Origin of the sequence: Rhizobium aouanii, from assembly GCF_037002925.1 — a bacterium.
In the GTDB taxonomy this organism is placed as follows: domain Bacteria; phylum Pseudomonadota; class Alphaproteobacteria; order Rhizobiales; family Rhizobiaceae; genus Rhizobium; species Rhizobium aouanii.
In genome coordinates this window covers 1-57,671 of sequence record NZ_JBAMYD010000026.1, presented here as the reverse complement: position 1 = coordinate 57,671, position 57,671 = coordinate 1, and the positions used below count along the sequence as shown (strand labels likewise).

Below are 57,671 nucleotides of genomic sequence, written 5' to 3'. Positions count from 1 at the left end.
GCCGCCGGTTCGGCGGCCGCATCCGCGAGTTCTTCGAACTCGTCGGCAAGCCTCGCAAGCGCTTCAAGACCGATGAACCCCCGGCCGAGACTGCGGCACTGGAACCGTCCTTGCGCGTCGCCAGCCTCGATATCGGCGGCGGCACCACCGATCTGATGATCACCACCTATTTCCAGGACGAGGATCGTGCCATCGTCCCGGTTCAGACCTTCCGCGAAGGCGTGCGGATTGCCGGCGACGACATTACCCGCGCAGTCATTGAGCGCTGTATCATACCGGCGCTTGAGCGGGCTCTTCTCGAACACGGCCTTTCCAACGCGCGTGTCATGCTGCGCGATCTCTTCAACGGCGATCGCGCCAACATGGCGGAGCAGCAGAAACACAATCGCCGGCAGTTCGTCCTGCGCGTCCTTGTTCCTGCCGCCCTCGGCCTGATGTCGCGCTACGAGGAGACCAGCCTTGACCGCTACGAAAGCGTGGGTGCGGCAAGCCTTGGTCAGTTGATCCGGCATGCCGAGGCCGTATCGGAAACGGTTTTGCGTTACGTTCAGTCCGCCGTCGAAGCCAGCGGCCTTGGTCCGCTCGACCTGATGGCGATCCCGGTACCGCTCGATTTCCGGCTGCTCGCAAATGCGATCGCCGAGACGATGGATGTCGTGCTCGATCCGATGAGCGAAGCACTCGCGCACTTCGATTGCGACTATGTCCTGCTCTCCGGCCGGCCGACGAAACTTGCAGCCATCAGCGAAGGCCTGACAGACCGGCTCTTCGTCGGGCCGGATCGTCTGCTGCCGATGGCGCGCTATCAGGCCGGCAACTGGTATCCCTTCCGCAGCAAGGACAATACGACGATCGGAGATCCGAAGTCCTGCGCAGTGGTCGGCGGCGTTCTCTGCACGCTCGCCGAACGCTCCATCGTCAACTTTCTGGTCTACACGCACCTCCTGCAGGCCCATTCGACGACCCGCTATCTCGGAGAGCTGGAGAGAGACGGCAAGCTCCTCGACAACAAGGTGCTGTTCAGCCTGGACAAGGTCGGCGTCGGCGGCGCGGCCACGAGCGACGAAGTCCTTTCGGTCTATACGGAATCGCTGATCGGCTATCGCCAGCTGCCCTATGAACGCTGGATCACCTCGCCGCTCTATCATCTGAAGCTCGACGACAGCAGGCCGCCGCCGCCGATCCGCATCACCCTGTCGCGCGACCAGATCAGCGAACTCGAAGACGACGAGTCTCCCGACGAGCGTGCGCGCCGGCTTCTCGTCCACGAGGGCAGCAAGGAGGATATCCGCATCGCAGAGGCCATCGACGACAACGGTGCCGATGTCCAGCGATCGGTGACCATCTCGTTTCGGACATTTCCCTTGTCGGCCGGCGAATACTGGCTCGATTCCGGCATCCTGATGATTTGACGGAGCGATGATGAGAAACGCGACAAAACTCCTCCAGTCCAATGCCCAGGCGCTCGTCGCAGTCACGCGCAACGGCATCGATTGGCTCAACAATCCCGTCAATGAAAGCCGACTCGGAGAAGCCAAGGGGGCTCTCGGCAAGGAACTGAGACGTGCGGCCGTCGAAGCGGCCCATCTCGTCGAGGCGTCCACACGCCCGATGGCGGTTGCCGTCTTCGGCGCAAGCCAGGTTGGAAAGTCGCATCTGATTTCGGTGCTCGCCCGCACCAATGACCAGCTTTACGCGGTCTTCGACGGTGTCAGCGAACCGGTCAGCTACATCAACAAGATCAATATCGACAAGGGAACGGAATCGACTGGCGTCGTCACGCGCTTCACGCTTCGCACCGCTCCGGCGCCGGCGGGCTTTCCCGTATGCCTGCGGCTGCTGTCGCATACTGATATCGTCAAGATTCTCGCCAACGCCTATTTCTTCGACGGCAAGCCCAATACCTTCCCCGAGCGCGAAGAGATCGAGCGGCACCTTGACCGCTTCCGCGGGCGGACGGGCGGGCGGGCCGACAACGGCCTGCGCATCGAGGACGTCTGGGATCTCCAGGATTATTTCAAGCAATATCTTTCCGACTCCGCGCTGACCGGCAAGCTCGGCTCGTTCTGGCTGGTTGCCGAGCAGGTCTTCGAGGCGCTGGGCGTCGAGGAACTCGGCGACTTCTTTTCGCTCTTGTGGGGCGAACACAAGGCGATCACCAAACTCTATGTCGACCTTGCGGGCGGCCTGCAGAAGCTCGGCTTTGCCAGCGATGCCTTCGTGCCGCTCGGTGCGATCGATGCGACCGACCCGGCAATCATCAGCCTGGTCGTCGTCGATGGGCTGAACGACATCGCCGCCGGGTCGCAGCAGCGCCTCGATATCCGCACTTTGGCGGGCGCTGTCGCATCGCTGCCGCGATCGACGGTCGCGGCGCTGACGGCCGAGCTGTGGATCACCGTTCGCGACAAGCCCTGGGATTTCTTCGACCACACAGACCTTCTGGATTTTCCCGGCTATCGAAGCCGCGGCCTCAAGGCCGCCGATATTCAGGCGGGAGAGGGCGATGAGGGGCAGAGCGGACTGGCCCGCTATCTGGCGCTCAATCCCGACATGACGCTGAAGACCCTGCTTCTGCGCGGAAAGGTCGAATATCTGTTCCAGCGCTATGTCGCCGAGCAGGAAATCACCTCCATGCTGCTGTGCTCCAAACCGAGCAACATGGATGTCGATCAGCTTCCGCAGGTTGTCGCCAAATGGATCAGCGTCACACATGGGGCGAGGCCGCAGGACCGCCCCGGTAAAGAAGTGCTGCTGTTCTTCGTGCTCACCATGTTCGACATGCATTTCGAACAGAAGCAGAGCGACGAAAGCTTCGGCCTGGCCCCGCGTTTCGAGGGGCGGATGAAGGCCTCGCTCCTCGACCCGTTCGGCAATACGCCGGATACCTGGGTGAAGAGCTGGACGCCCGGCGAACCGTTCCGCAACACCTTTCTGATGCGCAATCCCAACATCAAGAACCTTCAGGTGTTCCAGTTCGAAGGTGGCCGGGAAGCGGCAGTCAGGCCGGACCAGGAAGCTTTCATCGATGCGCTCAAGACTGCGTTCTGCACAGTGCCGGCGGTTGGCGAGCATTTCACGGATGCTGCACGAGCGTTCGATGAAATGATGAAGCTCAACGATGGCGGTGCCCAATACATCGCCCAGAATCTCGCGCCCGTCTGCGATCCGATGATCAAGGAACGTCAGATCGCCTTTCGCCTGCAGCGTCTGAAGGCCAGACTTCATGAACGGCTGGCCCGCTACTACGTCGCTTCCGACGTGTCGGTGCGGCTTACCGAACGCCGGCAGGCAGCCGAATGGATCATGGACGAACTCTATCTCTGCGACGAAGCGCAGCGTTTCGCCTCGTTCCTGCGCGGCCTGATGCTCGACAGCGGCCGCATTTCCGACCAGCTCCATGCCGCGACGCTGAACCGGGCCGTGCCCGTTGCGCAGCCGGCGGCCGGCGCAAGCCCGGCAGAACCGGCGGCACGACAGCGGCCGGGCATCGGTCGCGCCAGGCCGGGTGCGGTTTCGGCGGATACGACAGTGCTGCCGGCCACAGGCAGCGCGTCCGCGGCTGCCGCCCAGGCTTCGCGCGAGAGGCTGCTCGCGGAAGCGGCCTTTGCAGCACTTGTCGACAATTTCTACGAACGGGCGGACGATCCGCATTTTTCCCGTTTTGCCGGCATGTCCGCCGACGGGATCCGGGAGGTCGCCAACGAACTTGTCTCGGCGGCGCGCAGGGTCGATCTCGTGTCGGTTCTCGAGCGGCAGATCCTGCGGATCGCCTTCGTCGATCGGCGCGACCAGATGATCGACAAGGCAAGCGTCGCTGCCGAACAGGTTCTCAACCGCTTCGTCTCGGATTTCGGAACGACTGTTCTGCTGGAGAAGGAACGTCCTGTCGTCGAAGTGGACGGACGCGCCCGCAGCGTCTTTGCCGCGCGGCCGACCGCCTATGACACGCTCGGCATCAAGCTGCAGCCGGATCGTTTCCGGGAACGCTATGTCGACGACTGGATCAACGCTTTCTACCAGGCGGTCGAAAGCAACGCCCTGAGCGACAACGGCGGCGGTGTTGATCCGCTCGCCAATGCCCAGCTCGGCGACATCCTTCAGACGCTTTCGGAGAATGTATGACGACCGTTTCAGCCAAGGAGCAGAGCCAATGAGGATCGTGTCGGCACTGGCCGAGCATGGAAGCGGGCATGCCTGGCTCGACATCGGCATGCCGGCGGCGGCGGGCATGCGCGTGACGGTCGAACGCGATGCCGAAAAAAACTGCTTCCTCGGCCCGCACGGCTGGCAGAACCTTCGAGCCGAGATCGCCGCGATCGAGCCGCCGGACGGTCGGCGGGCAAACAGTCTGCTTCTCGGACCGAATATCGTCGACCATCTGAAGGATGGCGACTTCGTGACCATATCGGTCGGCGGCACCGGTTTTGCGGAAAGCGACTTCTGGCCGCCGATCCCCATATCGGGGCGCAAGGCACGCGGCGATGGTATGGTCGGCGTTACACCCGGCCCGATCGGGAAAAAGGATACCGGCGGCCCGAAGCCTCCCGGCCCCGGTGGAGGCAAGACGATCGTCGATCCGCCGATCGGCGATCCCGGACCTGGGCCCGGTCCTGGCATCGAACCACCGGCGAGGCGCCATTTTGGATGGATCGCCGCGCTCGTCATCCTTGCCATCGCTCTGGTCGGCGGGGGAATTTTCGCTGTCAGGTTTCTGCCTGAGGGAACGCTTGACAACCTTCAGGCACGCATAACCAGCACCGTCGATAATCTTCGCGACATGGTTTTTCCGCCTCCGCCGGAGCCTCCGACCGACTGGTCGGCCGTTCTGCGCGATCCCAGCTCGACGCCGGAGAAGCTTTATCAGTCGGCGATAGACACCCGCTCGGGTCCGCAGACGCTGGACCTGTCGCACGAGCTTCTCTATCAGGCCGCGCTGCGCGGCAATGTGCAGGCGCAGAAGGACTATTCCAGGCTCTACGACCCGACCGTCACCGAGACGACGGGCTGGACCGGCCGCAAGAACGCGCGCACTGCGCTCGAATACTATCGGAAACTGCAGGACGGCGGTGATCAGGCGGCAGGCCAGGATATCCGTCGCATCTGCGATTTCCTGAAGCCCGATATCTTCGTCAACGCCGAAAGCCGCACGGCCTTCGACGACTATTGCTCCTGATACTCAGAGGAAAGCCTCGATGATTACGCGCATCCTACTGGCTTTTTGCCTTCTGTCTCCGGGACTTCTTCTGTCCCTCCCGCTTGCTTTCGACCCGGTGCCCGCCCTTGCCGATCAGCCGAGCAGGGCAGCACTGCCGATGCCCGGCAAAACCACACTCTACCAGCGCGTTATCACTAAGCCCGCCGGCGTCATGCGCAAGGAGCCGCGAGCCGACGGCGATGTTGTCGAGGCGAAGGTTCCGACCTTTTCGGTTTTCTACATCTATGCCGAGCGGGACGGCTTCGTGGAGCTTGGCAGCAACAGCCACGGCGAAACAAAGGGCTGGATGGCCCGGGATTCCGTCGTCGACTGGAAGCAGTCGATTGTCGTCGCGTTCAACAATCGGGCCGATGCAGGTCGCGACCGGCAGTCGTTTTATGCTGACAAGGCCCAGCTGGAGCACGCATTGTCGAGCGGCGGACGCTCGGCCGAGGGCGTGATCGCGCGCGAGCCGGAAAACGCGATCGACATCGCGCAGAACTTCTATCTCCTGCCCATTCTGGGCCATGAATCGACCTATCTGCCCGGCGACAGCGAGGGGAACCTTCTCGAAGTCGCGTCGGTGACGGAAGACACCGAAAACCGTGACGACCGTGACTTCAAGGCCGCCGTCGTCTTCGTCATCGACACCACCGTCTCGATGGACCCCTATATCGAGCAGACCAAGCAGGCGGTTCAGCAAATCAGCCAGACGCTGGAAAACTCCGACCTTGCCGGCAAGTTCTCTTTCGGGCTGGTCGGCTTCCGGCAATCCGAGCGCACCAATCCCGGTATCGGCTATCACGTCCGCAACTTTCTGCCGCTCTCCTCTCATAGCGGTGCAGCCGAATTCATTACGAAGATCGACCAGATGAAGGTTGCGTCACGCCCGACAGAAGGCTTTGACGAGGATTCGATCGGCGGCATCGATCTAGCGATCAAGGACAATGACTGGCGCGATTTCAAGGCCCGCTATCTCATCCTGATCACCGATGCCGGCCCCCGTTCCCCCGAACTCGGCGACAATTACGCACAGATGCTGAGCGTCGGAGAGCTTGCCGGCAATCTGCGCGCCAACAAGATCAGGGCCCAGATTCTTCATCTGAAGACGCCGGCAGGCGCCAGCGACCATGCCTCGGCCGAGGCAAAATATCGCGAAGTCTCGGCGATGGATGGGTCCGCCTATGCGCGCTACACGTCCGTCAGGAACGGCGACCTGCACGCCTTCCGCTCGGAGATCGACGTCGTCGCCTCCGAAATCCTGGGCACGAGTCGCGACATCGCCGCCAACCGTGAAATCACCGAGCCCGAGGCGCAGGATGTTTCGACATCGGCCAATATCCGCCGCGCTGCGCGCGCCTTCCAGCTCGAATATGTGGGCAGCCGCGAAGGCGAAAGCGCGCCGCCCTTTTACCGTGCCTGGACGGTCGATCGCGCCTTCAACGATTTTCGCCGGCAGGCGCTCGATGTACGCATCCTTCTGACCAAGAACCAGCTGTCGACCATGACGGAGAACCTGCGGGAAATCGTCGAGCGGGCAAATCGGCCGGGCGAGCTGCTCGATGCCAACAGGTTCTTTCAGGACATCCAGGATCTTGCCCTGAGGACATCCAACGATCCGACGCAGCTCAACGAGAATCGGACGCTTGGAAATGCGATCGCCGAATATCTCGACGACCTGCCCTACAAGAGCCAGACTACGGCATTGACGATGCAGGACTGGGTCAGCGCCGGGGCCACCGAGCAGCGCGACATCATGCACGCCCTGAACTCCAAGCTCGAATTCTACGAACGTGTGCACAACAATCCCGACCTCTGGTTCGCGCTGCACGAGGATGCCGCGCCGGGCGAATACGTCACCACCATGTCGCTCGACCGCATGCCGTGAACCGGCCGAACCCTCAAAGGACGATCCGAGTTACAGCATGATCGCGATCCGTATTGAAGCGCTAAACAAGACACTGGCCGACAAGGAGCGGGAGTTCCGCCTCGCCGTGCCGTTCTTTTCGATTGCGGGCGGGGAAAGGAAAGCGATCGTCGGATCGACCGGCTCCGGCAAGACCACGGTCATGGACATCCTGGCCATGGTGACCGAGCCGGACGATTGCCGGCGCTTCGAACTCGACGACGGCGAAGAGCTGATCGATCTCGCCACGATCGCCGAAAGGCATTCCGCCCTTGCGCGGCTGCGGGCTGCCTGTTTCGGCTATATCACGCAGCAGAGCCCGCTCTTTCCGTTCCTGACCGTTGCGGAGAATGTGGCCGTGCAGCAGAAGGTCTCGCATCGACCCGATCGCGCCTATGCCGAGCAGCTTGCTGGCATGCTCGGGATCGACATGCTGCTCAACGCCAGGCCGGCAGAACTCTCCGTCGGACAGAGGCAGCGGGCAGCAATCGCACGGGCGCTGTCGCACAGGCCTTGTGTCGTGCTTTGCGACGAGCCGACCGGAGCCCTCGACCCGGTGACGGCGCGTCAAGCGATCACCACGATCCTGTGGGCGGCCGGTCAGACAGGTGCTGCGGTCGTCATGATCACCCATGACTGGGAACTCGCCAGCGAATTCAAGTTCGAATTTCACGTCATCGAGACGAAGCGGCGCGAGGGATCGGCAACGATCAACGTGTTGCGACCGCTCGATGCATCCGCAAGGGAGGTCGGCCTTTGATCGGCGTGCAGCTGGCGATCATGTCGATTATCCGCGAGCCGCGGCGCCATACCGTCGCGATCCTCGGCATGGTTTCGGTGCTGGTGCCGCTGATGCTGCTCTGGAGCATGAAGGTCGGGTTCATTGCCGGCCTGATGCGCGAGCTGCGTTCGGCGCCGTCAAATCTCGAATTGCGGCTGCGGGGCGATTATTTGATCGACCAGAACAAGGTTGCGGACGTCCGTTCCCTGCCGGGCATAGGCTTCGTCATCCCAACGGCGCGCCTGCTGGCGACACGCGCTTTCGCAAGCCTTTCGGATGGCGCCCGCCGGACGCCGGTATCGCTGATGCCGACGGCGGTGGGCGATCCCCTGACGGTCGGTGCGCCTGACATCACCGACATGAAGGGCGCTCTCGTTTCGAAGGCGCTGGCTGAAAAGCTCGGCGTGCCGGTCGGCGGAACGATCGCCATGTCGAACCAGAGGCGGGATGAGAACGAAACGCTGCGGGTCGATCTCAAGGTGGCCGGCATCGTCGCGGGAGAGGGTGTCGGCGGCCAGTGGATCTTCGTGTCGCCGGAACTGGTGCAGGATGTCGAGGCCTTTATCGACGGTTATGCCGTGCCCTCGCTCGGCCAGGACGGCAAGCCGGTCGCCGGCCGGCCACGGATCTATTCAGGCCTTCGGATCTACGCCGACAGCATCGAGGCGGTTGCCGGTGCCGCCGCGGCGTTGCAGCAAATGGGCTTCGTGGTCGAAAGCAATGCGGCGCGTATCGAAAACGTGCTGAGGCTCGACCACGTTCTCAATACGATCGTCATCGCCATGGGCGGCATTCTGCTTGCGGGCCTGTGCCTGTCCTCCTGGGCCGGGCTGTCGGCCGTGCTGGCACAGCTGAAACGCCATGTTGCCCTGCTCGCGCTGATGGGTGCTGCACGCTCCAGCATCGGGCTCTACTTCATCGTCATCGGCTCGTTCGTGGCTTTCGGCGGCACCGCACTTGCCGTCCTCTCGGCCTACGGCCTGGCGGGCATCGGCAATCGTCTTCTGATCGGCGTGACAGGCGGCGACCGGCCGATCTTTTCGCTGCCGTCTGCCGATGTCGCCGGCATTTCGGCCGTTGTGCTGCTCCTCCAGCTTCTCATCGCGTTGTCGATCGCGGTCAGGGCTTCGGCCATTCACCCACGGGAGATGATACGAGATGACTGACAGGTCACGCAGCTTTTTCGGCGCCAGGCTCGCCGGCATTGCCCTCGCTGTCGTCCCACTGGCGGCGAGCGCCGAGGACGCCTGGCCGCCGGAAATCTACAATCCGACACAGGTCGACGGCATGCTGCTCCTGCCGCTGCCATGCGGCGGACAGATCGCCTTCCGGCGCGTCGTCACGGATTCCGTCGACCCAAACTCTCCGACGGGGCCGCTCAGCGACCGTCAGATCAGCATGGGCCGCGCCGTCGACCGCTCGCGCGGCTTCATCGAGTTTCGCCGGCCGGAATATCTGACCGGCAGTCTTAGCGATCCGGCGACCGGCGAACGCTTTTATCTGATCGGCGCCTACGAAGTGACGATCGCCCAATACAAGGCGGTGATGGACGGCCCGGAAAATTGCCCGCCGGCGCCTCAGCGAAAGGATGTGCTGCCGGCAACCGATGTCAGCTGGTACGACGCCGTCACATTCACGCGAAGGCTCAATCAATGGATCTATGCCGGCACGAGCAACCATCTTGCCTCGCTCAGCCAGCTCGGCGTGGACAACGGCTTCGTTCGCCTGCCGACGGAGGCCGAATGGGAATTTGCCGCCCGCGGCGGACTTTCTGTATCGGATGCGCAGCGTAACGAGCCCTTGTTTTTCGGCGAAGGCGATCTCAACGACTACGCCTGGTTCAACAGCGCCGCATCCTCGGGCGGAAAGATCAAGCCGGTCGGCGGCAAGAAGCCGAACCCGCTCGGCCTCTACGATGTCTACGGCAATGCCGAGGAAATCGTCCTCGAGCCGTTCCGCATGACGCGCACCGGTCGCCTGCATGGCGGCATCGGCGGCTTTGTAACCCGCGGGGGGTCCTTCCTTGATCAGGCCAAAACGTTGACATCGGCCCGGCGCGACGAGCGCCCGTTCTTCGACGTCCAGATGAACGGCGAATTCAAGCGCCGCTCGCAGGGCTTCAGAGTGGCGGTCAGCACCTCGTCGGTGCCGGCCGATCTGTCGCAAATGTCGCGCCTTGAGGCTGCTGTCCAGGAAATCGAGCGGCAGGTTCCGGGACCGGCCGAAGACCAGCCGACGCAAGAGCTGGCGCGGGCGGCCGAGCGGATACAGAACCAATCGCTGCGCACCGAGATCGAAACGTTGAATGCGCGGCTTGCGGCAGAGTTTGCGCGGCGCAACGAGCTCGAGGCGTTGAACTTGCGCGCAGTTCTCGTCAATGCCGTGATCATAACGCGCGAACTCGATCTCAGTCTGCGATCGCAGAAGAAGTTGAGTTTTGTCATCTCAACGGAAACAGACGGCGCGACAAAGGCGGGCTTCGAGACAAGACTGAAACAATTTGTCTCTGAGATGGACACGTTCTCGGGCGCCTATGCCATCTCGCTGGAGCGCATTGCTGCCTACCCCGAGGAGATCGTTGCAGCGCAATCGCGCAGCATGCAGGCGGAGCTCAATCAGCAGGGCCAGGGCAATCTCCTGCAGTTTGCTGCAGTCCTTCAGCACAACATTCAGTCGTTTCGCCGCGACGGGCGCATGCGACCGATCATCGATTACCTGAAAAAGCTGGTCGACCAGTCGATGCAATAGACCGGGCGACCAGACGTAATGATCCAATACTATCAACCGGCTCAAGGGGGCTCCATGACAACGCATAAGCACTTCCTGACACGTAAATTCATCGCACCTGTACTTATTGGCACTCTGCTTGTGACATCGTGCACGACGGTCTCGGGCGATCCGTCGACAATGTCCTCGGCCGAAATCGCCCTGCGGCAGCGGCAGAACGAAGACGTCCGCATCGCCCAGGGCGTTGCAACCGGCGCGGTGCTGGGCGCGGCCGGCGGCGCACTGCTTGCCGCTCTGACCGGCGGCGATGGCCGCTCGATTGCACGCGGCGCTATTACCGGCGGCGTTATCGGCGGTGTGGCCGGCGGCATCGATGCCAATAACGTCAATCGGGGCGCACGCGCCGAGGCTGGCCAGCAGGATCGCTATCGGACGATCATTGCCAATGCGGATCACAATATCGCGCATTACCGCCGGATGAACGGTGTCACCTCGCAGCTCATTGCCGAAGAAAACGGCCGCATTGGCCGTCTCAACGGCGAATACCGGGCCGGCAAGGTCGACAAGGGCGAATATCGCCGCAGGCTGTCGGGTGCAAGGGGCAACCTGTCGATCATCGACGGTCAGATCAGCAAGGTCGAGCGCGACATCAGCGACCTGCGCAGCGAAGGCCAGAACGGGGCCCCGGTTTCCTCCAGGGTTGCCCAACTGCAAGGGGAAAAAAGCCGGCTCCAGTCACAGCGCAATGCGCTTGTGACAGTCTACAGCCGCGTGCCCGACGATATCAATCTCGGCGTCTGACCCGCTGAAAGAGCCAAACCGCGTGTCCGACCGAGGGTCGGGCACGCATGGACAGGAAGGGACCATCATGAGAACGCGCACCATTACCAGCTTTTCAATCATTCTTTTGAGCATCGCGGCCGGCGGCCTGTCGGGATGCCAGAGCTCGTGCACCGGCGATCCACGCTTCGACAACTATTGGTGCGCGCGCGGCAATCTGTCTGACGGAACCTATGCCCGGCAGACGGCCGACCTGCGCCACACGGCGGCAGATCGCCAGATCGAGGCGGCATCGCTTCGCGCAAGACTGGAAACGCGACAGGCCGAGCTTGCCGCCGCCCGCTCGCAGAATTCTTCCGCAGCACAGATCCGCCGCCTCGAAGGAGAGATCGCGACGCTGCGCCAGCAGATTTCCTATCTCAGCCGCTGACGCCCATGACACGCTCCCTGCTCTCCGTTGCCGTCGTTCTGCTCTGGCTGCTCCTTGCGGCGATCCTCGCGCTGATGGGCCAGCACATGCTGCGCGCCTGCGGTATCGGCCTGTTCGGATACCGGCTTTCCTGGTGCGAGGCATCCATCGCTTCGCCCGGCGCGCTTCAACGGCAGCAGGGATTGAGCGTGGAACTGGCGGCGCTGGAGCGGCAGTATCGGGCGCTGCCCCTCTGCCGCGCAGACGTGCCACAAGGGGGTTCAGGATCCGCCCCCATGAGCCCCGCGCCGATTGGCAAGCCGCCGGCAGCTCCCGGCGGCGCAACGGCCGAACCGGCGAGCCGGCCGGGCGCGGGCGGTGACGGTTCAGTTGCGCGGACACCGGCGCCTCCGATTTCGCCTGGGTCTGCATTGGTGCCGGGCGCCGGGACGGGATCGGCTGCTGGAGTGGGGCCAGCCGCACCGAGCAATCCGCCGGGCGATGGGCCTGGCGGAGGCCAGGGTAACGGTCAAGGCAGCCCGGATGGCGCCTCGCAAGCGCCCGCGGTCACCGATCCTGCCGCCCAGAGCGCTGGTAATGACGCCTGCCAGCCCAACGCGCAAAACCAACCCGGTCCGGTGCTCCTGGCCATCGACCATTCAAGGAGCATGGCCCTTCCCGTCGATATGGATGACAGCGTCGCGGTAGATCTCGAAGCGTTGATGGACCAGAAGACGCCGGCCGGCTGGGCGGCAGAGAAAATCTACGACAGCTATATCGATCAGCCAGGCAAGAAGCGTCTCGACGTGCTCAAGGAGGTCATCACGCGTTCGATCGGCGCCCTGCCATCCGGCAATACCGTTGGCCTCGTTACGTTCGGCGGATGCCAGGGTGTGGTCGATGCAGGGCTCTTCGGCGATGAAAAGCGCGGTGACCTGGTCTCGCAGATACAATCGCTGAAGCCTGTGCCTGCGACGCCCGTCGCGCAGGCTCTCAAGGCGGCACTGGCCCGTGCCAAAGGAAATGGCAATGGCCGGGTTGTTCTGGTCACCGACGGTCGCGACACCTGCGGCGGCGATCCCTGCGCGACGGCGCGCCAAAATGGCGGCGTTCGTGTCGATGTGCTTGCGATCGGCGGCGGGCGGGAGCTTGCCTGTATCGCTGAGGCGACGGGCGGGCAGCTGATTGATGCTGCAGGCGCCACCAATATCGACGAACAGATCAGTCAGCTCATCACGGGAGGCGAGCCATCATGCCACTGATACATCACCTTCTCAAAATCGCGATCATCCTGGGTGGGATTTCCATAGTCGGCCCGACGCCGCCCGTGGCCGCCGAGGATGGCCTCGGCGATCAACTGCAGCCGCTGGTCCTGCGCTACTGCAAGCTGGTCCCCGGAAACTGGCGGCGGACCGTCGCCGTTCTCTCGTTGATGCCGCCCGAGAGGCTACAACGCGTGCCGTTGCCCTTCGAGGATGTCGGCATGACGCAGCAATGCGCCGAGACCGTCAGGGACATGATGTGTTCCGCGGAGTACGTCAACGAGCTCGAAGGCTTGCTGAAGGAAGTCTATAAGATACCAGACCTCGACAAGAAAATGCTCACCTGCGGTGCCGTTGGCGGCGTCATTGGCCTCGCACTTGACGGATCAGTCGACGGCGCGATGAAAAGAGGGGGCCAGGCCATGGGCCTGTGCGGCATCTACTACACCATCAAGTCCATCGGGGGGTGCGAGAAACGGAAGGCAGATCTTTCGAGATTGGTCGGCCAGATCCAGTGGCCTGAGCGGATCGAAAGCCCGGCTCGCTTCGAACTTCAGGCTCTGCAGAAAATCGACCAGAGCGGACTGGAGATGGAGCAGAAGGCGTTGATCTATGCCGAGATCGAAACGCGCTATAAAACCCTGCGCAATCTGCCGAATACGATGGGCGACAGATAGGGTCGCCGCTGCAGGGTGTGGCGGCGATACGCGCGATCCGAATGGCCGTGTTACGGTCCATTCTTCATCGAGAGTGTGAATCAGCATTGACCGCTGACCCCTGAGCTGACGACCATTAAGTACATGAGGTTGCTGGAAATTTTTAGCATGGATGGGGCCGCTATCGGCGCCGATTGTGACCCCACCCAGTATCTATTTTCTATCTGTAGATCAGAGGCTTACACTCATGTCGCGAGGGTCAGCCCTCGGCGCCGATTCACACGAATGGCGCCCTGCCCGCCGGCTGGTATCAGGCCCTCGAGCAGGTGTCGGCGCGCCGCCAGATCGGTTCGAGTGAGGTCGTGCCCGTCGAAATAAAGAAGGTCGAACGCCATGAGGACTGCCTCTCGTGAGATTTTCTTGCGACCGCGGCCACCAAGAGATTGCTGGAGCATGCCGAAGTGCGTGCGGCCGTGATCGTCGAGGACGACCGCCTCGCTATCTAGGATAGCGGTCGAGACAGGAAGTGTTTTCGCTGCGGTCTCTATCAACGGGAAACGATGCGTCCAGTCATGAGCGCCGCGCGTCAGGATCCGGACGCCGGATGGCCCGATGTGGATCGCTAGGCGGTACCTATCCCATTTCACTTCGAAAGCCCATTGCTGTCCTTTCGGCGGCCGCTTCTTGATGAGCGCCAGGCAGGGCTCCACGCGCGCCGGCATTGGATCGAGCGGGAGCTGCGGCTGGGTGGGATCGCGCCGCCGGCGTGGCAGACTGAGGAGTGGTTCTTCGGTTCGGCGGAGTAGTGTCTTGGAAGGCTTACGTGGCTTTGTCATGCGAGGATTTCATCGGCCACGCCTAAAAGATCAATTGACCCACATTGATTATCGACTCATCTGACGACGTGAACATAATAAGAACATCGGCGAGGCGGCCGCCGATCTGAAAACAGATCGAATTAAGCTCTGCAAGGAGAATGAGAACGTGCGCCTGCCACTAGCCCAAGCCCCGAAGACCGATTTCGAGTGGGAGGTAGAAGCCGTCTTGGCTTAGCACGATGAAGATCCTCGCGCAGGGATGCGCAGATGAGATCGGTGCCATCAACCGCTACTGCACTGAGACGACGAAATGGCAATCACGCAGCACGCACCCCCTCGATCGAGCCGCCCGAGCTGACTATGCCCGAAATGAATATCTCGAAGAAGCTGTCGCGATGGTCCCTGGAAGAGGCGCGGCAGGTGGGGCGTATACTGATTGTCCGATGTGGGCTTTGCAATATTACGCGCCGCTTCCTGCCGGACGACATTCTTAAGCTCCGCAGGAATACCACCTTGAGCCGCCTGAGATTTGTCTGCCAAGAATGCAACGAGAGTGCGTACATCGACGTGAACGTCTATTACCCGTCATCTTGGGACGTCGGAAGGCTTCCGATCCGACGCCTCGCTGGTTATGCGAGACGTTAGGAATCCTATTTGGCGAGACGAAACCCTTTAGCAGCCAGCCGGGACACGTGGACACCAAGGGAGGGAAATGTGTGTAATCTACATCGGATGCTGAGCAACCAAGAGGCCATCCGCTCGATCACAAGGGCGATGATTGACAGCACCGGCAATATGGAACCCATCACCGAAATCTGGCCCGACTATATGGCGCCAATCGTCCGCAACACGCCGGCCGGCCGTGAGCTTACCAACGTGCGATGGGGTCTGCCGAGTTCGTCTCAGGCGATATACCAGGCCGCGGCGAAGCGGGCCGACGGACTCCGGAAGAAGAGCAAGGAGGTGGACATCCAGCAGCTCCTGAAAATGGAGCCGGATGGTGGCACCACGAACGTCCGCAATGTCGAGAGTAAACATTGGAAGCGCTGGCAGAGCGTCGAGTTTCGCTGTGTCGTGCCAGTCACGTCGTTTGCAGAGCCGGACCCCGCGAATAAGCCCGAAGGCGGCCGGACGCCCAACGCCTGGTTCGCTGCGGATCCAAGCTGTCCGCTGATGTTTTTTGCCGGCATTTGGGTGCCGCAGTGGGAGAGCGTCAGGAAGGTCAAGGAGGGGCTGACGGTGAATGGCCTCTACGGGTTCCTGACCACGGAACCAAACGGGATCGTTCAGCCAGTCCACCAGAAGGCCATGCCGGTTATCCTTACCACCTCTGATGAGGTCAAGACATGGCTGACAGCGCCGTGGGAAGAGGCTCGCAAGCCGCAACGGCCATTGCGCGATGATCAGTTGATCCTTCTGCAGCCTGAGCCGGTGGCCGCATGAGCATCACGAGCCATTCAACTCGCCCGGCGCCAACCTGCTCTTTGAGCACTACTGCGAAGAGCCTGGGTGCAAGAAATGGGGAGGCTTCGGCAACAGCCCGTCACCTTCGGTCCCGGCTCGTTGGTGGTGCTGGGAGCACTTTCCGCAAAAGACTTATGAGCAGGAACAGACGCTGAGACGGAAGCTCGGGGCCGCGGAGAGCGAGGAGACGACGCAATGATTGCCGGAGTGAACGCCCGCGGAATGCGACTGCTGGAAAAGGCGCTTCGATCGTATCTCGTCAGGCGCGGCGACTGTTAACTTTGATGTTGAAAAAGAGTTCCCGCGGTTGCAGGGCAATCGACTTCTCGTCGTGCGCGTGGTTTACTAGAAGCTGTAAATACATCCGGGGAATCAACTTATGAAGTTCGTTAAAATCGCTCTAGCAGCGACTGTATTCGCTTTGTCAGCAACAAGCGCTTTTGCGCACGGTGGCGGGCTCGATGGAAACGGTTGCCATACCAACCACAAGACCGGCGGCTATCACTGCCATTGATCTGCTGACCACTGGAGGAAATCTATCGCATTTGTCTCAGAAAGAAAGGCTGCCCGCGCAGGCGGCCTTTCCTATTTCTGAATCGATGAAAGTTTCGATCAGCAGCGGCGTTGATGATCGTGGGGACACCGATCAATGATTGCCAGCCCAATCATCTGCGCGTCCCGTCGTCGACGGGGACACTGTAAAATGCATGCGGCTACTTGGCGAAGGGATTCCGTTCATCTCTGGCATAGACGCGCCGGAGATCGGGAGCCGCGCGAAGTGCCTCAAGGAACGGAAGCTGGCGCTGATCGCCAAGGGGAGGCGGAAAGAGCTTTTGGCTGAAAAGGGATTGCGGGTGGTGTTAAGCTCGGTGGACAACACACCAACGCACCGGCCGCTCATAAACATCTACCGCACGAACGGTGAAGAAATCGGCAAAAAGCTGCTCCGGGATGGATTCGCGGGAACATGGAGCCCGAACCGGCGCAACGATTGGTGTGAATTGCGATAAAGATAGAGCAGCCGCCCAACGCACAGGAGATCAAATGCTTGGGGTTAGGCAAATGTTCGCTGAACGGCCAAGCTAATGATACAAAATATCACCTGCTGTTGTAATTCAATTATTAATGCAAAAATAACCAAATGTTACCGCATCTTGGAGTCTCAAGTGCCGTAGCAAAGGTGTGGAAGACAATCAAAATTAATATTTTATTGCAGAAATTAGATAGTCAGCGGAAAATTATCTCAGCAGACCGATAAGGCCTCTTGCTCACTAAGCACCCCTTTACTGCCCCCGCTTTTCGTAGTTTTTCTACTAACAGGTTAAACTCGCACCGCGGAACTTTTCTTGATTTTCTACGTTAAGGCTGCGTGGATGTGCTTGTCTTGGGCAGTCCGCGTTTGTCAGACTTTAGCCCCGCGAGATCGCGGGCTTTTTTGCGAAAGTAGGACGGCTCCCAGGTACTACGGATCGTACGCTCTGATTTCCCAGTGCGATCGACCGCTGTCTTAAGTGCGACAATGTCCGGCCGCCGCATGAGGATTGGAGCGGCGCGGCTGCTATCTTCGTTGGCTTGAAGGTCGCGAGCTTCATCGACGTTCATCATGCCGCCTTCCTCAAAGGATGTTCGATGCCATGCCGTCGCCCCGATTTGAGTGCGACAACGAATGTTCGTCGCGGTTCTTTCATTCGTATGCAATCTTAAATCGTAGCCAAGCCTACAAAACGTCGAATCGCGCGAGCATCTTTTTCAACTGAACGTTTTGCAGATAAAGCTTTGTCGTCAGCATGCTTCTCAGCTGTTTGATTTCCTCGTCAAGGCTTGCCACTTCATCGAAGAAAGCATCCCCGGAAGAGGACGATTTGATGCTTTGACCTTCATTTGTGGCGATTGCCCCTTGCGCGACCACGCCGGCATTAACTCTCTTTGCCCGTTCGCGACGATTGGTCCGCGGTTTTCTTTGAGACTTCGTATTTGGCCCGCTATACGCTACCAACGCGCCCGCCTCGGCATCCGAACGACGGGCTGCACTCTCTGCGGGCGTTTGAGCCTCTTCAGCATCAACCGGGGGACCTGGCGCCCGCACGAAGTCGGGATCGCCTTCCGGTTTTTTCGATGCCACTGACACCTGAGCAGCGGAGACGCTCTCGTCACGATCAGGTATGCCGGAAGCTGCCGTTGAATCAGACGCAGGTATTGAAGTTTGATCCGCTTTGCTTTCGATCGCCTCGGGATCAATGGCATGCCCAATCGAACTTTCTTGCACCTTTGCCGGTCGTGGCCGCGACGCCAATTGAACAAGGAATTTCCACGGTGTCTTCATAGTGTTCTCACCTTGAGCAACCTGGACTGCGACCCTGCCGCAGCGATTATATCCTCACACGCCAATTCAACCGTGCCCACGAGCCGGGCTCGGCAATCTCTCCCCTACTGAAAAAACAGCGGCTGAGGGCGTTCCACGACCCCGTTTGGGTCGCTCGTTAATCATCCAGCCCGAGACGCTTGCGAAGCTCGGTATTTTCCTGACGCAACTTGTCGGCCAGAAGCTTGCGAAGTCTTTTATTCTCTTCCTCCAACTGGATCAGATCTTCGATCTCATCGAGAACAGGAGCAGATGCTCTTGCCAGTTGCTCAACCGGCTTCGCCGTCTTGGTTCTGCCGGCGCTGTTGAGTGTGCTCCTACCGTCTGGGACCTTTGTTTCGATGGACTTTGGCTTCCTTCCCCGACCGCGTCTGCCAGGTTTTGCGGGATTTGCAGGTGGCAGTACCGCCGCCTCTGATACGGCCGGAGCCGGTTCGCCAACTGCCTTTGACCGCCGTGGCGCACGCTGCTTCTTGGGCTCCGGTGTTTTTGCCGGGACAACCGCCTGCACGGCCTCAGCATGAGGGCCTGTATTCTCTTGAGCCATCGGTCATCTCCTCTGTAGCCAAATCTGTTTTCGACTGAGCGCAAGACGGAGTCAACAGCGGCGCTGCGGGTCATTGAAAGTGTTGCACCCAATGTGAGCGCAGAATTTGAAGGCCGCTGGAAAAGCTGAGAAAGCTCTATGGCAAAGGTGACTTGAACCACAAACCGTTGGATTCGGTCTGTTCGGCAGCATAACACCGATTCATGGAACTCTTTGTTTTCGAAAATACGTCAGGGAAGCAGATAAATTCGCCTTGCGGCCAATCCCGCCCAGGCCTTCCACGAGCACCTTGATCGCCTTGCGCTTCAATTCGGATTCGACCTGAACGTCAACGGTCCCTGCCCGTTTGTGACTGACACCTGAACCCTCGGGAAGGTGAGCCCGAGATCCGATCTCAGCCTGGTGCGCACCGCCATTCTGATCGCCTGATCCTCTCGGGGCAATGCGGTCGTCGGTGCCTCGGCAATGACGCGCAGAATATCCCTTCGGCTCATGATGCCGACGAGACGTCCCTGTTCGACGATCGGCAGCCGTTTGATACGATGCGCCTGCAGGCTTTCGGCGATATCGGAGACTTCGCTGTCCGGCCGCGCGACGATCACCTCTTGCGACATTACATCTGCGACGCACCATCCGTTGCTGCAGATGTAGCGTTCGAGATCGATCTCGGAGATAAGCTCCGGTGCGCGTGTGGAGTGGGGTGTAAGCCGGACCTCCCGACGCATAAGCAGGTCGCCCTCGGTGACCATGCCGCAAACGCAGCCCTGATCATCGATCACGGGAAGCCCGCTGATCTGGTTCCGCAATATCATCGCGACCGCATGGCGCACGCTGACCGCCAGACTGACCGAAACCACTTTCGTGGTCACTATGTCCATTGCCTGCATCGCCGGCGCCTCACTGCTTACCGTTATCGTTGGGATAATGCTAGAGAAAAGCCGATAGCGCCGCTTTGATCTTCGTCAATCTTGCTGATCGGTGGTTGGCTTTCATGCCCGTCGACCGAAGAATGGCCTCCAAACTGGCGCCTTCTTTCCGGTGAGGACCGCAGTGGTCCCCTGCCCGCGATGATCATGGGGTCGCCTTCGCCTCCTGCCCTTACCTTCCTGCCACAGACCCTGCTGTTTCAGCCTGTCGGCCACATCCTTCGGCATATAGGTCTCGTCATGCTTGGCAAGCACGGTATCGGCGACAAAGACATTCGTTCCCGGCGTAAACACCCTGGCCCTCGCGAAAAAGATCGGGAAGGATGCCGGTATATTTGACCCTCACGGCATAGGCGCTGCCGTCGGTGACTGCAAATTCCACCGTCGAGCCGGTGCCGCGCACGACGCTACCCTCGCCGACCAGGCCGCTAAACCGGATGCGGGTTTCCGGCGCCACAGGCGTCTGTGCCAGATCGGCCGGCATGTAGAAATAGGCCACCGACTGGCTGAAGGCGAAATCAAAAAATCACCGCGGCAATGATGAAACTCATCCCGCCCGCGATCATCGCAAGGCTCTTCTGCTTGCGCGTCATCTCCGATCTCCTGCGGCTGTCATGTCAGGCTCCCACCCAGAAATGGTCAGCAGAACGCCTCCATTGCGCCCGAGTTGGTTCGTCTCGATTTCCGTGTCGAGTTCGAGAACTGGTCTCGGAGGCAAGCGATGACGGCCGGAGCTATGGCTGCGAAACAATCCAGATAACCATGACGTCCAGGTGCCTTTTGCCCTGAACATAGTGGAGCGGGCGATCGCCACATTGACGGGGGTCAAATTACGGCGCGCTTTGCCAGCTTGTTCCCGACGCGTTAGACTAGCATGCCTTCCGCAACAGATCGACGCTGCCGACCAGTACGGTCCTGCCTCTGACTTCAACCCCTGCAGGTACAAGCGCGGCGAACGCCCGCGAAAGGGCTTCGGGTGCAAGCCCCAGTTTGCCGGCCAGAATTCTCTTCCGGTACGGCAGGCGAAACGTGACATGTGAGGCCGACGCCGGGCATCGGCTCACGAGATAATTTGCCACACGCTGCGTGGCCGTGTGCAGCCGGTCTCCCGCAATGCAATCCATCGCGCCGAGCAGATGCCGGGTCATGATCCGCATGCCGTTGCGATGCATGACGGGATACTGGTCGGCGAGCGTCCGCAAGTCCGAAAGCTCGAACAACGCCACCTCCGCACCGTCGGCGGACCACGCGCTGTAGGCATAGGCGCCGCCGCCAGACAGAAGATACTCGCCGAAGGTGTCGCCCGGCTCGCAAACACAGATATCTGCCTCGCGCCCGCCGGATTCCGATTTCGAAAGCCGGACGAACCCGTTCATCACACGATAGACGAACGCCGCTGGCTGACCTTCGGCGACGATCCGCTCATCCGGCGCGAATGTTTGAAACTGAGCCGCGGCGGCGAGTTCCTCTACCGTCACCTGGTTGACGCCGTCGAATAGGTCAGACCGCAAAAGTATGGGATTTTTCGCAAGCAATCGATCTTCCTTTTAGCCAATATGCGGTTCAAGAATTGCGGTCGGTTTCGTCGTCGACGAGGATTCGCCAGGCGGCGCCTTCAAGGTCGTCGTATTGGCCGCACTTCAGCGACCAGAGGAATGCCAGAAGGCCCATTCCCCCCATCAGCAGCGCGATCGGTATCAGATAGATCAGCATGTTCATGCGGTTTTCACCTCCTCGCCGGCTCCCGCCTTGGTCGGCATTGGGGAATGCTCGCCGACACCATTCAACCGCAGCGCGTTCGTCACGACGATGATCGACGACGTTGACATGGCCACCGCTGCTATCAGCGGCGTCGCCAGTCCGGCGATCGCGATCGGGACTGCCAGCATGTTGTAACCGATGGCGAGAACGAAGTTTTGCCGGATAAGACTGGCGGATCTTCGCGCAACGGCGATCGCGTCCGGAACGGCATCCAGCCGCTCCTTGAAAAAGACGAGGTCGGCGGCCTGCCTGCCGATGTCGGATGCCGTGGCGGGCGCCATTGAGACATGCGCGGCGGCAAGCGCCGGAGCATCGTTGATCCCGTCGCCGACCATGAGCACGCGGTGGCCCTCGCCGCTCAGTCGCTGGCATTCCTCGACCTTCTGCTTCGGCGCCAGGGCGCCCAGAGCCGTGTGGATACCGAGAGCCCGCGCCGTGCTGTCGACAACGGATTGCCTGTCGCCGGACATCATCAGCGTTTCACGGCCAGCCGCTGTGAGCGCCCGGACAGCCTCGGCGGCGCCCGGGCGCAGCGTGTCGTCAAAGAGGAAACGTGCGAGAACGGCGCCGTTTCTGGACAGGACCACTTCCGAAAATGGATCGCCGCCCGTGCCGAGCGCGAGGCCGCTCCCGGAGGCAAAGACCCGGCCGCCCAGCCGATAGACACCCGTCCCGTTCCTGGCCTCCATTCCCCCGCCGGGGATTTCCGTGACCTCATCGAAGGAGAGTGAGGAAACAAGCTCCAGATCCCGCACCAGAGCCTCAGAAAGAGGATGCCGTGAATGCGCGGCCAATGCGCAGGCGATCGCGGTGTTACCCGCGTCGATCGCTTCGGCCTTGACGAGGCGGGGCCGGCCCATCGTCAGCGTGCCGGTCTTGTCGAAGGCCACGATATCGACCTCGGCCAGCCTTTCGAGCGCCGAACCGTCCTTGACCATGATACCCTTACGGAAAAGCTCACCCGCAGCGACCACCTGGACCACAGGTACGGCAAGGCCCATCGCGCAGGGGCATGTGATGATCAGCACCGCCACCGCGACTAGCATGGCCTGTTTCCAGTCACCGCCGACCAAGCCCCAGGCGAGGAAGGAGACCAGCGCCAACAGGTGCACGGCCGGGGAATAAAGTGCTGCGGCGCGATCGGCGACCCGGCGATAGCGAGCCCTGCCGCCCTCGGCGGCTTCCATCAGGCCAATGATTTCCGATAGAAGCGAATCCCTCGCCACTTTCGTCGCGCGCAGGACGAGCGGGCCGGTCAGGTTTATCGCACCCGAATTCACCGCGCTGCCTGAGGCGACGGCGACCGGACTGCTTTCGCCGGTGACGATGGAAAGGTCCACGTCGCTCTCGCCGCTGACGATCATACCGTCGACGGGGATACGTTCGCCCGCCGCGATTGATATGTCATCTCCAACCGCGATCTCCTCTACCGGAACGTAGCGGCGCGATCCGTCCGGCATCATCAACAGAGCCCCGCGCGGGGCCAGTCTGGCAAGGCCGTTGATCGCCGCGCGTGCCCTTTCCCGCATCACGTGATCGAGGGTTCTGCCGATCAGCAGGAAGAACAGCAGGGAAACCGAAGCGTCGAACCACGCATGTTCGCCGTGGTGCACGGTCTCCCACAGGGACACGGCATAGGAGAGCGTCACCGCAAGCGAGATCGGAACGTCCATGTTGGTACGCCCGCGCTTGAGCGCGTTCCAGGCCGACTTGAAGAAGAAGCGTCCCGCATAGACCAGCGCGGGGGCCGCGATCATCGCCGAGATCCAGTGAAACATGTCACGCGTCGCCGCATCGGCGCCCGACCAGACCGAGACCGATAGCAGCATGATGTTGGCAGCTGCAAAACCCGAAACGCCGATCGCCAGCAGTAGCTGGTTCCTGATCCTGTCGTTTTCAGGTGCCGTCGGCGTGAAAAGATGCGCACGGTATCCGGCCGCATTGATGGCCGCGAGGATTTCGGAGGGATCGGTCGCCTGCTTGTCGATATCCTCCTGGTAGACGCAGCTAACCCTGCGGGCGGTCAGATTGACCCGGGCTTGCCTGACGAAGGGGAGCGCCGACAGTGCCTTTTCGATGTTGGATATGCAGCCGCCGCAGTGGACGTCCGGTACGCTGACGTCGAGCTGGCGCAATCCGGCCTCGAGCGGATGGCTGGCAAGACGGACTTCATCGGCGCTGGCGGATGTGGCGCTGAGGGCGAGCACGCTTTGCGTATCCATGGAGCAGCAGGTCATTGGCCAAACTCCGCAGTATCGACGCGCTTGGCCTCATGCATGACGACCGCGTCGTTCCTTCTCGATACGGCCTCGATGATCCAGTCGCCGCCGGCGATCTCGTGATCGGCTTCGAACTGCCCCTCGCCCGTCTTCCGCAGCTCGAGGCGGAAATCCTCATGATCGCCGACCGGCCGTTTGAAATTCAGCGTGACATCGTCGATGATCGCAGGCGCGCCCTTCCCGTCATGAATATTGTAGCGGATCTCGCGGCCGTTGACGGAGAGAGCGCCCTCGATGCCCGAGGCGGCCATCGTCTTCATCGCTGCCGCCTTGCCGTTGAATTCCTGGCTGGCCACATAGGTGTTTTCCACGACCAGGCCGCTCCAGCTGGATGAGGCATAGACGGCCATGGTGATGTTGACGGCGATCACGACCGCGAAAAACGCCGAGATCGTAAGCAGCATGTGCCGGCCGGTAAAACCTTGAGCGGAAGCTTTCATTTCACGTCTCCCGGTGCGTTGAACGCCGCGCGATAGGTCGCCCGGTCAAAATGGCCCGTGTCTTCGATGACGAAGAGGAATTCATTGATCTTGGATCCGTCGGGCCTGCGCGTGACGAAGACCTTGAGCGTCGTGGCCGCGTCGGGTTCGGCATTGACGGTGAAGCTGCGGCCATCCTGCCGGCCGAATTCGGGTATGCGCATCGTGCCGCCCTCCAGTCCGACCAAGGTAATGGTCACGTCCCGCGGCATCGGCACCATGTTGAGGACGCGAAGCGTGTAGCCGTTACGGATGGAGCCGTCGCTTTCCAGAACATATTGAGGGTTGCGGTCGTGGACGACGTTGAGTTCGAGCCGTTCGCGCAATGCGAGATGGACGACCATGGCGATGCCGATCAATGCCCAGACGACGGCGTAGAAGACGATTCTCGGACGAATGATGATGCGCCAGTCGAAATGCCGGACTGCCGGAACGAAGCTGCAATCGGCGTTCCGGACATTGGACGGCTGGATGGCTGACCGCCCTCCGTCCGTCGCAAGCAACATGTTGCTCGAATATTCGCTGAGCGTCGCATAGGCGATCAGGCCGCGAGGTTTTCCGATTTTGTCCATGACGCCGTCACAGGCATCGATACAGAGCGCGCAGGTGATGCACTCCATCTGCTGTCCGTCACGAATGTCGATTCCCATCGGACAGACCGCGACGCAGGCATTGCAATCCACGCAATCGCCGACCGGTAGGCCCACGGCCCGGGCTTTCTTGGCGTGGCGCGACCGCTGTTCGCCCCGCCAGTCGTTGTAGGTGACAACCAGCGAATTTTCGTCGAGCATCGCGCCCTGGATGCGCGGCCAGGGACACATGTAGGTGCAGACCTGCTCGCGCATCAGCCCGCCGAGCACATAGGTCGTGGCGGTCAGGATGGCGATCGTCGCATAGGCGGCTGCAGGAGCGCTGCCGGAAAATAGCGAAGCCGCCAGGCTCGGCGCATCGGCGAAATAGAAGATCCACGCCCCGCCGGTGGTAACGCCGATCAGCAGCCAGATCGCATGCTTGATCACGCGCCTCCTGAGCTTGTCGAGGGTGATGGGGCCGGCGTCGAGCTTCATCCGCGCGTTCCGGTCGCCTTCGATGGCGCGTTCGACGACGAGAAAGAGATCGACCCAGACGGTCTGTGGACAGGCGTAGCCGCACCAGGCGCGGCCGACCGCGGCGGTGACCAGAAAGAGGCCGAAGCCCGCCATAACGAGCAGGCCCGCAACGTAGTAAAATTCCTGCGGCCAGATCTCGATGAAGAAAAAGAAGAAGCGCCGCGAGGAGAGGTCGACGAGGATTGCCTGATCGGGCGCGTTGGGACCGCGGTCCCAACGGATCCACGGCGCCAAGTAATAAATGCCGATTGTGATCAGCATCACGATCCATTTGAGCCGGCGGAATCGGCCTTCTGCGCGCTTTGGAAAAATCTTCTTGCGTGGCGCATAGAGAGGTTGTCGGTTGCGCCGGGTGTTGACCGGCTCGACGCTGGCGCGTTCGATGTCGTTTGGATCGGAGGCGGTATAGAGATTCATGGGACCTGTCCGGTTTTCAGCCGCTCTTGTCCCATCTCGGGCGCAGCTGTTCCTTGATGCAGATCAAGAAGCGATGCTTCCCGGACAAGGAAAAGGCCACGCCCCGGAGAGTGGGCGTGGCCTGGAGGAACTGCGGGGGAGAAACACCGCGGGGACGTCCTCCACAATTGCAATTAGCGGCTCGTCTGTTTGTGGTCTTTGAGGCAGGTCAAACTTACGATTGAATTGCCGATCTTTGCCGGGTCTTCCTGCTCGGAAGATGGCGGCACAGCTTTGGCGCGTGCCGACCCATGCGACCGTATGGTCGCGCGCTGCGTGCCGTAGAGACCGAAAATCGGATCGTGGTCATGAACTGTCATGGCTTTTCCTTACATCCCGCCGCCAAGCGAATGAACGAAAATGGTCAGCTCCTTGACGGTCGTATCGCCCAGGCGCCCTGTCCAGGCGGGCATGACACCATGCTTGGGAGAGGTTACCTGGCGAATAATGGCGTCTTCACCGCGCGCCTTCAGCCAGATTGCATCGGCGAGATCCGGCGCGCCCATGTCCGCCTTTCCTTTGGCGTCTTCGCCGTGACATGCGGCACAGTTATCGAGGAATACCTGTTTTCCGTCTTCCGCGAGGGTGGGGTCCGGGGGCGTATTGGTCAGCCCCCAAACGTAAGCGGCCGCCTGCCTTGTCTGGGTGGAATCCAGAATTTCTGCAAAGGCCGGCATCTCGGACGCGTGGGTGTCGGTATCAGTGTCGAAGCGTATCCCGTGCGCGATGGTCGTCTGAATGGCGTCCAGATCTCCACCCCACAGCCAATCGTCGTCATTGAGGTTCGGGTATCCGGGACCCCCGCTGGCTCCCGAGCCATGGCATGGCGCACAGTTCACCTTGAATGCGGAAGCGCCGCCAGCGATTGCGAATTCCCGAAGAGTAGGGTCGGAATCGATCTCCTGCACGGTCTTGGCGGCAATCAGATCATGAAACTTTGTCTGGGATACCTTGGCGAGATCGAGATCCTGCTGCAGGTCCGCGCGAGTTGAGTAGCCGAGATAGCCTTTCGTGGCGGACGTGATCATTGGGATGGCCGGATAGGCGATGGCGTACCCGATTGACCACATGATCGTCATGTAGAAGGTCCAGACCCACCAGCGGGGCAGGGGATTGTTGAGCTCGCGAATGCCGTCCCATTCATGTCCGGTCGTCTCGACGCCGCTTAATTCATCGATATGATTTTCCGACATCTCAATCATCCTTCAAGGGAATATCGGCGGCTTCCTTCGCCGTCTGCTTGCTGCCTGGGCGAAGGGTGAACACGACAGCGCCGACGAAGAATGCCACCATTGCCAGGAGGCCCCAGCTGTCGGCGAAGTGTCTCATTGCAGTGTAGGTTTCCATAGATCACCTCAACGGTAACCGGTCGCGTCGTCATAGTTCGAGAAATCGACCAGCGTTCCAAGCATCTGCAGGTAGGACACCAGGGCGTCCATTTCGGTCAGCCTGGCCGGATCGCCGTCGAAATCGCCGACCTTCGCCTTCGGATAGCGTTCAAGCAGGTTCGCCGTGTGCGCATTCGGATCGGCCTGAGCCCTCATGTCGGCCTCCGCATTCGCCAGCATGTCGTCACTGTAGGGCACACCCACGTCTTCGTTGGCCTTGAGGTCCATCCCGACATCCTTGACCGTTACTTCCCGTTCCTTGAGGAAGGCGTAGCTCGGCATGATCGATTCCGGCACCACGGCCCGCGGATTTGCGAGATGCTGAACATGCCATTCGTTCGAGTAACGTCCACCGACTCGTGCCAGGTCCGGCCCGGTCCGTTTGGATCCCCACTGGAACGGATGGTCGTACATTGATTCCGCGGCGAGCGAGTAATGTCCGTAACGTTCGACTTCATCACGGAACGGCCTGATCATCTGGCTGTGGCAGAGATAGCAGCCTTCGCGGATGTAGATGTTTCGCCCCGCCAGCTCAAGCGGCGTATATGGCCGCATGCCTTCTACCTTTTCGGTCGTGTTCTGCAGGTAGAACAGCGGCGCGATTTCGACGATGCCGCCGATGCTCACGACGAGTAGCGAGCCGACCAGAAGAAGCGCCGCGTTCTTCTCGAGGATTTTATGTTTATCCAGTAGGGACGCCATGTCTCACCTCATTCGGCAGGCTGTGCCTGGGGCACGATAGTGGTCGGGATTGCGGCCTCGTCGCGCAGGCGACCGCGGATCGTCATGAACACGTTCCACGCCATGACGAGACCGCCCGCCAGATAGAGCGCTCCGCCCACCGCACGCAGCAAGTAATAGGGGAACATCGCAGCGACCGTTTCTGCGAAGGAATAGACGAGGAAGCCCTGCGAATTGTACTCGCGCCACATCAGCCCCTGCTGGATGCCGGCAACCCAAAGCACCGCGGCGTAGACCACGATCCCGAGCGTTGCGAGCCAGAAGTGCCAGTTGACCATCCGTAGGCTGTAGAGACGTTCGCGTCCCCATAGCTTCGGCGTCAGATAATAGATCGCACCGAAGGTGATCATTCCCACCCAGCCGAGAGCGCCGGAATGCACGTGGCCGATCGTCCATTCGGTATAGTGACTGAGCGAATTGACGGTTTTCACCGACATCATCGGACCTTCGAAGGTCGACATCCCGTAAAAGGCGATGGCGACGATCATCATACGGATGATCGGATCGGTGCGAATCTTGTCCCAGGCGCCCGAAAGGGTCATGAGACCGTTGATCATGCCGCCCCAGGAGGGCATCCAGAGCATTATCGAGAAAACCATGCCGAGCGTCTGAGCCCAGTCGGGCAATGCCGTGTAGTGCAGATGATGCGGGCCGGCCCAGATGTACATGAAGATCAGCGCCCAGAAGTGGATGATCGAGAGCCGGTATGAATAGACGGGTCGGTTGGCCTGCTTCGGCACGAAGTAGTACATCATGCCGAGGAAGCCGGCGGTGAGAAAGAAGCCGACGGCGTTGTGGCCGTACCACCATTGGGTCAGCGCATCCTGAACGCCCGAGAAGAGAGAATAGCTCTTGGAGCCGAGGAACGAGGCCGGAACCGCAAGATTGTTGACCACGTGCAGCATCGCGATGGTGACGATGAAGCTAAGATAGAACCAGTTTGCCACGTAGATATGCGGTTCTTTGCGCTTCAGGATCGTACCGAGATAGACGCCGAGATAGGCGACCCAGACGATCGTCAGCCACAGGTCGACATACCATTCTGGCTCAGCATATTCACGGGCCTGAGTGATGCCGAGCACATAGCCGGTCGCCGCCATGACGATGAAGAGTTGGTAGCCCCAGAAGACGAACCAGGCCAGGCTGCCGCCGAAGAGGCGGGCGCGGCAGGTGCGCTGCACCACGTAAAAGGACGTCATGATCAGCGCGTTGCCACCGAAAGCGAAGATGACCGCCGACGTGTGAACGGGCCGCAGCCTTCCAAAATTGAGATAGGGGGCGATGTTGAGGTCAGGAAAAGCCAGCTGCAGCGCAATGACGACACCGACGAGGAAGCCAACCACACCCCAGAAGACCGTGGCGATCAGACCGTAGCGTATCACTTCGTCGAAATAACTCGATATGTCGACTCTGCGCTGTTGGCCCGCCGGTGAAAACTCGACGTTCCTGACAAGCAGCAGCGTTCCCGCAACGAGGCAGAGGCAAAGTATGCCCATATGGGCCGCAAAGAGATGATCGTGCGCGAATGCGGCGCCGAGCATCGCTAGATACGCCGCGACCGCGAGCACCACCGTTTCCGTCGTGTAATTCATGATGTCGTCCCCAGTGCAAAGACGACCGCCCCGGGGCCGGCTTTCTCTTTCTGCGAGGCAGGACTGTCACGAAGCCGGCAACGGCTCCTTGATCTACATCAACAAGCAGACCCCAAGCCGCGGACGAACCGCCGCCGTTACACACTGTTACAATCTTTCACTCTTTGGCACCGTCCGCTCATTCGCGTGTGACGCATGAGCTTTCTACTGTACCCATCGCCACAAGGGGACACGACGATACTGATGCAGAACAACCATCCGTTCGACAATGCCGAGAGAACCGGTGAAGCCATTCACGCCGGCCAACCGCTTTCGTCGCTTTTCCTTGTCTCAGCGGCGGAATCCGTCACAGCCGGCAAGGCGATTTGCTGGGAAGGCGACAAGGCGCAACATCTCTTCCAAGTGGAAGAAGGTGTCGTTCGCCTGCATCGCATCATCGGCGAAGGTCGCCGCGTGATCACCGCGTTTCATTTCGCCGGCGATCTCATCGGCGCCTCGTTGCAAAAGGATTTCATTTTCACGGCGGAGGCCGTCACCGAATGCAAGATCCGCCGCATCTCGCGCAAGAGTTTCCACGAAGAAGTCGCTCGTTCGGAGGCGCTCGGCCCGGCCTATATCTCGCTGCTTTGCCAGGAGGCGGCCGCAGCGAATGAACAGATGGTGCTGTTGTCGAAAAAGAATGCCGAGGAACGTCTCTGCAGCTTCATCGCCAAGCTTGCATCGCGTCGCAACCCGCGGCCGCGCCAGGGCCTGGTGCGCGTCCCCATGAACCGCCAGGACATTGCCGACCATCTCGGCCTGACCATCGAGACCGTGTCTCGCACGATCACGAAACTCGCATCGCGCAACATCATTATTCCCGAGGGCAGGCACGAACTGCGAATCGTCAATCTCGCCCGGCTGATACAGTTGTCCGGCGACGCTGATGATTTTTCTGACGATTCCTGTCATAGGGTCAACCTGCACTGATGCAACAAGCCGCGGGATCGACATTCATGCCTCACCGCCTCGTGTCACCGAGAACCGCATCGCCGCAGGAGCTGGATGCCATGGTGCACGTGCTCGACGGAGCAGATATCCTGGTCCACCGTTTCGACGGAACGATCACGCATTGGTCCATCGGCTGCGAGAACATGTATGGCTGGGCCAGGGAGGAGGCCGTGGGCGAAAAGATTGACGAACTACTGGCGACGAAGTTTCCCGTACCAGCGGAAAACATCCGCGAGCAGCTGAGATCGCGCGGCTTCTGGCAGGGCGAGATCATTCATCGCCACAAGAGCGGCCATGATATTCATGTCGCGTCCCGCTGCGTGCTGGTCAATTTGCCGGATCGCGACCTCGCCGTCATCCAGACGAATAGTGATGTCAGCGCGTTGAGGCGGGCTCAGGAGGCGGTCAAATCGCGTGAGGCGCATCTCAGTTCGATTCTCGATATCGTGCCGGATGCAATGGTGGTGATCGATCATAAGGGAACGGTGCTGTCGTTCAGCAAAGCTGCCGAAAAACTGTTCGGAATGCAGGCGGATCAGATCTGCGGCCGTAACGTCAGCAACCTGATGCCGAACCCCTACCGCGACGCTCACGACGGCTATATCGGCCACTATATCGAAACCGGCGAGAAGCGCATCATCGGCTACGGGCGCGTCGTGACCGGACAGCGGGCTGACGGTTCACAATTCCCCATGGAATTGCATGTCGGCGAGGCGACCGCCAACGGCGAGCGGATTTTCACCGGCTTCGTCCGGGACCTGACGAGCCGTTTCAAGATCGAGGAGGATCTCCGCCAGGCGCAGAAGATGGAGGCGATCGGGCAGCTGACCGGAGGCATCGCGCACGACTTCAACAATCTCCTCACCGTCATCAGCGGCAATCTCGAAATGATCGAGTATAAGCTGCCGCCCGGCAATCTTCGTGAAATCCTCGGCGAAGCCCAGTCAGCGGCGGCGGACGGGGCCATTCTCACAGGTCAACTGCTGGCTTTTGGCCGGCGGCAGCCTTTGAACCCCAAACAGGCGGATCTTGGCCAACTCGTGAGCGGCTTCTCGGATCTGCTCAGGCGGACGCTCAGTGAAGATATAAAGCTTTCGACCGTCATCGACGGATCGGGCATGAATGTCCTTGTTGACAGTTCGCAACTTCAGAACGCCATTCTGAACATCGCCTTGAACGCAAGGGACGCGATGCCGAAGGGCGGCAGCCTCACCACAACCATCTCACGGGTACACCTCGATGCCGACTATGCGAAGATGTATCCGGAGGTACGCACCGGCAATTTCGTGCTCATCACGATGACGGATACCGGCATCGGCATGACCGAAGAGGTCAGAAAACGCGCGATGGAACCGTTCTTCACCACAAAGGAAGTCGGTTCGGGCACCGGTCTCGGGCTGAGCATGGTCTATGGCTTCGTGAAGCAATCGGGCGGGCACTTTCAGCTTTACAGCGAGGTTGGACGCGGCACGACCGCCCGAATATATCTACCCGCCATCAACGCTGCGAAGCTCCAAGAGCCTGCGCCGGACCAAGATTCCGGCGAGAACCAGCTGCCGCGCGGAGACGAAGTGGTGCTAGTCGTCGAAGACGACGCCCGAGTCCGCCGCGTCGCCGTCGCCAGGCTGGCTTCGATGGGCTATAAGGTTTGTGAAGTCGAAAACGGCCACCGGGTGCTCGACCTCCTGCAGGAAAACCCTGACGTCGCGCTGTTGTTTACCGATATCGTCATGCCTGGTGGGATGACGGGGGACGAACTCGCGCGCGAGGTTCGCATTTTGCGGCCTGATATCGCCGTGCTCTTCACGTCGGGATATTCCGAGCCCGGTTTGGCCGGCAAAGGCATTGTTCCTGGCGCGCAATGGCTGCGCAAGCCCTATACCGCAAAAGATCTCGCCTTGAAGATTCGCGAACTTCTCAACGCCAAGTGACGCAGCCGTGTCCGGCTTGTTATGATCGACCTTGGCGGAGCCGATAGTGCTGCGTGAAGTCGGTCGTTTCGTCAGTTGATGACGACCAGCGCCTTCTCGCGGACGAGTCCTCGATGCTGATGTTTTCAAGCCGAATTACCAGTTTCTCCATGAGTTTGACGAGTATCAAAGAAACCCGGTCCTGCATGTCTTAGAAGCTATTCACGAGGCCAAACCGGTCCTCGCAGAACAGGAGATATGCGAATGCGTTTGAAGTTCAGTCTGATCGCTGCAACGGCAGTCCTGCTTACTTCGGCAGCGCCGTTGACGGCCGCCGACCATCAGGTTCAGATGCTTAACAAGGGCACGGACGGCGCGATGGTGTTCGAGCCCGGCTTCTTGAAAATCGCACCCGGCGACACCGTGACGTTCGTACCCATCGACAAGAGCCACAACGTCGAGACCTTCAAGGGGCTCATCCCCGATGGCGTTTCCGAGTTCAAGTCCAGGCCGGGCGAGCAGTATCAGGCGAAGTTCGACGTTCCGGGCGCCTATGTGCTGAAGTGCACGCCGCATGTCGGGATGGGCATGGTTGCGCTGATCCAGGTCGGCGACAACCCGGCGAACATCGAGGCGATCAAGATGGCAAAGGTGCCGAACATGGTGCGCAAGAGGTTGGACGCCGACCTGGCGCAGATTACCCAGTAATTAACCGACGGATGCGGTTGGACGCGCTTCGCGGCCATCCCGCACGACGGAGGGCCAAATGCTCAAGCTCATGACAATCGCTTTCGTGGCAGAGAGGACCTGTGGCGGTGGCCGACATGGCAGCGCGCAACCACAATAAATGAGAAATTCTATATTGCTTTACCGAACCGGCAACACGAGATTGAAGATGTGGCCATGTCGTGAAACGGAATGCCGCAACGATCCATTGTGAAGTTCCGCGAACCGTTCAACGATAGACAATCCTATGCCAAGACCGTCTGAGTTTTGGATGCGGTGGCCGGAAACCGCTCGCAGGACATCCCGTCGGTCTTCGACCTGGATACCACATTCTCCCACTCTGACGATGATGTTCGTGAAGTCGGGTGTATGGCGAACCGCATTCTCGATGAGATTGCTAATCTATGGGCATCCTTCAGCCGCGCCCGTCGCGAATGCGCGCGACGTAGCCAGTTTGCGGGTGCGAGTAGCGTCGGCGTATTCCCTCGGGCAGTCGGTAGGCAATATTGCCATCGCTATATCCGACGCCGGAGACGAGTCGCTCGGTCTCCGGCTCGACATACAGGCGGGAAAGCTCCACCACGTTCCAATAGTAGTCGGAAAAAATGACGCCGAGCTGAACCAGCATTGCAAGCATGGCAAAGAACGCGATCCTTCGCGTCAGAATGGCCGTCAGCGTGGGGTTCGACCGGATCAAGCGCGAACCTCACGCAGCATGTAACCGACGCCTCTGACGGTTTCGATGACAGAGTTGGTGGGATATTCCTCCAGTTTCCGCCGCAGCCGTGAGATTGCCAGCTCGACGGCATTGCTGCTGCGTTCATCGCCGAACGCGGAAAATGCGTGTTCCGTCTTGCGCTTCGGGACTACCTTTCCACCATTACGCATCAGCAGTTCGAGCAGTGATTTTTCCGACGGGGCGAGCGCTACCTCTCTGTCGTTGCAGGTGACCTGGCGGGACGTCATATCGAACCGGATCACGGCAAATTCCAATGTCGGCATCGCGACCACGAGCGAGCGGCGCATCAGGGCACGGACGCGCGCGATCAGTTCGCCATTGTTGAAGATAATCGTCCGCCCCGGCGTCCAGTCCGGCGATCCGCTCATCGATTGCTCCACGCGCGGTCAGCACCAGCACCGGAATCTGTTGCCTTGCAAGACGCAGGGATTTCAGCATATCGAGCCCGTCCTCATCAGGCGGGCCGAGATCGAGAAACAGGAGATCGTAGCTTATGCGAGTGTCGTCATCCAGCCGGTCAGCGCAGTTGCCGCGAGAAGCACCATCAGGCTGAGCATCATGACTGATGCCAGAGGATTGTGACCAATGTAACGCTGCTCCGCGCCGTGCATCATGTCGAGTATCTGATCCCTGATTTTACCCGACGCCGGGACAAAATCACCGAACCGCGCATGCTAGGTTCCGACGAAGCCCCAGAGGACGCGCACCACGATCGCAGCAGCGACCACGTAGCCGTTTACGCGGTGCCAATATTTCTCTTCTTCCAGGAGAAAGAGATTGAGGATGCAGGCAGTAACAACGGTCCAATGAAACAGCCTTACGATCGGATCCCAGACCTTGACGGTGCCGCTTGCGGGCTTGGAGGGCCGGAGGCCCTCCTTTTGCAACTGAACGGCCGTCATGATCATTCGCCCTTCTGGACGATTTCGCCGGAAACCGGGTTGAAATAGTCCTCGGCACGATTGCCGTCCTTATCCTTGCCGTAAATTTCGTAGCAGCTTCCGGTTATCTCAAAGGTTTTCACCTTGTAGCCCATCGTGTCGATTTTTACCTTCATAGTGTTCTCAGGCATCCATTTGGACTTCGATTTCTTCGTGTAGCTTGGGCTGACAAGCGCCAGAGCCGGTGTTGCAACCGGGATTGCGAGGGCGGCGATCAGCTTCAATTTCATAGTTCGATCCTTTGCTTTGCCTTCCATCAGGCGACAAGCGACTGGATAGGGGTCGCAAGCTGTCTGTTTGCTGTCGACCAGACCATATTCAGGTTAGCGTCGAGCGGAGACCAAGCCTCATCCGAAGCGACCGACCTAAGGCGATACAAGAGCGTGAGTGGATTGAGAATTTGCGTTGCTCAGGCCTTTTCCATCGGAGAAACCTCGTCCGGCAAACGCGACGCTTGTTCGCGCTCCATCGCCCGCTCGATCAAACTCATGATCTCGCGTTCCGACGTGATGCGCCTGCGTATCGAGCAAAAGAATGAACGCAGCTGATATCCCACGGTTTCCCGGGAGAGCCGGCAGCGCCCCTCGCCCAGAGCTTGCAGGATGACGACTACGTCCTGCGCGGCAGCACGATCAAACAAACGACCCGCCCGCCGGCGTTCCTCCGCCTCGGCCTGCTCTTCGGCGTTCATGATCAGCCCGAGGCCGGATGAGATCAAGTCCTCTTCGAGCCGGTGCGTGGTAAGCAACAGCGACATCAGACCGCTCGAAATACGACCGCATAGGCCTTCTTCGACGTGGCAAGGCAGGAAGTCGGCGATAGCCTGGAGCACGTCGCACCACGACATGAGTTGGTCATAGCAACTTTGCAGTTCCGCGAAACTGTTCGAGATCGAGTTCTTCATCTTATTGCCTCCGGAAGAGCGGGATGATTTCAGCGCAGAACAAGCAATCGGCGCGCCGATCAAGCAGCCTTGCTGTGCTTGCGTCCATAGGAACCGAAGTAAGCGTCAAATGCCGCCGCAACCGCACGGACCATGAACCGTGCGTCCTGCGACACGACGATCCGATCTTCCGAAATCATTGCGACTCCATCGGCCAGGAGTTCGCCGAGCCGCTCGTTTCGTTCGATGAGGAATCCGGCGTCGAAACCCGCTTCCTTGCTCAATTTTCCGAGATCTACTTCGAAATCGCACATAAGGCTCTCGATTATCTTGGCCCGAAGCTTGTCCTCTTCGGTCAGCAGGTATCCCTTGGCTGTCGGCAGGATGCCGGATGCGACCCGCTCTGCGTAGAGGCCGAGCGGCACGTGGTTCTGCATGTAGCCAATCGGCAAGCGCCCAATCGCCGAAGCTCCGAGGCCGATGAGGGTATCGCAGTCATCCGCAGTATAGCCCTGGAAGTTCCTTCTCATCGTGCCGTTGCGCGCAGCGACAGCAAGCTGATCGTCCGGCAAGGCGAAGTGATCAAGCCCGATGCGCACATATCCGGCTCTTTCAAGCTCCTGTGCGATCGCTTCGGCCTGCTCGTTTCGCTGACTTGCATCGGGAAGTGACGTTTCGTCTATGAGACGCTGATGCTTCTTGAAGGCGGGTATGTGGGCATAGCCGAAAACGGCAAAACGGTCCGGACGCAGCTGCGCGGCCAAGCTGACGGTTTCGATGCAGGACTGCACCGTCTGCTTCGGCAGACCGTAAATCAAATCGAAGTTGACGCTGGCGACGCCTGCGGCGCGTAGCCCGGAGACCGCCGTCTCCGTCTGTTCGAACGATTGTATGCGATTGATCGCAGCCTGAACGATCGGGTCGAAGCTCTGGACGCCAAGACTTGCGCGATCGACACCGTTTTCCCCCAGCGTTTCGACCATGGGAAAGGTCAGGGTGCGTGGATCGATTTCAACCGCAATGCACGCGCCGGCCTCGAACCGGAACGCGCTCCGCAGCTTCGCCATGAGGGCGGAAAACTCCCGCAGATTCATGATCGTCGGGGTACCGCCACCGAAATGAACGTTCTTCACGGGAACGTCGTTTCCGGCCGCAAACGAAACGAGTTCGATCTCCTGGCTTATGACATCCAGGTATTTGAGGACCGGGGCGTCCTGCCGGGTGATGGTCGTGTGGCAGCCGCAGTACCAGCACATCGAGCGGCAGAACGGTACGTGGAGATAAACGGAGACGGGCCCCGCCTTTCCAGCGTTTGCCAGTCCCTTTGCATATTCATCCGGGCCCACAGCGGCCGAGAACGCTGGTGCCGTTGGATAGCTCGTATAACGGGGAAGCGGCGCGTTACCATATTTGGTGATCATACAGCCGGACATTGTCGCATCCTTTGTCAAAAGCAGGGATGCTTTATGACCGCCGACCGCGCGAGCTTCCTTGTCCCAGGTCAATGATAGCGTCCGATATGAATTATCTGGATACTTGTCACCACCAAAGTCAGCTCTGCCGAAGTACTGACATCAATAGGAGTTCGTGCCTGTACTAATCGGCATTTGTCGCAAGCACCATCAGTCACCAAACCAACATCGGGTTGGCCTAGATCAAAGTGTTTTCGCGCCGACGTCATAACTTCGAGAGAAACTTCGCAGCACGATGGACGGCAGCGCTTGCCTGGACGGGCGCTTTCTCCGACGCAGTTTTGAGTTGGAGACAGCGAGCAACCGTGTGACGACAGCAGACGACCAGAGCAGATCAATGCCACACGATGTCGTCACCGCCAGCTTCAATGCACAAGATAAGTCGGGACGGATGGAAGTGCATTTGGTGACGACATGAAACCCGTTATTGTCTCACGACGCGCACTGCTATCAATCGCGCCGCCGCCGCGGGCGGCCGAAGCCCGCCTTCTTCAGTACGTCGATACGTTTTGCCAAATCGCGGCGAACCGCCTTGGCGCAAATGAAATAGACGGCGACTTGATTCTGCTCACCGCAATTGATGTCCGTAGATGGCGGCGCGCGTGGGACCCTTGTCCTCTCATTTCGGGATCAGTGGCGACGTCCTCCGGCATCTAAGGGACAAAGCCCCGCTCGTCGCCACCGTATTCGTCGTCGTCGTCGGAGAGGTGCACGAGCGTTCCGCGACCGGCCGAAGCCAAGACTCCTTTATTCGTCAGCTTCGTCATTATCCGCGAAACTGTCTCGATCGTCAGTCAGAGATAGTCGGCAATGTCAAGCCGCGTCATCGGCTCGACGAGGCACTGGACCGGCGATGGTTGGGATTGCGGTGAAGCAGCTTCAATAGAAAGCTGCAGACCTGCTCCTCGGCATTCTTGTGGGACAGGATCGCCATCTGGTCCTGGGCAGCGGCCATTTCGTCGCATAGGCGTGCGAAGGTTTTCCGGCCGCAGCTCCGGCGAATGGCTGACCTCGGGCTCGAAGGCCCTGAGTGAGACGCGCCGGACCTTGGTATCGGCGATGGCTTCGGCGCTATAGAGATAATGGTTCTTCAACGATACGCCGACGATGTCGCCGGTATGCAATGCCGGTGATGACGCGGCGACCGTCGGAGATGATTCTGAAGATGCGCAGGTTTCCCTCGATCACCTCGAAGAGATGCTTGGCAGTGTCGCCCTCTAAGAACAGCGACTGGCCAGCTGCCAGATGTTCAATTGGCTGCTTCCTGAAAAGCCCCTGCAGGCAGTTCGGCCTGGACCCGAGAAGCGCGACGTTGGTGATTTCCCGAGCGGGTAAAATTCTCTTCCCGCAGAATGATCGTCCCTCCGTGCTGTGAATGAGGACAATTGACCTGCTGCTGGTGACACTGCGATGCCACGCGTGTTAAACACGGTGCAATTGGGTAACAGTCTGTAACCAGAATTGGCTCGACGGATGGGCGATGGCAATACTTCAGCATGACGCGCATCTTCTCGTCGTCGACGACGATCCGCGCATTCGTCATATGTTGACGCGCTATTTCCAAGAAGAGGGTTACGCGGTCTCTTCCGCTTCCGACGGGATCGAGATGCGGGTATATCTGCGTCAGCAGAATTTCGATGCCATCCTGCTCGATCTCGTCCTTCCTGGCGGGGCGGACGGCCTTGATCTCGCCCGCGAAATTCGCGCCCAGTCCGATGTCCCGATCATGATGCTGACAGGCCGCGACGATGTGGTCGACCGTATTGTCGGCCTGGAGGTCGGCGCCGACGATTACATTGCCAAACCCTTCCACCTGAGGGAAGTCCACGCACGCTTGAAGTCGGTCCTGCGTCGGCGGCAATCGTCGGTACGCAATGCCGAGTCCGTCAGCGACCAGGTCATCGGTTTCGCGGATTGGAAGCTCAATCTCAATCGCCGCCAGCTTCTCGATCCCGAAGGTGCGGAGGTAGAACTGACGACCGGCGAATTCGATATGCTGACGACCTTTGTGCGCCATGCCGGTAGGGTCCTCAGCCGCGACGCGTTGATGGATTTGACCAGAGGCCGAAACCACGAAGCCTTCGATCGCACGATTGATGCCCAAATCGTCCGGCTACGCCGCAAGATCGAGACCGATCCGAAGAGGCCGCAATTAATCAAGGCCGTGCGCGGCGTGGGCTACGTCTTCACTGCTAAACTGGATTGATATTATCAAAGCCGATAACGGCTCCGCGATCCCGTTTATGGCCGAATGCGGGCTGCTGCGTCGTTCGGCTGCGATCGCTCGATATCATTCGAGCCGCGTCTCTCAAGGCTTCAGCACGGCCGCCCCGCTCAGCCGACCGGCACTTTCCACTGGCGCGACTCGATATCGCTCGAGAAGCTCTGCGAGAGCACGACCAACGGCAACGGCAGCTTGACGCTCTTGAAGGGATCAGACCGCAATGAAAACTGCAGTCAGTATAAGTCCGTTTGCAATAAGGAAGCGGCCGTGGAGCTCCCGCGGACAATCGTTCGCCGGCACGAGTGTGTGCGGAAGCTGAGCAACAAATGAGCCATCGTCCGGAACGATTGTGACCACGGCATCCTCGAAGCCCAACCATTCACGTGTAAGCGGGAACCACGCCTTAAAGATGCTCTCCTTAGCGCTAAAGAGCAGCCGTCCCCAATTGAGGCGTCCGGACGCGTTGTCAATCCAATATCGCTCCTCGACACCCGAAACGAGCGGCAATACGCCTGGGGGCAGCTCCTCGTCGACTTCTGCATCGATTCCAAGCGCAACGTAGTCTTTCTCCAAGGCCACAGCCGCGGCATAGAATCCACCGCAGTGTGTTATGCTGCCCACGATGCCAGTCGGCCAAAGCGGTTCCCGGTGAGGCCCACTTGGGATCGCGCACGGAGGAAAGCCAAGCTTGGACAATGCCGCTCTAGCACAGGTCCGCCCGATCGAGAATTCACGCCTTCTGCTTTTGACTGCGGTGGCGATTGCACTCTCTTCTTCGGCCATCACTTTGACACCGCTACCTTCACTTGCTCGACAAGTCTGCACGGCAACATTTGATGGAAGCAGCGTTTCTATCATCTGCGACTTCCTCGCGCTCTAGCACAAAGTGCTGTTGGGAACCTCATGCAAAATCGCGCTTGCGGCGACGGCGCGTCCCCGCCCATGCCATTTGAACCGGATTCAGCATTAGCAGCTAAGGGTAGGGATGACCCTCTCATTGGATCCGGCTGGGCCAGTTATAATCCAAAGCAGGTCCTAAATGATCTCCACGTTCGCCTCAGCTCTCAGCGTTCACCGCTCATTGGCCGGGAAAGGAGCCTACCTTTGAGATCGCGGAACTGCCTGAGCATTACAAATACAGCCAGCAGCCCAGCCAGCAGCTCAGCAGCTGCCTGGCTGATCAATAGTCCTTTGAAGCCCCAAATATCCGGCAACAGTAGTATGGCTGGTACAAAGAGATATCCTTGCCTTGCGAAGGAAACGACCGCGCTCAGACCTGCTCTCCCGAACGACTGAAGCATGGTTATTACACCGTACTGAACACCAAAGAGCCCGAAAAAGAGATGGAACACGATGCAGGTCGAGACAGCGATTTCAGCCACGTCCTCGCTATCGCTCAAAAGTCGGACGATTGGCCGCGCAAAAATCACAACCACAGCAGAAAAGGTAGCTGAAAATGCAAAGGCCACGGATAGCATGAACTTGGCGGCCTTCTGTGCCCGAGCGAAATCCTGTGCTCCCCAGCTGAAGCCGAGAATCGCCTGGGAGCCTATGCATAGGCCCATGATCGGGAGTGCCCCGATTGTTAACAATCGTGAGGCTATACCCACTGCGGCAATGGAATCGTCGCCGAATGGTGCAGCAGCCCTGTACAAGAGCACGAAAGCAACAGCAGACAACATACCGGTGATGGTTGCGGGAGCTCCAACGGCGGTAATCTGCTTTACGCGGTCGCCCCTCAAAGTGATGTAGGAAGGTCGGACCCGGACAATCCCACGCTGCTTCACGAAATATACGGCGTAGAGGCTGGTGGCGGCGATCTGAGACAACAGTGTTGCGAGCGCCGCGCCGCGAACTTCGAGATCCAGCAAAAAAATTAGGATCGGATCGAGCAGGGCATTCAGCGTAAAAGCCGCAATCATGGTCCACATGCTGAATCGAGTGTTACCCTCGGCCCTCACGATGGACCCGTTGACCATGTTCAACAGCATGAGGGTGTAGCCTAATAGGAGCGTCGATGCGTATTCGAGCGCGGCTGGCATTATTGTCCGACTGGCACCGAGCAAAGCGAGAACGTCGCGCAGCCTGAAAAGCAGAGCGACAGTAATTGCGACTCCGATCGGAGCCGCCACAGCAAGTGCCGAGCTCGCGCCTCGACTCGCCTCCGCTGAATTGCCAGCGCCAAGATTGCGCGACACGAACGAAGCTGTGCCGACACCGATTCCCTGCCCGACTGAGGTGAGCAGGAGTACGATGGGCAAAGTTATGCTGACCGCGGCGATAGCCTGCACACTGAGTGTCCCCACAAAGATTGCATTCACGAACTGCTGAAGTGCATTCAGCGACAAACCAATAATGGAGGGAATGGCGAGCCGCATGATGAGGCGGGAAACCTTGCCGTCCAACAAACTGGTATGCCTTGCCGGTGAAGCCATGCGCTCGCCTTCGCCCTTCATCGGTGGCTCCGACGGCCTCATCCGTTATTGCCCGTTTGATCAAACTCTCGAAATGCATCGACAGTCTGTAGGAGTTCCTCGCGCAAGATTGCGCAGAGGTTGCGGGTCGTTTCGTAATCAACTTGTCGTGGATCGTATCTCACTTCGATGTGGAGTTCGCCCGATTGGTACCCGACGCGAAACCAGAAGAGATAATTCATAACGGACTGATCCATATCTTCGCCGATCCACAATGGATGTGGATCTCTGGACAGCAGGCGGCGCGGATAATGACGTTGGAGTCTCGCTCGATAGTTCACTCCGATGCGGGGTAACGGCAGGCGATCGATCCGCTCCCGCACGGCGGGATGCCGACTCAAGAACTTCAAAGCTCGAAAACCTATGCCCTGGCGCGGCAACGAGGTGCGCTGCTGATATATAGAGCGGGCGCGGTCTGGACGAGACTCCGTTCCGGTAACGTATAACGGAAGCGGCACCAGTTCACCGATATAGCCGATGATTTGAGACGGATCGATGTCGTCGAATAGACATCCCCTGGTCGAAGTGAGGCTGTCAATCCAGAGTGAGTAATTTCCGAAAGCGCGGCCAAATGCCCCCGAAATAGCCGCAAGCAATAGATCAAAATCCTCGCATTGCGCAGACGCCGCCGCAACCTTGAGAAGTTTCCCCGTTGTCTCCTCGCTGATCCTTATATGATACGTGGCCTGGTCTTTCCAAAGCGGCCTGCAGAATTCTTCATCGATATGTTTCTCGGAGCCTACATAGTGGAGCCACCTCGCAGTTTGAGCTGAAAACCCCGCCGCATTCGTCCCAGAAGCGCTCACACCTATGTCAAACAGGTCGTACCGTAGGCCCTCCCAATGCTCGAGCTCGGTTACCGCTTCGCCATTCGCGTAATTATCCAGTCGCTGCAGCCATTGAGACAGGGTCGTCGTATCCGGATCTGCAGCAGTCCGACCAGCGGCAAACGAATCATACGCTGCCTCGAGTGCATTCAGGAACAGTCTGTAGCCAACCCCGTCTGCTACAAAGTGGTGCAGCAGAACAAGCAAATAGTAATCGCCACTCTCCGATGTCCGGAAGGCTGAGACTCTGATAAGAGGTGTCCGACCGTCAAATCGAAATATGCGCTGACGCTCCGCGCAGGCTTGCTCAATGGCCGCGAGTTGTTGCGCTGTGGCCATACCGACAAGGTTAATTTCTTCAACGATGGGATCTGGTATCGATCCGATTACTTGAGATAGGCCGCTCTCTGTTTCAGCGATTCGGAGCCTCAGTGCTTCCTCCCGGCCAATAACATGCGCAAGTGCACGTTCAAGAATGAAGACATTCAAGATGCCGGCGGGCATGAAGAAGAGATCAACAATATTGTAGTGCTCGCCGATTCCGACACAACTATTCCAATGTGAGACCGCAGGGGTTACTGGCATCGGTCCATCGGAAGCCGCTAAAGCAGATGTCGCGGCCAACCTTTGGTACGTTGCAAGTTCCCGGATGGTTGGTGTCTGATGCAGTTGGTTGACCGTTAAGCTCAGTCCCGCCTTACGCGCCAGTGTCACGCACCGCACACTCAGAAGCGAATTTCCACCGATATCAAAGAAGCTATCATCGATACCAATAGATTTGGCGCCCAACAGTTCTTGCCAGATACCGGCGAGGAGTCGCTCCCTCTCGGTCCGTGGCTCAGCTGGCTCGGTCTTTTGCATGGCGCGGGATGAGACGAAAGGGAGACGAGCCCGATCTATCTTCCCGTTCGCAGTGAGCGGCATACGTCGCACCATCTGAACATCCGATGGGATCATGTACGATGGGAGTGTCTGCCGCAGATGGCTCACAATGTCTCCTGAGGTCAGGCTGTCGTCATCTGGCGCCACGAGCGCAACCAGTCGCCGATCATCATCCTTGCCCTCTACAAAGACGGCGGCCTGTGCGATGGCAGGATGAGATCCGAGCGCCGTCTCGATTTCCTCGAGCTCAATTCGGAAACCCCGAAGCTGAATTTGGTTATCCGCTCGACCACAAATCTCCAGAAGACCTTTGGCTGAAATGCGGGCGATATCACCACTCCGATAAAGGACGCTGTATTGACCTTCATCGTATGGATTTGAAACGAAACAGTGCTTTGTTCGCTCTAGATCCTTCCAATATCCCGCGCTCACGCAGCGTCCTGCCACACAGAGTTCACCTGCGACTCCGACGGGAACCCGTTTCAACTGTGCGTCAAGGACGTACATTCTCACATTATCGATCGGGCGCCCAACGGGCACAGCTGAAGAGCCATCGTCGGCGTCCGTTGTTCCGTACACCGCTGCATTAGACGCGCACTCCGTAGTGCCATAAAAATTCCATAGCGGCACATCCGGAAAGCACTCTCGCCAACGAGAAGGAAGCGATGCCGGCATCGGTTCAGCGCTGCTTGTCACCAGGCGCAGGTTGGTCAATTTCTGCAGTCGCTTTTGAGCGGCAATTAAACCGGACAGAATAGGCGGCGAGGCAGACAACCACGTGACGTGATGCCGTGCCAACTCACTCAACAAGAGGTCGGGGTCGCGCAACTGCTCTTGCGTCAGAATGAGCGTGGGCACCCCCTTCAGAAGCCCTCCAAAATACTCCCATGCCGCAGCAACAAGTCCCGCTGACTTCTGTACGGCCATAACGTCGAAGCGATCAAAGGGGAAGCATCGCCACATCCAGTTCAGTCGATTGAGTATTGCGGATTCCGGTATGACAACGCCCTTCGCCTTACCCGTCGAGGATGAGGTATATATCAGGCTGGCTGCGCCCTTATCGGGCAATTCGATCGTTCGGTGCGTGACCCGGCCAGGAGCGTGTCCAGCCTGCAGGGTAGACAGGCTAACGCATGGCACACCAAAATGGACCTCTTTGTCCTCGCGAGCGCGAACAAGCAGGCTCGCGCCACTGTCCCTCACGATATGGCCGACCCGTTCCTCCGGGTAATCTGGCGATATAGGCGCGACAGTTGCCTGCAAATCCCGGATGGCCAAAGTCGTGGCCGCTACATCAGGCGACCTGTCGACGAGCATGGCAACGATGTCACCCGGCCCCACCCCGCACGTCCGCAGAACGGACTGGATTGTAGCCATGCGTTCGCGCAGATGGCCAAACGTGATTGCCCCGAACTCGCCGAAGTAAGCCACCCGATCGATGTTTGAAGCGCTCACCTGATCGAACGCTTCCACAAGTGAAGGCTCGTTCTCATATGACTGCTCATCACCCTTGAGCGAGTTTAGAATGGCGACTTCCGACGGGCTGAGGCTGCTCAGGGTGACAATCGGCTCGGCAGACCTCTCGACACAGGTAGCAAGAAGATGGCGAAGATTATCGGCCATGCGGGCGATCGCATCGCTCGAAAATACGTCTTCCGCGTAAGCCAGTTGCAACGCAATTGCATCGCCTTCGTCTTGCGCGTACAGTGTAAGGTCGAATTTCACATAACCTGTGTCGTATTCGCGAAAAGTCAGTTCCAAATCGCGCTTGGCAGGAGGTTCCGCGGGCTCGGAGTACATGTTGAACATGACTTGGAAGATCGGTGATCGACCGGGCTCGCGGTGGAATCGGGTATCTCTGACCATCCAGCTAAATGGATACGCCGAGTTCGCGATGGCATCGCTTGTGAGGTTATGCACGTGATTTACGTGAGCCGCGAAGGACTTATTGACGTCGATCGTGGTTCGAATTGGCAGCATGTTGAGGAAAAATCCTACGATCTCCTCGGTGCCGGGCTGGCTGCGCACCACATGCGGTATACCAACAATCACATCGTCTTGGCCGCTATACATCCGCAACAGCAGCTTGAAGCATGCCAATAGGATCGTGGAAGTCGTGCACCTGTGCCGGCGTGCAAAATCTCGCACTTGATCAGACACTTCGCCGCTAAGGAGAATCGCATGCGAGTTCCCACGGTAGGAGCTTACTTTCGACCGCAGTCGATTCCCGAGCGAAAGTACAGGAGGATTGTCGCCTAGCTGACGACGCCAATAGTGCCGCTGATCACTCAGCGACTTCGGTGTAAGATGTACACTTTCCCAGAGCGCATAGGTCGAGAGCGATGGGCGATCTGGTGGAGGGACGGCAGCGGGATTGGAGTATCTCGTCTGTAAATCTCTGAGCAGAACAGAGATTGACCATGCATCTATGATGATTTCGTGTGCGGTGATCAGCATGAGATGATCGTCGGCGCCAAGACGGATCAGGCGCGCACGAAACAAATGGCCCTGACTGAGATCAAAGGGATTGTTGAGCTCCTTCCGCCGCAGCTCCGCCAATAGCTCCTCGGCCTCCTCTTGAGGCAGGTGAGTGGCGTCCACCAACTCTATCTCGGATCTCTGCGGATCATCAAAAATCTGAACGGGCCCATCTTCGTCGATGAAACGTGCCGACAGCGCGTCATGCGCCTGAACAACATCGTTCCAAGCTTTATTGAAAGCGATTTGGTCGACAGCACCTCGGATACGCATACCACCTTGAATGATGTAATTTTTCGTGGTCGGATAGAGCTGCCAGAGAAACCAAAGATGTTCTTGCACTCGCGTCAGGGGCGCTCGTCTGAGCTTCCCACAGGGGGGAAGCACGTTCTTTGTCGTTTCGGATTGGTTTGATATCGATAATGCAAGCGACCTGATGGTCCCATTCAGAACGATCCTGAAATCCGCATTTGCTCCGAGCTGCCTCTGAATCCGAGCCAATATAAGTACCGCGCGGAGCGAGTCGCCCCCAAGATCCATGAATTGATCGTTGACACCGATGCCTTCGATCCGAAGAACGCTGGACCAAATATCTCGTAATGTGCTTTCAAGCTCCGTCTTTGGTTGCTCGAGCGGACTCTGCAGCTCCGGGCGAACGGTTGTCGGATCTGGCAGTAACGCGAGATCTACCTTCCCGTTTCGGGTGATCGGCATCCGGTCGACACGAATGAGTCGCTCCGGAAGCATGTAGGCAGGAAGTGTTTCGGCAGCAAAGCTCCGGAGTTCACCCTCTGAAAGTTCGGCAGGAGCCGACACATAGGCCAGTATTCGTCTTGGCCCAGTTTCTCGGCCGGTGTGGGTTATTTCCCGAGCCGTCAGCTTCACGCTCTCGTTTACCGGTGTGACAGCAACGGCGGCACTTACCAAAGGATGAGCGCAGAGGCGAGACTCGATTTCTCCAAGTTCGATCCGGTGCCCCCGGATCTTGATCTGACGATCTCGTCTACCAAGACACTCCAGCAGGCCATCTGCCCTGATGCGTCCGAGATCGCCGGTCTTGTAGAGCTGCCGATAAGATGGATGGTCCGAGAACGGGTTCGACAAAAAGACGTCTTTGGAACGCACGCCATCGTTGATGTATCCATCAGCGACACCGACCCCACTAACGCAGATCTCGCCAACTTCTCCCGTCTTGCACAGACGCGATCCATTGACGACATAAACCCTGAGATTGGCAATAGGCTTACCGATGGGCAAATAGGTTTCAGCTGTACTGGGCGGGAGAGATATAAAATGGTGTGTAACCCCATCCGCACATTCGGTCGGTCCGTAGTGATTGAGAATTGGGACTCGAGGAAAGAGTGTCAGCCACCCGTGCGCCAAGGCTGGCGTCAGCGGCTCGCCCACCGTGGAGACCATGCGCAACGCACGAAGAAACCGCTCCGTGACTGAGAGTGACTGGAGATACTCAACGAAGACGGCTAGCACCGATGGAACGAATTGGGCAATCGTGACGCGATTAGCCTGCAGTGCCCGAAGAAGGGCCGTCGGAGATCTCACTGTCGAATCATCTATGATCGCGACGCAACTGCCGACACATAGCCCTGCCAAAAGCTGCCACAGCGAGATGTCAAAGCTATGCGAGGCAGTTTGTGCGACACAGTCCTTCTCACTTAGCTCGAGCGCATCCATCTTGGCCCTCAAGTGGTTGTTTAGTCCTGCGCGCTTGACCATCACCCCCTTGGGTCTCCCCGTCGAACCGGACGTAAACAGAATGTAGGCGAGATGGCCCTCAGCCAAAGCTGGCATTCCAGGAGAGGCAGGGCCACCGTGTAGCGCCGTCTGCACCGTCAAGAATTGTCGGCGGCCTTTGCTGTTTTCCTGAAAGAGGCCAAGCTCTTCCGGTCTTTCCGGCCCGATAATCAGAGTGCATCCACTCTGCTCGATCATGAAAGAAATGCGGGAGGTCGGCAAAGATGGATCGAGCGGCAAATATGTCGAGCCGCTTTTGAGAATTGCGATTACCGTGGCTGCCCAATGGGGGTTTCGGTCACCGAAATACCCCACGATTCTACCCTCTGCGCTGTGCTCTCGTAAGGTGCTTGCAATTTTATCCGACAGCAGTCGCAACTCACCATATGTGAGTTCTTCCGCGCCATGCTTAATCGCTATCCTGTCTGGGAACGACGCCGCAATTTCATCGATAGACGCAACGACATCGATGAGCTGACTTATGACAGATTCGGACTTGGCAGTGCCGACTTCGTTGAGCATTAGTCGTCCTTGGGGGCGAGGCAATCAATAGGCTGGTTCGTAGTCCCTGCGAGAGAGCTTCAAAAGTCATGCCAACTACGCAAACAGGCGCTAAAGCCAAAATTTGCCCGTGAATCATCAATGGCTTAAATGAAAGTTAGCCAAGAGATCAGATCGAAAAGCGCCGTGTTGCAGACTCGACAAAGCCACAGCAGGGCGGCTACTCGTGTTTTGCCGGGAACAGCGGACAGGGATATTAACTACGACATTGGGTGCAGGCTGCGACATCGGTCCAGGTAAGTGTTGCGGCCATCCTCCGTTTCCGCCATTGCTGTGAGACGGTGGACACGAAACCTGCGGGGATCTGTCGCAACGTTCTGCCCACCGGTGTGGCAGAATAGACCGCGCGAACCAGTGAGGGGGACAACTACAGCTTACCGAAGGCTGCTTTGCGACACAGGCGCTGAAATGGGGACCGGGAAACAACGCGAACGTGCCGCAGGTCGAGACAATCCGACGATTCACTTATCGTTGCGCTGTCCTAAGTCGCAGTTGGTACGATGACCATGACACTGACGTGGCAGCGCAGGCAAGAATCCCGTGCCAAAGGCCCATTTAGATGCGTTGGCTCAAGCCAAAAGGAAAAGCGAGTTAACCCTTTCTCCCCGCGATGACCGCGGCGTCGGCGAATGCAGATTCGACATCTTGAGCCTGCGACGGGATACATACGAGGAAGCGGGGCTGAAAGACCTCGACGCGGCCCCGCCGCCACGCGGCCGGGTGCGCCATCAAGGTGGCGGCCCGCGGCCGTTGACTGCGCGTGATCCAATGCTGCTTGCCGACCTCGAGCGTCTCATTGAGCCGGCGACCTTGGGCGATCCGGAGCGGCCGCTGTTGTCGGTGTCGAAGAGCATGGACAAGCTGGCCCGCGCGCTTTCCGACATGGGCCATACGATCAGCCCCAACAGCGTGCGCAAGCTGCTCACCCAGCTCGGCTTCTCGCGCCCGTTCAACCGTAAGGCGGATGAAGGCGCCAACCATCCAGACCGCGACGCCCAACTCGAGCACATCAACGCCAAGGTGGTCGCGGCGCAGGCGGCCGGCGAGCCCGTCATCTCCGTGGATACGAAGAAAAAAGAACTTGTCGGCAACTTCAAAAACGGCGGCAGCGACTATCGCCCGAAGGGCGAGCCGCAGCGGGTGAACTGCACGACTTCGGCGACAAGACGCTCGGCAAAGTCGTCCCCTATGGCGTCTACGACGTGGCCGCCAACGAGGCCTGGGTCAGCGTCGGGATTACCGCCGACACCGCCGCGTTCGCCGTCCGGTCGATCCGCACCTGGCGCGAGCGCTATCCAGACGCCCGCGAACTGACGATCACCGCCGACTGCGGTGGCTCCAACGGCGCGCGGGTGCGGTTGTGGAAAGTGGAACTGCAGAAACTCGCCGACGAGACCGGGCTTGTCCTCCACGTCCACCACTATCCCCCGGCACGTCGCAGTGGAACAAGATCGAGCATCGGCTGTTCTGCCACATCACTCAGAACTGGCGCGGCCGGCCGCTCACTGACCGCCTCGCCGTCGCTGAACTGATCGGCGCAACCACGACCCAGACCGGACTCAAAGTCGCCTGCGCGCTCGACAGGCGGACCTACGAGAAGGGCGTCAAGATCTCCGACGTCGAGATGGCCAGCCTCGACATCACCGGCGGCGAGTTCCATCCCGACTGGAACTACACCATTACACCGCGGCGGCCGATGAATCCGTAGCAGTTATCGTTGCGGTTGTCCTTAGGCAAGACCCTCGGGCTTAGCGCCCGGCACAAATCTCGCCGAAGGACAGACCCTCCTGGCGTAAGGCGTGGAGCATCTCGAATATCGCCTGGCGAGATTGCCTATGCGCGAACCGGGCGCGCCGACGATGTGCCGCAGCGTCGACAACGGCGTCCTCGGACAGGATGGCTCTTCCTGAGGCACGGCCGCAAAGGCTCATCTGTTTCTCGATTGCCGTACGGAGATTCTGGACCAGGTGAAACCGATCTGCCACCTACCAAGCCCGCCGGTTCGCCTTCACGGATGGCTTGCGCATACAGGCCGCATCTGTCTCGGCTGACGACCTCGATGGAAGTATGGTTCCGCAGCCACCCGGCTGCACTATCGACACTCCGATCATCGAGAATGTCGACGACCGAACGTCGCTCGAGAGATCAGCCACGATAGTGCCGTATCGCGTCGCTCGCCGCCAACTCCAGTCATCGATGCCAACCACCCGAATCTTGGAGGTGCAGTGAGAAACCGCGGCATCCCGCTTCAGCTGCCGCAGTATGGTGTCGTCGCTGACAGGCATACCGAGCCTTTGCATCGGGCTTGCCCTGCGTCGGCAGATCCTGAAGGCTGCGGTTGGACCAGCCATGCCGACTTCGGCTCCGTCGTCCGCAATCGGGGAGATGCCGATCGTGGGTCCGGCAGCGGAAACAACCCAGCTGTCATCGACAGCGTCCGCGACATCTAGAATTTTGCCCCCTGGGCCGGGCGACCATTTCGATTTCCTTTGCATGCCCGCCCAAAGCGATAGTGTCGCTAACAGCGGATGAACCACACAAAGGAAAAACCCTTTTAACGGACAAGCGACACGACCATTTACACGCTGAAAATCGGCGCGACGCGAGATTGGATCGCTCGCATTGCCTGAGCACCGCGCGTCCGCAATCTGACACCGCAATCTGACACCGCGATATTCAGATTCACGTTCAACGTGCAATTCGCGCATGAAAGTTCCCATGCCTCATTACTAAAGACAATTTGTATCATTAACAAAGAATGCTGATAGGTGGCTATGGATAAAGAGACATGCGGTTCAAGGGCCTTGATCTAAATCGAGTGACTGGCTTCCGAGGATCTTCATGCAGCCTCGCAAATTGAAGCAAAAACTCACTTTGACAATAATCCCTAGATTGTAAAAACATAGGATAAACAGGGGACCTCTCAATGGAAAAGTTGCTCATTCTAAAGTCGACCGCTAGTACGGAATCCTTCCGCGGCGGACCAGGCCCGAGGCCGACCCCCAGGAAGGCTCGTGTGACGGCGCAAACTGTGGAACTAGAGGTGGTCGATGCCACTCCTGACCAGTTGCGCAGGGCCGAGCGAGATGAGGCGGTCAAAGCCTATGCGAGGCCGATGCCTCTCAAGCTGATTGCGCCGCGCAGGGCAAGCAAAGCGACAAGCCGCCAGCAGGTCGAGGCAGCAGTTCTGGCAGGTAAGTCATGGGGTGTCGAAGCTGTTTGTGGACCAAATCCGGACTATGACGGGGAAGGCGTCATCGTTGCGGTTCTCGATACTGGGATCAACAGGGAGCATGCGGCATTCAACGATCCGAACCTGGAAATCGTTGAGCGGGATTTCACCGGATCCGGCGGCGGTGACACCGATGGCCATGGGACACATTGCGCGGCGACGATCTTCGGCAGGAACGTGAATGGCGTCAGGATCGGGGTCGCGCCGGGAATTCGAAAAGCGTTGATTGGAAAGGTGATTGGAGGCTCCGCCGGTACCGAGGCATTGCTGGAGGGGTTCCAGTGGGCGCTTTCGAGCGGTGCAAACGTGATCTCGATGTCGCTCGGCTTCGATTTCCCGAGCTATCGCGAGTGGCTGGTGGATAAAGGGTACGCGTCGGAAGCGGCAACCTCCCAAGCGCTCGAAACGTTCATGGACAACATTCGCCTGTTCGATACGCTCCTGGAGATGAATAGGCACCAACAATCGATTGGCCGCTCAGCCGTCGTCGTTGCAGCAGCCGGCAACGAAAGCGGCCGGGACGCGGCAAAACCATATGTGATCCAACGGTCGAGCCCATCTGCAGCCATAGGCGTGATTTCGGTCGGCGCCGTCATGGAGATGGCCGATGGACTGACGGTCGCGCCGTTTTCCAATACCAATCCCACCCTGGTCGGTCCGGGCGTTGGTATTGTTTCTGCCGGGAAAATCACCAAGAGGAAGAAGGATGCACTGGAGGCCATGGACGGCACCAGCATGGCATGTCCGCACATCGCAGGGCTGGCGGCGCTGCATTGGCAGGCCGCCGCAAGCCATGACAGAAAGTCTGAAGAAATCGCCGAACGCGTCCGCAGATCCTGCAGCCGGGATCGAATTTATTATGAGGAGTCGACCATCGCCGATATCGGTCAGGGGCTTGCCCTAGCTCCGGTCAAGAAGCCGGTGAGACAGCGCTAGGCGAGCGACGGATGACCACTACCCGGCACTACCGCAAGAAGCGGATATCGGTGAGATCCGATATCCGGCGCGGGCGACGTGTCGAAGCGAGCCTCGTCATCACCTGCCAGAGCATCCAAGGCGGCAAGCTGACCGAAATCGATTTGGGTTTGTGGTCTGAATTGTCGAGATTCGGGTCTGGATCACGCCGTCAACGTAGCTCGAGGCAAAACCTCGGAAAACAACCTCCTCCTCCGGCAGTAAGGCGGTTTCCTGGCCCATTTCGTAGCCCGTGGCACATAGCTTGCCGGTGTCGAGGAAGTGTCTTGCGATCCTTGAAATACTTCGGCTCGGATGTCGCGCCTGACCCTCCTTTTTGCCGCGCCTGGCGACAACGCCTTGGCGAGCAGGTTCCGAACGGTGTCGGCTGGAACCGCGTAGTTCGTCGTGATGAACCGGCCGCTGAAATGCAGGCCGAAAGCCTCGCCGCTTGCGAAATCAAGCACGCAGGAACCCGAACTGCCGCCAAGCGTCGTGCAGTTGCGCAGAAGCTTCCCATCCCTCACAGCCGTCACCGCACCAGGGGCGAGCCGTTTCTTATTGTAGATCTTGCCATAGATATCCTCCATGAGGTTGACATCCGGGATTCTCCTGTCGAATGCTGGATGACCGATCACAGCCACGCCCTGGCTGATGCTCGGTTTTGCCGCCAGGGGGATGGCGCTTGCGAGCTTCGCTTCGCCGCTCATGAGCTCGACCTGAAAGAACGCGACGTCGGGACCAGGGTGCTCTTCGACATAAAGGGGCTTGAGGAGACGGAAAACCAGTTCGTCGGGATTGTCGATTTCTTCCAGGAAATCGACGCGGGCTTTCATGGGGCCGTCCGTGCCCTGCTTGAAGACAAATCCGCTGCCATGAGCCGTCCCACCAAAATCAGCCTACGCTGTGGCCAGCGAGATCAGTTGACGTTTCCATATAAGAAAATCGGCTGAGAATATCAGCCGACCTTCTTTCTCGTATCTGGAACGGAGTAGCGTTTCATCGGGATGGTGATCCATCCGGTCAGGCTCTTCGCCACCGAAAGGATGGTCTCCTCATCGCCCTCGATCAAGAGAGAAGACGCCTTTTGGTCAACGACGGTAGCACCGGCCCTTCCGAATTTCTCGGCGGTTTCATTCGAGGATGGCCCTGTCGAGCTTTTCCTCCTCAATATCACCTGTTGCATAACCACGTCGCTCATGATCATCCCACCCTGGAAGTCCGAAGCCCTCGAAATCCCGGGCAAGACCAAGCGGCGTCGCCGAGCCGAAGAGCTTATCTCTAAGCGCGGTGCTTTTTTCGGCACCGTTGAGACCTAATATAGTCGCGTCCTCGCCCAAAAGATAGGCCGCATAGCCAGCCAATGCGGGACTTGCCATCGAGGTTCCACTCATCGCGCCAAATGTCCCTCCGGGCAACGTCGAGACAACCCCCACACCAGGGCCTGTCAGATCGATCTGCGGCCCGAAATTCGAAAATGCGCCCACGAAGGTATTCTCCCTTCCGTATGGTTTGGCGACATCTCCGACCTCCGACGACGCCATCGGGAAGGAATCCGTCCATCCCATCGCCGTAACAGCGACACAGAACGGCAAGGCGGCGGGATAGCTTACCGGCTTTCGACTATCATTGCCGGCCGCTGCAATCACCAGAACGCCGCTGTCGAGTGCCGATCCAATCGCCGCTCTGACCGCCTCGTCCTCTTCGCCGCCGCCAAGGCTGAGGTTTATGATGTTGCATCCATCCTGAACAGACCGGTCGATGGCATTCATGATATCGTAATTGGTCGCGTCTCCCCCGTCGTGGGGAAAGACGCGGTAGCTTCTCAACGTGACGCCGGGCGCGACGCCGGCAAGGTCGATATCGCCCGAAGGCCGGGCTCCAACGATCCCTGCGACATGCGTACCGTGCTCGCCTTCGACAGCGGCCGGCCCCCAGTCAGCGATCTCGCCCGGATCGTCCTTCGTTTCCTCAAGAACCATGTTTGCCCCTCCCGAAATGTTGGGCAACAGCGGGTGGTTCGGGTCGATGCCGGTATCGACGATGCCCACAACCACCTCGTGTCCCGCGGTCAAGGGCAGATCGCCACGAAACCGGCGCAAGGCTAGAAGCTGTCCTGCGAGATTAATCGTTTCAAGCTGTAGGGCCGCGCCGGCGGCCAGCGTGAAGTTGCGCTCAAAGCGCCCCCAGTGGCGGGCGGGGCCATAGATGTAGACACGCTCAAGCGTTACGCCTGGCGCAATTCGCAACCGAATTTCGCCATTGGCGTCGGTCGAGCCCTCGTCGCCGGCCCTGGCACGGAAATTGGTGAATGCAACAACACGGGCACCGGCAAGAGGATTTCCATCAGTATCCTCGACGCGCAACACGGCACCCTGGCCTGCCTGCGCAACGACCGCCGCTGCCGCTGCTCGCTTCACCTTGTAAATCGCTCGCATCTTTTCATAGGTAACGAGCGGAACAATCTTGAGGGCGGGTTCCTCCAGTCGAAGTTCCAACTCCGTCTCGGGCGTCATCTCGACAAGCTTTGGCCCATCGACGCTGACTGAGTCGATGACTTCGACCTTGCTCATCGCATCCTTGGTCAACGGCGCAGTTCCGCGCGCCGCCGCGACCAGCGGTATCGTCAACCTGAGTGCTGCTGCCCGCGCGAGGACCGCAGAGCGAAATCCGTGCGGGGGAAGCACGACATATTGTTTGAGCATGCGTATTCTCCAAGACTGCCGGACAGTTTGGCGTGACATTATAGGAAAACGAATGCTCCGATAAGTGGTAGAGCGAAGAATTTGGGCGATCTCGCAGACATCGGCGACCTCGAGCCAGGGCGGTGCCGGCTAAACGGCCTCTGCGAAATGCAGCAGACATCGTCGCCGCCTGAATTGCAGCCAATAGCGCGGCTCGGCGATCTTGCACCGTCGCGCTTCTCGTATCCAGATACACCATTAAGCGCGCCGTGTGATCGCGACGGGTTTCTCCACGGCGTGCATAGAGGGCAAATGCTTCTGGGGCGGCGCCGATCTGATTAGCAACATATCTCAGCATGGCGCGAGGCGGAGTTTCTTCTGCTCCCAGCACTCGGCCCCGGGTATCGCATAAGACATAGCTGAATAGCAAAGCCGAGCCGATTATGATCACGCCTGCGCAGTTCGATTTCCAGGCGATCCGCCAGTGACAACGAATAGTGTCGGATCAGGCTGTCCTCTTCGACTGGTATATCGAAAAGCTTTCCGTGGGCCCAGTGCCGCGCTGCTCGCGTTTGCCTCGCGGTCGATCAATATGCTCGGCAATGTCGTTTGTCGTGGTGACAAGTCCGCGCTTCAAGCCACAGCAGCGATCGGCTATCCCATCGCTTCGACAAACGCCGCCGGGAGGAAGACATGTTGACGATCACAGACGCGCTCAAGAAACACCTGAAGAATCCTGAGCTATTCGCCCAACTTGTAACACTGGCCGGTCCTGATGCGGGCGAAGGCTCGAAGCGCTTTGCCGTCCACAACCCTTCGACCGGAGATCTCCTGGCGCATTTGCCCGATATGGGTGCCGGCGAGACTGCCGCGACGATCAACCGCGCTTATGCCGCCCAGGAACTATGGGCCGGTCTGACCGCCCGCGCCCGTTCCGAAATCTTATGGGAGTGGCATCGCCTGATCCTTGAACACGGCGACGATCTCGCCGCCATCCTGACCGCGGAGATGGGCAAGCCGTTTGTCGAGGCGAAGTCGGAGATCACCCATGCGGCAGCCTATCTTCAATGGTATGCCGAGGAAGCAAACCGCATTTATGGCGAGACGATTTCGGCGCCATCGAACGACCGGCGAATGCTTGTGATCAAGCAGCCGATCGGCGTGGTCGGCGCCATTACCCCTTGGAACTTCCCAGCGTCAATGGTGGCGCGCAAGATCTCCCCTGCCCTTGCCGCCGGCTGCACGGTCGTTCTCAAACCCGCCGAGCAGACGCCGCTTGTCGCTGGCGCCATGTTTGTGCTTGCGCAAAAAGCAGGGTTTCCGGACGGTGTGCTGAACCTGATCTATGCCTCGGAGGGCGATGCCGTCGGCCGTGAGCTTTGCACCAATCCGAAGGTTCGCAAGATCAGCTTCACCGGATCGACGGAAGTCGGGCGACTGCTGATGCGGCAATGCTCGGACCAGATCAAGAAGGTCAGCTTCGAGCTCGGCGGTAACGCGCCCTTCATCGTTTTTGATGACGCCGATATCAATGCGGCCGTCGATGGCGCCATCCAGGCGAAGTTTCGCAATGGCGGCCAGACCTGCGTTTCGGCCAACCGCATCTATGTCCAATCCTCCGTCCATGATCAGTTTTCGGAGAAGTTCACCGATCGCGTCCGGCACCTGCACGTCGGCGACGGCTTCGATCCGGATGTCGCCATCGGCCCGCTGATCGACACCCAGGCGCTGGCCAAGATCGAAGCGCATGTCGACGATGCCGTCGGCAAGGGAGCGGCTATCCGCTGCGGCGGGAGACGCGTCGGCGATTCCGGAACCTTTTTTCAGCCGACCGTGATCACAAACGTCGTCAGCACCATGCGGCTTGCTCAAGAAGAAACTTTCGGGCCGCTGGCGCCGATCATCTGCTTCGACGATCCCGATCAGGTGGTTCGCGAAGCAAACGACACAATCTACGGCCTTGCCGCCTATTTCTATGCCTCCAATCTCAAGCGCGTCTGGAAGGTGGCCGAAGCGCTCGAATACGGGATGGTCGGGATCAACACCGGCCGCATGTCTTCGGAGGCGGCCCCCTTTGGCGGCATCAAGCAATCTGGTATCGGCCGGGAAGGATCCCGTCACGGTCTGGAGGACTATCTCGAGATGAAATATCTCTGCATGGGCGGGCTTTGACGAGACCGCAGGGATTGGCTCCGACATCTCTCCTCCAAAAACACGTCGCTAAAATTGCGCCTGTGGTTGGGAAAAAGCAGCTTTGATCGTCCGATTGGCAGCGTCAGGTCGAGAAACCGTGGTCCACCCA

Annotated in this window: 47 protein-coding genes and 9 pseudogenes (1 of these 56 running past the window's edge); 23 read left to right on the top strand and 33 right to left on the bottom strand. The window is 59.3% G+C overall.

Annotated features, from left to right (window positions below; genetic code table 11):
* The 11 genes from V8P77_RS31990 to V8P77_RS31940 all read left to right on the top strand — a co-directional run.
* Positions 1-1,412 carry the 3' portion of a virulence factor SrfB gene (locus V8P77_RS31990; RefSeq protein WP_264399556.1) on the top strand. It extends 1,687 nt beyond the left edge of the window, so only the last 1,412 of its 3,099 coding nucleotides appear in the window; the start codon falls outside the window, past its left edge; it ends in the stop codon at positions 1,410-1,412.
* A 10-nt stretch (positions 1,413-1,422) separates the two neighbouring features.
* The gene (locus V8P77_RS31985) at positions 1,423-4,125 is read left to right on the top strand and encodes a virulence factor SrfC family protein (RefSeq protein WP_264399555.1); all 2,703 of its coding nucleotides are present in this window, start codon (positions 1,423-1,425) and stop codon (positions 4,123-4,125) included.
* A gap of 28 nt (positions 4,126-4,153) precedes the next feature.
* A complete protein-coding gene (locus V8P77_RS31980) occupies positions 4,154-5,176 on the top strand; it encodes a hypothetical protein (protein ID WP_264399554.1) in 1,023 nt (340 codons plus the stop codon).
* Positions 5,177-5,195: 19 nt separating this feature from the next.
* Positions 5,196-7,085 (top strand): vWA domain-containing protein, encoded by a 1,890-nt coding sequence (locus V8P77_RS31975; RefSeq protein WP_264399553.1) that lies wholly within the window; start codon positions 5,196-5,198, stop codon positions 7,083-7,085.
* Between the two features lie 37 nt (positions 7,086-7,122).
* Positions 7,123-7,863, top strand: a complete 741-nt coding sequence (locus V8P77_RS31970; RefSeq protein WP_264399552.1) for an ABC transporter ATP-binding protein — start codon at positions 7,123-7,125, stop codon at positions 7,861-7,863.
* The gene (locus tag V8P77_RS31965; protein ID WP_264399551.1) at positions 7,860-9,050 is read left to right on the top strand and encodes an ABC transporter permease; all 1,191 of its coding nucleotides are present in this window, start codon (positions 7,860-7,862) and stop codon (positions 9,048-9,050) included. Before V8P77_RS31970 ends, V8P77_RS31965 begins: the two co-directional genes overlap by 4 nt.
* A complete protein-coding gene (locus V8P77_RS31960; RefSeq protein ID WP_264399550.1) occupies positions 9,043-10,632 on the top strand; it encodes a formylglycine-generating enzyme family protein in 1,590 nt (529 codons plus the stop codon). Before V8P77_RS31965 ends, V8P77_RS31960 begins: the two co-directional genes overlap by 8 nt.
* A gap of 54 nt (positions 10,633-10,686) precedes the next feature.
* Positions 10,687-11,412: a hypothetical protein gene (locus V8P77_RS31955; protein WP_264399549.1), complete on the top strand. Its 726-nt coding sequence runs from the start codon at positions 10,687-10,689 to the stop codon at positions 11,410-11,412.
* 67 nt (positions 11,413-11,479) lie between these two features.
* Complete coding sequence (locus tag V8P77_RS31950) at positions 11,480-11,821, top strand: hypothetical protein (protein ID WP_264399548.1); 342 nt, start codon at positions 11,480-11,482, stop codon at positions 11,819-11,821.
* A 5-nt stretch (positions 11,822-11,826) separates the two neighbouring features.
* On the top strand, positions 11,827-13,062 hold the full coding sequence (locus tag V8P77_RS31945) for a vWA domain-containing protein (RefSeq protein ID WP_264399547.1): 1,236 nt from the start codon (positions 11,827-11,829) through the stop codon (positions 13,060-13,062).
* Positions 13,053-13,739, top strand: a complete 687-nt coding sequence (locus V8P77_RS31940; protein WP_264399546.1) for a hypothetical protein — start codon at positions 13,053-13,055, stop codon at positions 13,737-13,739. Before V8P77_RS31945 ends, V8P77_RS31940 begins: the two co-directional genes overlap by 10 nt.
* A gap of 254 nt (positions 13,740-13,993) precedes the next feature.
* Here V8P77_RS31940 and V8P77_RS31935 read toward each other — a convergent pair.
* Positions 13,994-14,554: pseudogene (locus tag V8P77_RS31935) on the bottom strand (ATP-dependent DNA ligase); the annotation flags it as partial.
* A 714-nt stretch (positions 14,555-15,268) separates the two neighbouring features.
* Here V8P77_RS31935 and V8P77_RS31930 point away from each other — a divergent pair.
* From V8P77_RS31930 to V8P77_RS31915, 5 genes are all read left to right on the top strand, one after another.
* Positions 15,269-15,979 (top strand): SOS response-associated peptidase family protein, encoded by a 711-nt coding sequence (locus V8P77_RS31930; RefSeq protein ID WP_335916243.1) that lies wholly within the window; start codon positions 15,269-15,271, stop codon positions 15,977-15,979.
* Positions 15,960-16,199 carry a hypothetical protein gene (locus V8P77_RS31925; protein ID WP_319641421.1) on the top strand — a complete coding sequence of 80 codons (240 nt, stop codon included), beginning with the start codon at positions 15,960-15,962 and terminating at the stop codon, positions 16,197-16,199. Before V8P77_RS31930 ends, V8P77_RS31925 begins: the two co-directional genes overlap by 20 nt.
* A gap of 180 nt (positions 16,200-16,379) precedes the next feature.
* Entirely contained in the window at positions 16,380-16,514 is a 135-nt protein-coding gene (locus V8P77_RS34870) for a YHYH domain-containing protein (protein WP_264441030.1), read from the top strand.
* Positions 16,462-16,653, top strand: coding sequence for a hypothetical protein (locus V8P77_RS31920; protein ID WP_264399544.1), 192 nt, complete (start codon positions 16,462-16,464; stop codon positions 16,651-16,653). Before V8P77_RS34870 ends, V8P77_RS31920 begins: the two co-directional genes overlap by 53 nt.
* A gap of 54 nt (positions 16,654-16,707) precedes the next feature.
* Positions 16,708-17,010 carry a thermonuclease family protein gene (locus tag V8P77_RS31915; RefSeq protein WP_319641418.1) on the top strand — a complete coding sequence of 101 codons (303 nt, stop codon included), beginning with the start codon at positions 16,708-16,710 and terminating at the stop codon, positions 17,008-17,010.
* A gap of 349 nt (positions 17,011-17,359) precedes the next feature.
* On the opposite strand, the gene V8P77_RS31910 is transcribed toward V8P77_RS31915, so the two are convergent.
* The 15 genes and pseudogenes from V8P77_RS31910 to ccoN form a co-directional block, all read right to left on the bottom strand.
* Positions 17,360-17,605 (bottom strand): hypothetical protein, encoded by a 246-nt coding sequence (locus V8P77_RS31910; RefSeq protein ID WP_264399543.1) that lies wholly within the window; start codon positions 17,603-17,605, stop codon positions 17,360-17,362.
* 112 nt (positions 17,606-17,717) lie between these two features.
* Entirely contained in the window at positions 17,718-18,323 is a 606-nt protein-coding gene (locus V8P77_RS31905; protein WP_264399542.1) for a hypothetical protein, read from the bottom strand.
* 157 nt (positions 18,324-18,480) lie between these two features.
* Complete coding sequence (locus V8P77_RS31900) at positions 18,481-18,909, bottom strand: SyrB2 regulator (protein ID WP_264399541.1); 429 nt, start codon at positions 18,907-18,909, stop codon at positions 18,481-18,483.
* 201 nt (positions 18,910-19,110) lie between these two features.
* Positions 19,111-19,796 (bottom strand): annotated as a pseudogene (locus V8P77_RS31895) (CBS domain-containing protein).
* A gap of 102 nt (positions 19,797-19,898) precedes the next feature.
* Positions 19,899-20,428: pseudogene (ccmE, locus tag V8P77_RS31890) on the bottom strand (cytochrome c maturation protein CcmE).
* A 276-nt stretch (positions 20,429-20,704) separates the two neighbouring features.
* Positions 20,705-21,370, bottom strand: a complete 666-nt coding sequence (locus tag V8P77_RS31885) for a Crp/Fnr family transcriptional regulator (RefSeq protein ID WP_264399540.1) — start codon at positions 21,368-21,370, stop codon at positions 20,705-20,707.
* A 28-nt stretch (positions 21,371-21,398) separates the two neighbouring features.
* Complete coding sequence (ccoS, locus tag V8P77_RS31880; RefSeq protein ID WP_264399539.1) at positions 21,399-21,554, bottom strand: cbb3-type cytochrome oxidase assembly protein CcoS; 156 nt, start codon at positions 21,552-21,554, stop codon at positions 21,399-21,401.
* Positions 21,551-23,833, bottom strand: a complete 2,283-nt coding sequence (locus V8P77_RS31875; protein WP_264399538.1) for a cation-translocating P-type ATPase — start codon at positions 23,831-23,833, stop codon at positions 21,551-21,553. The genes ccoS and V8P77_RS31875 overlap by 4 nt, the downstream gene beginning before the upstream one ends.
* The gene (locus V8P77_RS31870; RefSeq protein WP_264399537.1) at positions 23,830-24,315 is read right to left on the bottom strand and encodes a FixH family protein; all 486 of its coding nucleotides are present in this window, start codon (positions 24,313-24,315) and stop codon (positions 23,830-23,832) included. The genes V8P77_RS31875 and V8P77_RS31870 overlap by 4 nt, the downstream gene beginning before the upstream one ends.
* Positions 24,312-25,880 carry a cytochrome c oxidase accessory protein CcoG gene (gene ccoG, locus V8P77_RS31865; RefSeq protein WP_264399536.1) on the bottom strand — a complete coding sequence of 523 codons (1,569 nt, stop codon included), beginning with the start codon at positions 25,878-25,880 and terminating at the stop codon, positions 24,312-24,314. Before ccoG ends, V8P77_RS31870 begins: the two co-directional genes overlap by 4 nt.
* 173 nt (positions 25,881-26,053) lie before the next feature.
* Entirely contained in the window at positions 26,054-26,239 is a 186-nt protein-coding gene (locus V8P77_RS31860; protein WP_264399535.1) for a hypothetical protein, read from the bottom strand.
* Between the two features lie 9 nt (positions 26,240-26,248).
* Positions 26,249-27,112 (bottom strand): cytochrome-c oxidase, cbb3-type subunit III, encoded by an 864-nt coding sequence (gene ccoP / locus V8P77_RS31855; protein WP_264399534.1) that lies wholly within the window; start codon positions 27,110-27,112, stop codon positions 26,249-26,251.
* A gap of 1 nt (position 27,113) precedes the next feature.
* Positions 27,114-27,266: a cbb3-type cytochrome c oxidase subunit 3 gene (locus V8P77_RS31850; RefSeq protein ID WP_264399533.1), complete on the bottom strand. Its 153-nt coding sequence runs from the start codon at positions 27,264-27,266 to the stop codon at positions 27,114-27,116.
* Between the two features lie 8 nt (positions 27,267-27,274).
* Complete coding sequence (ccoO, locus tag V8P77_RS31845; protein WP_264399532.1) at positions 27,275-28,009, bottom strand: cytochrome-c oxidase, cbb3-type subunit II; 735 nt, start codon at positions 28,007-28,009, stop codon at positions 27,275-27,277.
* 8 nt (positions 28,010-28,017) lie between these two features.
* Entirely contained in the window at positions 28,018-29,640 is a 1,623-nt protein-coding gene (gene ccoN, locus V8P77_RS31840; protein ID WP_264399531.1) for a cytochrome-c oxidase, cbb3-type subunit I, read from the bottom strand.
* A 237-nt stretch (positions 29,641-29,877) separates the two neighbouring features.
* On the opposite strand from ccoN, the gene V8P77_RS31835 reads away from it, so the two are divergent.
* The 3 genes from V8P77_RS31835 (at position 29,878) to V8P77_RS31825 (ending at position 33,248) form a co-directional block, all read left to right on the top strand.
* Positions 29,878-30,609, top strand: a complete 732-nt coding sequence (locus V8P77_RS31835) for a Crp/Fnr family transcriptional regulator (protein WP_264399566.1) — start codon at positions 29,878-29,880, stop codon at positions 30,607-30,609.
* Positions 30,610-30,635: 26 nt separating this feature from the next.
* Positions 30,636-32,561: a PAS domain S-box protein gene (locus V8P77_RS31830; protein WP_264399530.1), complete on the top strand. Its 1,926-nt coding sequence runs from the start codon at positions 30,636-30,638 to the stop codon at positions 32,559-32,561.
* A gap of 243 nt (positions 32,562-32,804) precedes the next feature.
* Entirely contained in the window at positions 32,805-33,248 is a 444-nt protein-coding gene (locus V8P77_RS31825) for a pseudoazurin (RefSeq protein WP_264399529.1), read from the top strand.
* Positions 33,249-33,407: 159 nt separating this feature from the next.
* Here the strand turns inward: V8P77_RS31825 and V8P77_RS31820 are convergent, their stop codons facing one another.
* From V8P77_RS31820 to V8P77_RS31775, 10 genes and pseudogenes are all read right to left on the bottom strand, one after another.
* Positions 33,408-33,656, bottom strand: coding sequence for an ATP-binding protein (locus tag V8P77_RS31820; protein WP_373696482.1), 249 nt, complete (start codon positions 33,654-33,656; stop codon positions 33,408-33,410).
* Positions 33,657-33,684: 28 nt separating this feature from the next.
* A pseudogene (locus V8P77_RS31815) lies at positions 33,685-33,963 on the bottom strand (two-component sensor histidine kinase); the annotation flags it as partial.
* Positions 33,960-34,497: pseudogene (locus V8P77_RS31810) on the bottom strand (winged helix-turn-helix domain-containing protein); the annotation flags it as partial. The pseudogenes V8P77_RS31815 and V8P77_RS31810, both read right to left, overlap by 4 nt.
* 5 nt (positions 34,498-34,502) lie before the next feature.
* Positions 34,503-34,907 (bottom strand): annotated as a pseudogene (locus V8P77_RS31805) (cytochrome b/b6 domain-containing protein); the annotation flags it as partial.
* A gap of 2 nt (positions 34,908-34,909) precedes the next feature.
* The gene (locus V8P77_RS31800) at positions 34,910-35,176 is read right to left on the bottom strand and encodes a PepSY domain-containing protein (RefSeq protein ID WP_264399527.1); all 267 of its coding nucleotides are present in this window, start codon (positions 35,174-35,176) and stop codon (positions 34,910-34,912) included.
* Positions 35,177-35,355: 179 nt separating this feature from the next.
* Positions 35,356-35,850, bottom strand: coding sequence for a hypothetical protein (locus tag V8P77_RS31795; protein ID WP_264399526.1), 495 nt, complete (start codon positions 35,848-35,850; stop codon positions 35,356-35,358).
* 59 nt (positions 35,851-35,909) lie between these two features.
* The gene (gene hemN, locus V8P77_RS31790; protein WP_264399565.1) at positions 35,910-37,262 is read right to left on the bottom strand and encodes an oxygen-independent coproporphyrinogen III oxidase; all 1,353 of its coding nucleotides are present in this window, start codon (positions 37,260-37,262) and stop codon (positions 35,910-35,912) included.
* 692 nt (positions 37,263-37,954) lie between these two features.
* On the bottom strand, positions 37,955-38,071 hold the full coding sequence (locus V8P77_RS31785; protein WP_319641419.1) for a hypothetical protein: 117 nt from the start codon (positions 38,069-38,071) through the stop codon (positions 37,955-37,957).
* A gap of 53 nt (positions 38,072-38,124) precedes the next feature.
* The gene (locus V8P77_RS31780) at positions 38,125-38,256 is read right to left on the bottom strand and encodes a hypothetical protein (protein ID WP_264425464.1); all 132 of its coding nucleotides are present in this window, start codon (positions 38,254-38,256) and stop codon (positions 38,125-38,127) included.
* Between the two features lie 116 nt (positions 38,257-38,372).
* On the bottom strand, positions 38,373-38,528 hold the full coding sequence (locus V8P77_RS31775; RefSeq protein ID WP_264399564.1) for a cyclic nucleotide-binding domain-containing protein: 156 nt from the start codon (positions 38,526-38,528) through the stop codon (positions 38,373-38,375).
* A gap of 253 nt (positions 38,529-38,781) precedes the next feature.
* Here V8P77_RS31775 and V8P77_RS31770 point away from each other — a divergent pair, with 253 nt between their 5' ends.
* On the top strand, positions 38,782-39,507 hold the full coding sequence (locus V8P77_RS31770; RefSeq protein ID WP_264399524.1) for a response regulator: 726 nt from the start codon (positions 38,782-38,784) through the stop codon (positions 39,505-39,507).
* Positions 39,508-39,735: 228 nt separating this feature from the next.
* On the opposite strand, the gene V8P77_RS31765 is transcribed toward V8P77_RS31770, so the two are convergent.
* The 3 genes from V8P77_RS31765 to V8P77_RS31755 all read right to left on the bottom strand — a co-directional run bounded on the left by V8P77_RS31765 (position 39,736) and on the right by V8P77_RS31755 (position 48,460).
* Positions 39,736-40,383 (bottom strand): 4'-phosphopantetheinyl transferase family protein, encoded by a 648-nt coding sequence (locus V8P77_RS31765; RefSeq protein WP_264399523.1) that lies wholly within the window; start codon positions 40,381-40,383, stop codon positions 39,736-39,738.
* A gap of 206 nt (positions 40,384-40,589) precedes the next feature.
* The gene (locus V8P77_RS31760; protein ID WP_264399522.1) at positions 40,590-41,981 is read right to left on the bottom strand and encodes an MATE family efflux transporter; all 1,392 of its coding nucleotides are present in this window, start codon (positions 41,979-41,981) and stop codon (positions 40,590-40,592) included.
* A gap of 17 nt (positions 41,982-41,998) precedes the next feature.
* Positions 41,999-48,460 (bottom strand): non-ribosomal peptide synthetase, encoded by a 6,462-nt coding sequence (locus tag V8P77_RS31755; protein WP_264399521.1) that lies wholly within the window; start codon positions 48,458-48,460, stop codon positions 41,999-42,001.
* 807 nt (positions 48,461-49,267) lie between these two features.
* On the opposite strand from V8P77_RS31755, the pseudogene V8P77_RS34865 reads away from it, so the two are divergent.
* Positions 49,268-50,207: pseudogene (locus V8P77_RS34865) on the top strand (ISAzo13 family transposase).
* 55 nt (positions 50,208-50,262) lie between these two features.
* Here V8P77_RS34865 and V8P77_RS31740 read toward each other — a convergent pair.
* Positions 50,263-50,994: pseudogene (locus V8P77_RS31740) on the bottom strand (transposase); the annotation flags it as partial.
* 431 nt (positions 50,995-51,425) lie between these two features.
* On the opposite strand from V8P77_RS31740, the gene V8P77_RS31735 reads away from it, so the two are divergent.
* Positions 51,426-52,667 carry a S8 family serine peptidase gene (locus tag V8P77_RS31735; RefSeq protein ID WP_335916235.1) on the top strand — a complete coding sequence of 414 codons (1,242 nt, stop codon included), beginning with the start codon at positions 51,426-51,428 and terminating at the stop codon, positions 52,665-52,667.
* A 182-nt stretch (positions 52,668-52,849) separates the two neighbouring features.
* On the opposite strand, the gene V8P77_RS34860 is transcribed toward V8P77_RS31735, so the two are convergent.
* The 3 genes and pseudogenes from V8P77_RS34860 to V8P77_RS31720 all read right to left on the bottom strand — a co-directional run.
* Positions 52,850-53,395, bottom strand: coding sequence for a trypsin-like serine peptidase (locus V8P77_RS34860; protein WP_373696481.1), 546 nt, complete (start codon positions 53,393-53,395; stop codon positions 52,850-52,852).
* Positions 53,396-53,818: 423 nt separating this feature from the next.
* On the bottom strand, positions 53,819-55,390 hold the full coding sequence (locus tag V8P77_RS31725) for a S8 family serine peptidase (RefSeq protein WP_264399516.1): 1,572 nt from the start codon (positions 55,388-55,390) through the stop codon (positions 53,819-53,821).
* Between the two features lie 154 nt (positions 55,391-55,544).
* Positions 55,545-55,899, bottom strand: a pseudogene (locus V8P77_RS31720) (DUF4158 domain-containing protein); the annotation flags it as partial.
* Between the two features lie 163 nt (positions 55,900-56,062).
* Here V8P77_RS31720 and V8P77_RS31715 point away from each other — a divergent pair.
* Entirely contained in the window at positions 56,063-57,541 is a 1,479-nt protein-coding gene (locus V8P77_RS31715) for an NAD-dependent succinate-semialdehyde dehydrogenase (RefSeq protein ID WP_264399515.1), read from the top strand.
* Positions 57,542-57,671 lie beyond the last annotated feature (130 nt).

Excerpts from the sequence above, each read along its gene's own strand:
- V8P77_RS31915 (WP_319641418.1), top strand. The coding sequence starts at position 16,708 with ATGCGGCTACTTGGCGAAGGGATTCCGTTCATCTCTGGCATAGACGCG.
- ccoP (WP_264399534.1), bottom strand. The coding sequence starts at position 27,112 with ATGTCGGAAAATCATATCGATGAATTAAGCGGCGTCGAGACGACCGGA.
- V8P77_RS31725 (WP_264399516.1), bottom strand. The coding sequence starts at position 55,390 with ATGCTCAAACAATATGTCGTGCTTCCCCCGCACGGATTTCGCTCTGCG.
- V8P77_RS31830 (WP_264399530.1), top strand. The coding sequence starts at position 30,636 with ATGCCTCACCGCCTCGTGTCACCGAGAACCGCATCGCCGCAGGAGCTG.
- V8P77_RS34870 (WP_264441030.1), top strand. The coding sequence starts at position 16,380 with ATGAAGTTCGTTAAAATCGCTCTAGCAGCGACTGTATTCGCTTTGTCA.
- V8P77_RS31905 (WP_264399542.1), bottom strand. The coding sequence starts at position 18,323 with ATGAAGACACCGTGGAAATTCCTTGTTCAATTGGCGTCGCGGCCACGA.
- V8P77_RS31945 (WP_264399547.1), top strand. The coding sequence starts at position 11,827 with ATGACACGCTCCCTGCTCTCCGTTGCCGTCGTTCTGCTCTGGCTGCTC.
- V8P77_RS31960 (WP_264399550.1), top strand. The coding sequence starts at position 9,043 with ATGACTGACAGGTCACGCAGCTTTTTCGGCGCCAGGCTCGCCGGCATT.
- V8P77_RS31850 (WP_264399533.1), bottom strand. The coding sequence starts at position 27,266 with ATGGAAACCTACACTGCAATGAGACACTTCGCCGACAGCTGGGGCCTC.
- V8P77_RS31980 (WP_264399554.1), top strand. The coding sequence starts at position 4,154 with ATGAGGATCGTGTCGGCACTGGCCGAGCATGGAAGCGGGCATGCCTGG.
- V8P77_RS31940 (WP_264399546.1), top strand. The coding sequence starts at position 13,053 with ATGCCACTGATACATCACCTTCTCAAAATCGCGATCATCCTGGGTGGG.
- V8P77_RS31900 (WP_264399541.1), bottom strand. The coding sequence starts at position 18,909 with ATGGCTCAAGAGAATACAGGCCCTCATGCTGAGGCCGTGCAGGCGGTT.
- V8P77_RS31950 (WP_264399548.1), top strand. The coding sequence starts at position 11,480 with ATGAGAACGCGCACCATTACCAGCTTTTCAATCATTCTTTTGAGCATC.
- ccoS (WP_264399539.1), bottom strand. The coding sequence starts at position 21,554 with ATGAACATGCTGATCTATCTGATACCGATCGCGCTGCTGATGGGGGGA.
- V8P77_RS31930 (WP_335916243.1), top strand. The coding sequence starts at position 15,269 with ATGCTGAGCAACCAAGAGGCCATCCGCTCGATCACAAGGGCGATGATT.
- V8P77_RS31970 (WP_264399552.1), top strand. The coding sequence starts at position 7,123 with ATGATCGCGATCCGTATTGAAGCGCTAAACAAGACACTGGCCGACAAG.
- V8P77_RS31975 (WP_264399553.1), top strand. The coding sequence starts at position 5,196 with ATGATTACGCGCATCCTACTGGCTTTTTGCCTTCTGTCTCCGGGACTT.
- V8P77_RS31955 (WP_264399549.1), top strand. The coding sequence starts at position 10,687 with ATGACAACGCATAAGCACTTCCTGACACGTAAATTCATCGCACCTGTA.
- V8P77_RS31825 (WP_264399529.1), top strand. The coding sequence starts at position 32,805 with ATGCGTTTGAAGTTCAGTCTGATCGCTGCAACGGCAGTCCTGCTTACT.
- V8P77_RS31770 (WP_264399524.1), top strand. The coding sequence starts at position 38,782 with ATGGCAATACTTCAGCATGACGCGCATCTTCTCGTCGTCGACGACGAT.
- V8P77_RS31760 (WP_264399522.1), bottom strand. The coding sequence starts at position 41,981 with ATGAAGGGCGAAGGCGAGCGCATGGCTTCACCGGCAAGGCATACCAGT.
- V8P77_RS31780 (WP_264425464.1), bottom strand. The coding sequence starts at position 38,256 with ATGGCCGCTGCCCAGGACCAGATGGCGATCCTGTCCCACAAGAATGCC.
- V8P77_RS31755 (WP_264399521.1), bottom strand. The coding sequence starts at position 48,460 with ATGCTCAACGAAGTCGGCACTGCCAAGTCCGAATCTGTCATAAGTCAG.
- V8P77_RS31715 (WP_264399515.1), top strand. The coding sequence starts at position 56,063 with ATGTTGACGATCACAGACGCGCTCAAGAAACACCTGAAGAATCCTGAG.
- V8P77_RS31765 (WP_264399523.1), bottom strand. The coding sequence starts at position 40,383 with ATGATAGAAACGCTGCTTCCATCAAATGTTGCCGTGCAGACTTGTCGA.
- V8P77_RS31910 (WP_264399543.1), bottom strand. The coding sequence starts at position 17,605 with ATGATGAACGTCGATGAAGCTCGCGACCTTCAAGCCAACGAAGATAGC.
- V8P77_RS31875 (WP_264399538.1), bottom strand. The coding sequence starts at position 23,833 with ATGACCTGCTGCTCCATGGATACGCAAAGCGTGCTCGCCCTCAGCGCC.
- V8P77_RS31795 (WP_264399526.1), bottom strand. The coding sequence starts at position 35,850 with ATGAAGAACTCGATCTCGAACAGTTTCGCGGAACTGCAAAGTTGCTAT.
- ccoG (WP_264399536.1), bottom strand. The coding sequence starts at position 25,880 with ATGAATCTCTATACCGCCTCCGATCCAAACGACATCGAACGCGCCAGC.
- V8P77_RS34860 (WP_373696481.1), bottom strand. The coding sequence starts at position 53,395 with ATGAGCGGCGAAGCGAAGCTCGCAAGCGCCATCCCCCTGGCGGCAAAA.
- ccoO (WP_264399532.1), bottom strand. The coding sequence starts at position 28,009 with ATGGCGTCCCTACTGGATAAACATAAAATCCTCGAGAAGAACGCGGCG.
- V8P77_RS31985 (WP_264399555.1), top strand. The coding sequence starts at position 1,423 with ATGAGAAACGCGACAAAACTCCTCCAGTCCAATGCCCAGGCGCTCGTC.
- V8P77_RS31735 (WP_335916235.1), top strand. The coding sequence starts at position 51,426 with ATGGAAAAGTTGCTCATTCTAAAGTCGACCGCTAGTACGGAATCCTTC.
- ccoN (WP_264399531.1), bottom strand. The coding sequence starts at position 29,640 with ATGAATTACACGACGGAAACGGTGGTGCTCGCGGTCGCGGCGTATCTA.
- V8P77_RS31920 (WP_264399544.1), top strand. The coding sequence starts at position 16,462 with ATGGAAACGGTTGCCATACCAACCACAAGACCGGCGGCTATCACTGCC.
- hemN (WP_264399565.1), bottom strand. The coding sequence starts at position 37,262 with ATGTCCGGCTGTATGATCACCAAATATGGTAACGCGCCGCTTCCCCGT.
- V8P77_RS31800 (WP_264399527.1), bottom strand. The coding sequence starts at position 35,176 with ATGAAATTGAAGCTGATCGCCGCCCTCGCAATCCCGGTTGCAACACCG.
- V8P77_RS31870 (WP_264399537.1), bottom strand. The coding sequence starts at position 24,315 with ATGAAAGCTTCCGCTCAAGGTTTTACCGGCCGGCACATGCTGCTTACG.
- V8P77_RS31860 (WP_264399535.1), bottom strand. The coding sequence starts at position 26,239 with ATGACAGTTCATGACCACGATCCGATTTTCGGTCTCTACGGCACGCAG.